General features: G+C 55.6%; 56 protein-coding genes and 1 tRNA gene (2 of these 57 only partly in view). 22 read left to right on the forward strand and 35 right to left on the reverse strand.

Annotated features, from left to right (window positions below; genetic code table 11):
- On the reverse strand, window positions 1–763 hold the 5' portion of the coding sequence (locus D9K61_RS22645) for an NADPH:quinone oxidoreductase family protein (RefSeq protein WP_120635667.1). It extends 233 nt beyond the left edge of the window; the window shows 763 of its 996 coding nt (coding positions 1–763); the start codon lies at window positions 761–763; its stop codon lies off the left edge, out of view.
- A 144-nt stretch (window positions 764–907) separates the two neighbouring features.
- Here D9K61_RS22645 and D9K61_RS22650 point away from each other — a divergent pair, with 144 nt between their 5' ends.
- Window positions 908–1,726 carry an SDR family oxidoreductase gene (locus tag D9K61_RS22650; protein ID WP_120635446.1) on the forward strand — a complete coding sequence of 273 codons (819 nt, stop codon included), beginning with the start codon at window positions 908–910 and terminating at the stop codon, window positions 1,724–1,726.
- A gap of 15 nt (window positions 1,727–1,741) precedes the next feature.
- Window positions 1,742–2,773: a phosphotransferase family protein gene (locus D9K61_RS22655; protein WP_120635447.1), complete on the forward strand. Its 1,032-nt coding sequence runs from the start codon at window positions 1,742–1,744 to the stop codon at window positions 2,771–2,773.
- A gap of 38 nt (window positions 2,774–2,811) precedes the next feature.
- Here the strand turns inward: D9K61_RS22655 and D9K61_RS22660 are convergent, their stop codons facing one another.
- Complete coding sequence (locus D9K61_RS22660) at window positions 2,812–3,417, reverse strand: 2-hydroxychromene-2-carboxylate isomerase (RefSeq protein ID WP_162947000.1); 606 nt, start codon at window positions 3,415–3,417, stop codon at window positions 2,812–2,814.
- A gap of 260 nt (window positions 3,418–3,677) precedes the next feature.
- On the opposite strand from D9K61_RS22660, the gene D9K61_RS22665 reads away from it, so the two are divergent.
- Window positions 3,678–4,853 (forward strand): serine hydrolase, encoded by a 1,176-nt coding sequence (locus tag D9K61_RS22665; protein ID WP_254055842.1) that lies wholly within the window; start codon window positions 3,678–3,680, stop codon window positions 4,851–4,853.
- A gap of 50 nt (window positions 4,854–4,903) precedes the next feature.
- Entirely contained in the window at window positions 4,904–5,773 is an 870-nt protein-coding gene (locus D9K61_RS22670) for an acyl-CoA thioesterase II (RefSeq protein ID WP_120635450.1), read from the forward strand.
- Here D9K61_RS22670 and D9K61_RS22675 read toward each other — a convergent pair.
- The 12 genes from D9K61_RS22675 to D9K61_RS22730 all read right to left on the reverse strand — a co-directional run bounded on the left by D9K61_RS22675 (window position 5,770) and on the right by D9K61_RS22730 (window position 17,532).
- The gene (locus D9K61_RS22675) at window positions 5,770–6,537 is read right to left on the reverse strand and encodes an SDR family oxidoreductase (RefSeq protein ID WP_120635451.1); all 768 of its coding nucleotides are present in this window, start codon (window positions 6,535–6,537) and stop codon (window positions 5,770–5,772) included. The two genes, D9K61_RS22670 and D9K61_RS22675, sit on opposite strands and share 4 nt — an antisense overlap.
- 116 nt (window positions 6,538–6,653) lie before the next feature.
- The gene (locus tag D9K61_RS22680) at window positions 6,654–7,883 is read right to left on the reverse strand and encodes an acyl-CoA dehydrogenase (protein ID WP_120635452.1); all 1,230 of its coding nucleotides are present in this window, start codon (window positions 7,881–7,883) and stop codon (window positions 6,654–6,656) included.
- Window positions 7,884–8,017: 134 nt separating this feature from the next.
- Complete coding sequence (gene phoB / locus D9K61_RS22685; RefSeq protein WP_120635453.1) at window positions 8,018–8,707, reverse strand: phosphate regulon transcriptional regulator PhoB; 690 nt, start codon at window positions 8,705–8,707, stop codon at window positions 8,018–8,020.
- A gap of 12 nt (window positions 8,708–8,719) precedes the next feature.
- Complete coding sequence (gene phoU, locus D9K61_RS22690) at window positions 8,720–9,421, reverse strand: phosphate signaling complex protein PhoU (RefSeq protein WP_120635668.1); 702 nt, start codon at window positions 9,419–9,421, stop codon at window positions 8,720–8,722.
- Between the two features lie 31 nt (window positions 9,422–9,452).
- Window positions 9,453–10,250 carry a phosphate ABC transporter ATP-binding protein PstB gene (gene pstB / locus D9K61_RS22695; protein ID WP_120635669.1) on the reverse strand — a complete coding sequence of 266 codons (798 nt, stop codon included), beginning with the start codon at window positions 10,248–10,250 and terminating at the stop codon, window positions 9,453–9,455.
- A 15-nt stretch (window positions 10,251–10,265) separates the two neighbouring features.
- Window positions 10,266–11,597 carry a phosphate ABC transporter permease PstA gene (gene pstA / locus D9K61_RS22700; protein ID WP_120635454.1) on the reverse strand — a complete coding sequence of 444 codons (1,332 nt, stop codon included), beginning with the start codon at window positions 11,595–11,597 and terminating at the stop codon, window positions 10,266–10,268.
- Window positions 11,594–13,066 carry a phosphate ABC transporter permease subunit PstC gene (gene pstC / locus D9K61_RS22705; RefSeq protein WP_120635455.1) on the reverse strand — a complete coding sequence of 491 codons (1,473 nt, stop codon included), beginning with the start codon at window positions 13,064–13,066 and terminating at the stop codon, window positions 11,594–11,596. Before pstC ends, pstA begins: the two co-directional genes overlap by 4 nt.
- 85 nt (window positions 13,067–13,151) lie before the next feature.
- Window positions 13,152–14,192: a substrate-binding domain-containing protein gene (locus tag D9K61_RS22710; protein WP_120635456.1), complete on the reverse strand. Its 1,041-nt coding sequence runs from the start codon at window positions 14,190–14,192 to the stop codon at window positions 13,152–13,154.
- Between the two features lie 195 nt (window positions 14,193–14,387).
- The gene (locus tag D9K61_RS22715) at window positions 14,388–15,434 is read right to left on the reverse strand and encodes an ATP-binding protein (protein ID WP_120635457.1); all 1,047 of its coding nucleotides are present in this window, start codon (window positions 15,432–15,434) and stop codon (window positions 14,388–14,390) included.
- A 27-nt stretch (window positions 15,435–15,461) separates the two neighbouring features.
- Window positions 15,462–15,986 (reverse strand): gamma carbonic anhydrase family protein, encoded by a 525-nt coding sequence (locus D9K61_RS22720; RefSeq protein WP_120635458.1) that lies wholly within the window; start codon window positions 15,984–15,986, stop codon window positions 15,462–15,464.
- Window positions 15,983–16,624: a guanylate kinase gene (gene gmk / locus D9K61_RS22725; protein WP_120635670.1), complete on the reverse strand. Its 642-nt coding sequence runs from the start codon at window positions 16,622–16,624 to the stop codon at window positions 15,983–15,985. The genes D9K61_RS22720 and gmk overlap by 4 nt, the downstream gene beginning before the upstream one ends.
- A 17-nt stretch (window positions 16,625–16,641) precedes the next feature.
- The gene (locus D9K61_RS22730; RefSeq protein WP_120635671.1) at window positions 16,642–17,532 is read right to left on the reverse strand and encodes a YicC/YloC family endoribonuclease; all 891 of its coding nucleotides are present in this window, start codon (window positions 17,530–17,532) and stop codon (window positions 16,642–16,644) included.
- Window positions 17,533–17,776: 244 nt separating this feature from the next.
- Here D9K61_RS22730 and D9K61_RS22735 point away from each other — a divergent pair, with 244 nt between their 5' ends.
- Window positions 17,777–18,451, forward strand: coding sequence for a PAS domain-containing protein (locus D9K61_RS22735; RefSeq protein WP_120635672.1), 675 nt, complete (start codon window positions 17,777–17,779; stop codon window positions 18,449–18,451).
- A 55-nt stretch (window positions 18,452–18,506) separates the two neighbouring features.
- Here D9K61_RS22735 and D9K61_RS22740 read toward each other — a convergent pair whose 3' ends face one another.
- On the reverse strand, window positions 18,507–19,877 hold the full coding sequence (locus D9K61_RS22740) for a class II 3-deoxy-7-phosphoheptulonate synthase (protein WP_120635459.1): 1,371 nt from the start codon (window positions 19,875–19,877) through the stop codon (window positions 18,507–18,509).
- Between the two features lie 167 nt (window positions 19,878–20,044).
- Here D9K61_RS22740 and D9K61_RS22745 point away from each other — a divergent pair, with 167 nt between their 5' ends.
- Window positions 20,045–21,049, forward strand: a complete 1,005-nt coding sequence (locus D9K61_RS22745) for a GlxA family transcriptional regulator (RefSeq protein WP_120635673.1) — start codon at window positions 20,045–20,047, stop codon at window positions 21,047–21,049.
- Between the two features lie 4 nt (window positions 21,050–21,053).
- Here D9K61_RS22745 and D9K61_RS22750 read toward each other — a convergent pair whose 3' ends face one another.
- Window positions 21,054–22,148: a PQQ-dependent sugar dehydrogenase gene (locus D9K61_RS22750; protein WP_120635460.1), complete on the reverse strand. Its 1,095-nt coding sequence runs from the start codon at window positions 22,146–22,148 to the stop codon at window positions 21,054–21,056.
- 163 nt (window positions 22,149–22,311) lie between these two features.
- Between D9K61_RS22750 and D9K61_RS22755 the strand changes: the two genes are divergently transcribed.
- The 8 genes from D9K61_RS22755 (at window position 22,312) to D9K61_RS22790 (ending at window position 29,340) form a co-directional block, all read left to right on the forward strand.
- Window positions 22,312–23,493: an ABC transporter substrate-binding protein gene (locus D9K61_RS22755; RefSeq protein WP_120635461.1), complete on the forward strand. Its 1,182-nt coding sequence runs from the start codon at window positions 22,312–22,314 to the stop codon at window positions 23,491–23,493.
- Window positions 23,494–23,620: 127 nt separating this feature from the next.
- On the forward strand, window positions 23,621–24,409 hold the full coding sequence (locus tag D9K61_RS22760; RefSeq protein WP_120635674.1) for an ABC transporter ATP-binding protein: 789 nt from the start codon (window positions 23,621–23,623) through the stop codon (window positions 24,407–24,409).
- A complete protein-coding gene (locus D9K61_RS22765; protein WP_120635462.1) occupies window positions 24,406–25,236 on the forward strand; it encodes an ABC transporter ATP-binding protein in 831 nt (276 codons plus the stop codon). Before D9K61_RS22760 ends, D9K61_RS22765 begins: the two co-directional genes overlap by 4 nt.
- Before the next feature lie 2 nt (window positions 25,237–25,238).
- Window positions 25,239–25,787, forward strand: coding sequence for a hypothetical protein (locus D9K61_RS22770; RefSeq protein ID WP_120635463.1), 549 nt, complete (start codon window positions 25,239–25,241; stop codon window positions 25,785–25,787).
- 279 nt (window positions 25,788–26,066) lie between these two features.
- A complete protein-coding gene (locus tag D9K61_RS22775) occupies window positions 26,067–26,396 on the forward strand; it encodes a hypothetical protein (RefSeq protein ID WP_162947001.1) in 330 nt (109 codons plus the stop codon).
- Window positions 26,397–26,579: 183 nt separating this feature from the next.
- Window positions 26,580–27,590, forward strand: a complete 1,011-nt coding sequence (locus D9K61_RS22780) for a branched-chain amino acid ABC transporter permease (RefSeq protein WP_120635465.1) — start codon at window positions 26,580–26,582, stop codon at window positions 27,588–27,590.
- Complete coding sequence (locus D9K61_RS22785; protein ID WP_120635466.1) at window positions 27,587–28,900, forward strand: branched-chain amino acid ABC transporter permease; 1,314 nt, start codon at window positions 27,587–27,589, stop codon at window positions 28,898–28,900. The genes D9K61_RS22780 and D9K61_RS22785 overlap by 4 nt, the downstream gene beginning before the upstream one ends.
- Window positions 28,901–29,088: 188 nt before the next feature.
- On the forward strand, window positions 29,089–29,340 hold the full coding sequence (locus tag D9K61_RS22790; protein WP_254055843.1) for a hypothetical protein: 252 nt from the start codon (window positions 29,089–29,091) through the stop codon (window positions 29,338–29,340).
- Window positions 29,341–29,376: 36 nt separating this feature from the next.
- Here the strand turns inward: D9K61_RS22790 and D9K61_RS22795 are convergent, their stop codons facing one another.
- Window positions 29,377–30,924, reverse strand: a complete 1,548-nt coding sequence (locus tag D9K61_RS22795; protein WP_120635467.1) for a helicase HerA-like domain-containing protein — start codon at window positions 30,922–30,924, stop codon at window positions 29,377–29,379.
- 452 nt (window positions 30,925–31,376) lie between these two features.
- Between D9K61_RS22795 and D9K61_RS22800 the strand changes: the two genes are divergently transcribed.
- Window positions 31,377–31,973: an invasion associated locus B family protein gene (locus tag D9K61_RS22800; protein WP_120635468.1), complete on the forward strand. Its 597-nt coding sequence runs from the start codon at window positions 31,377–31,379 to the stop codon at window positions 31,971–31,973.
- A gap of 60 nt (window positions 31,974–32,033) precedes the next feature.
- Here the strand turns inward: D9K61_RS22800 and D9K61_RS22805 are convergent, their stop codons facing one another.
- From D9K61_RS22805 to D9K61_RS22820, 4 genes are read right to left on the reverse strand one after another with little or no spacing between them, the layout of a single operon-like run.
- Window positions 32,034–33,242: a beta-ketoacyl synthase gene (locus D9K61_RS22805; RefSeq protein ID WP_120635469.1), complete on the reverse strand. Its 1,209-nt coding sequence runs from the start codon at window positions 33,240–33,242 to the stop codon at window positions 32,034–32,036.
- A 9-nt stretch (window positions 33,243–33,251) separates the two neighbouring features.
- Complete coding sequence (locus D9K61_RS22810) at window positions 33,252–33,509, reverse strand: acyl carrier protein (RefSeq protein WP_120635470.1); 258 nt, start codon at window positions 33,507–33,509, stop codon at window positions 33,252–33,254.
- 32 nt (window positions 33,510–33,541) lie between these two features.
- Window positions 33,542–34,633, reverse strand: a complete 1,092-nt coding sequence (gene lpxD / locus D9K61_RS22815) for a UDP-3-O-(3-hydroxymyristoyl)glucosamine N-acyltransferase (protein ID WP_120635471.1) — start codon at window positions 34,631–34,633, stop codon at window positions 33,542–33,544.
- Between the two features lie 35 nt (window positions 34,634–34,668).
- Window positions 34,669–36,276, reverse strand: coding sequence for a L,D-transpeptidase family protein (locus D9K61_RS22820; RefSeq protein ID WP_120635472.1), 1,608 nt, complete (start codon window positions 36,274–36,276; stop codon window positions 34,669–34,671).
- A gap of 355 nt (window positions 36,277–36,631) precedes the next feature.
- Here D9K61_RS22820 and D9K61_RS22825 point away from each other — a divergent pair, with 355 nt between their 5' ends.
- Window positions 36,632–37,201 carry a DUF882 domain-containing protein gene (locus D9K61_RS22825; protein WP_120635473.1) on the forward strand — a complete coding sequence of 190 codons (570 nt, stop codon included), beginning with the start codon at window positions 36,632–36,634 and terminating at the stop codon, window positions 37,199–37,201.
- A gap of 239 nt (window positions 37,202–37,440) precedes the next feature.
- On the opposite strand, the gene D9K61_RS22830 is transcribed toward D9K61_RS22825, so the two are convergent.
- The 10 genes from D9K61_RS22830 to D9K61_RS22875 all read right to left on the reverse strand — a co-directional run bounded on the left by D9K61_RS22830 (window position 37,441) and on the right by D9K61_RS22875 (window position 45,287).
- Window positions 37,441–37,517 (reverse strand) — tRNA-Arg (locus D9K61_RS22830).
- A gap of 89 nt (window positions 37,518–37,606) precedes the next feature.
- The gene (locus tag D9K61_RS22835; protein ID WP_120635474.1) at window positions 37,607–38,827 is read right to left on the reverse strand and encodes a cysteine desulfurase; all 1,221 of its coding nucleotides are present in this window, start codon (window positions 38,825–38,827) and stop codon (window positions 37,607–37,609) included.
- 11 nt (window positions 38,828–38,838) lie between these two features.
- Entirely contained in the window at window positions 38,839–39,420 is a 582-nt protein-coding gene (locus tag D9K61_RS22840) for a Yip1 family protein (protein ID WP_120635475.1), read from the reverse strand.
- Entirely contained in the window at window positions 39,417–39,902 is a 486-nt protein-coding gene (locus D9K61_RS22845; RefSeq protein WP_120635676.1) for a YIP1 family protein, read from the reverse strand. Before D9K61_RS22845 ends, D9K61_RS22840 begins: the two co-directional genes overlap by 4 nt.
- A complete protein-coding gene (locus D9K61_RS22850) occupies window positions 39,902–41,182 on the reverse strand; it encodes a SufD family Fe-S cluster assembly protein (protein WP_120635476.1) in 1,281 nt (426 codons plus the stop codon). Before D9K61_RS22850 ends, D9K61_RS22845 begins: the two co-directional genes overlap by 1 nt.
- Window positions 41,182–41,937: a Fe-S cluster assembly ATPase SufC gene (gene sufC / locus D9K61_RS22855; RefSeq protein WP_120635477.1), complete on the reverse strand. Its 756-nt coding sequence runs from the start codon at window positions 41,935–41,937 to the stop codon at window positions 41,182–41,184. Before sufC ends, D9K61_RS22850 begins: the two co-directional genes overlap by 1 nt.
- Before the next feature lie 49 nt (window positions 41,938–41,986).
- The gene (locus D9K61_RS22860) at window positions 41,987–42,190 is read right to left on the reverse strand and encodes a hypothetical protein (RefSeq protein WP_120635478.1); all 204 of its coding nucleotides are present in this window, start codon (window positions 42,188–42,190) and stop codon (window positions 41,987–41,989) included.
- Window positions 42,190–43,713 carry a Fe-S cluster assembly protein SufB gene (gene sufB / locus D9K61_RS22865; protein WP_120635479.1) on the reverse strand — a complete coding sequence of 508 codons (1,524 nt, stop codon included), beginning with the start codon at window positions 43,711–43,713 and terminating at the stop codon, window positions 42,190–42,192. The genes D9K61_RS22860 and sufB overlap by 1 nt, the downstream gene beginning before the upstream one ends.
- 18 nt (window positions 43,714–43,731) lie before the next feature.
- Window positions 43,732–44,775 (reverse strand): cysteine desulfurase family protein, encoded by a 1,044-nt coding sequence (locus tag D9K61_RS22870; RefSeq protein WP_120635480.1) that lies wholly within the window; start codon window positions 44,773–44,775, stop codon window positions 43,732–43,734.
- Between the two features lie 53 nt (window positions 44,776–44,828).
- Complete coding sequence (locus D9K61_RS22875) at window positions 44,829–45,287, reverse strand: Rrf2 family transcriptional regulator (protein WP_120635481.1); 459 nt, start codon at window positions 45,285–45,287, stop codon at window positions 44,829–44,831.
- Between the two features lie 177 nt (window positions 45,288–45,464).
- On the opposite strand from D9K61_RS22875, the gene D9K61_RS22880 reads away from it, so the two are divergent.
- From D9K61_RS22880 to D9K61_RS22905, 6 genes are all read left to right on the forward strand, one after another.
- The gene (locus D9K61_RS22880) at window positions 45,465–46,118 is read left to right on the forward strand and encodes an alpha/beta hydrolase (protein WP_120635482.1); all 654 of its coding nucleotides are present in this window, start codon (window positions 45,465–45,467) and stop codon (window positions 46,116–46,118) included.
- A complete protein-coding gene (locus D9K61_RS22885; protein ID WP_120635483.1) occupies window positions 46,118–46,363 on the forward strand; it encodes a hypothetical protein in 246 nt (81 codons plus the stop codon). The genes D9K61_RS22880 and D9K61_RS22885 overlap by 1 nt, the downstream gene beginning before the upstream one ends.
- A complete protein-coding gene (locus tag D9K61_RS22890; RefSeq protein WP_120635484.1) occupies window positions 46,360–47,523 on the forward strand; it encodes an HD domain-containing protein in 1,164 nt (387 codons plus the stop codon). Before D9K61_RS22885 ends, D9K61_RS22890 begins: the two co-directional genes overlap by 4 nt.
- Window positions 47,524–47,902: 379 nt before the next feature.
- Entirely contained in the window at window positions 47,903–48,238 is a 336-nt protein-coding gene (locus tag D9K61_RS22895; RefSeq protein WP_120635485.1) for a multidrug efflux SMR transporter, read from the forward strand.
- Window positions 48,239–48,314: 76 nt separating this feature from the next.
- Window positions 48,315–50,132, forward strand: a complete 1,818-nt coding sequence (typA, locus tag D9K61_RS22900) for a translational GTPase TypA (RefSeq protein ID WP_120635486.1) — start codon at window positions 48,315–48,317, stop codon at window positions 50,130–50,132.
- Between the two features lie 598 nt (window positions 50,133–50,730).
- Entirely contained in the window at window positions 50,731–51,354 is a 624-nt protein-coding gene (locus D9K61_RS22905) for a hypothetical protein (RefSeq protein WP_216825841.1), read from the forward strand.
- Between the two features lie 90 nt (window positions 51,355–51,444).
- Here D9K61_RS22905 and D9K61_RS22910 read toward each other — a convergent pair whose 3' ends face one another.
- The 4 genes from D9K61_RS22910 to recA all read right to left on the reverse strand — a co-directional run.
- Window positions 51,445–52,107 carry a transglutaminase-like cysteine peptidase gene (locus D9K61_RS22910; RefSeq protein ID WP_371688490.1) on the reverse strand — a complete coding sequence of 221 codons (663 nt, stop codon included), beginning with the start codon at window positions 52,105–52,107 and terminating at the stop codon, window positions 51,445–51,447.
- A 350-nt stretch (window positions 52,108–52,457) separates the two neighbouring features.
- On the reverse strand, window positions 52,458–52,745 hold the full coding sequence (locus tag D9K61_RS22915; RefSeq protein ID WP_120635488.1) for a DUF1330 domain-containing protein: 288 nt from the start codon (window positions 52,743–52,745) through the stop codon (window positions 52,458–52,460).
- 1 nt (window position 52,746) lies between these two features.
- Entirely contained in the window at window positions 52,747–55,419 is a 2,673-nt protein-coding gene (gene alaS, locus D9K61_RS22920) for an alanine--tRNA ligase (protein WP_120635489.1), read from the reverse strand.
- Between the two features lie 148 nt (window positions 55,420–55,567).
- Window positions 55,568–56,147 carry the 3' portion of a recombinase RecA gene (gene recA, locus D9K61_RS22925; RefSeq protein WP_120635490.1) on the reverse strand. It continues 485 nt past the right edge of the window, so the window shows 580 of its 1,065 coding nt (coding positions 486–1,065); the start codon falls outside the window, past its right edge; its stop codon occupies window positions 55,568–55,570.

Below are 56,147 nucleotides of genomic sequence, written 5' to 3' on the forward strand. Positions count from 1 at the left end.
GCGGGATGTTCGGAATTCCGGCGGGAAAGCCAACCACAAGGTATCTACCTTTCCACGCCATACTGCGCAAAGCAGGTTCGGCACAGGGCCCGCCAACCGCGTCATACACGACATCCACACCGCCGGCCCCGGCCAGTGCCTTAATGTCGCGCGCAAAAGGCTTCTGCGCATCCTGGTCCATTTCACGCGGATAGAGGATTGTGTCGTCCGCACCGATCTGGCGGCAAAATTCCGCCTTCTCTGGCGACGACACAGCTGCGATCACACGGGCGCCCATGGCTCTGCCCAGCTCAATAGCTGCAGACCCCACGCCACCAGCTGCGCCCAAAACCAACAGAGTTTCACCAGGTTGAATCGCGGCTCGATCTTTCAGAGCGTGATAGGAGGTGCCATAGGTGAAGATGAAACAGGCGGCATCCTCGTATGGCATCGCATCCGGGAATTTGAGTGCCGTCGCCGCCTTGACCACCACCTGCGTCGCGAACCCTCCGTGCCCGGTCAACGCCAGAACGCGATCTCCGACCGCGAATCCCTTGACCCCTTCACCCACAGCCAGAACGTCGCCTGCGATTTCTCCGCCCGGGGCAAAAGGGCGGGGTGGTTTCATTTGGTACAGATCCCGGATGATCAATGTGTCCGGAAAATTGACACCGGCGGCCTTTACACCGATTAGCAAATCACCCTTACCTGGTTTGAGATCGGGCAGGGTGGTCAGTTCCAGTGTCTCGGGCCCGCCGGGGGCGACGCTGAGTAATGCTTGCATGTCGACGGCCTTGTCCCTGTTAATCTGTAAGGAAGAACTTTTGGTGCACCGACCTGGGTTGTCAACGGCGCAGACGCCCGGGTCCCGCGACGGCAAGTTTGGACATTCCGGGACGCCGCGCCGCATATAACTGAGGAGCAGACCATGACACCCGAAACTCTTTTCTCGCTGCACGGTAAAACCGCACTGGTCACCGGAGGGGCAACCGGAATTGGTCGTATGGCGACCGAAGCGCTGGTTCGGGCCGGGGCACATGTTCTGATCGCGTCGCGCAAAGGTGATGCATGTGCTGCCGTGGCGGCCGAGCTGAACGATTTGGACGCCCCGGGAAGTGCAGATGGGTTTGCTGGTGATCTTGGCAGCAAAGAAGGGATCGCTACCCTGGTCGATGACATTAATTCCCGCACGGATAAACTTGATATTCTTATGAATAACTCGGGCGTTTCGTGGGGCGCACCGATGGGTCAATTTCCCTACGAAGCTTGGGAAAAAGTCATGTCCGTCAATGTCGCGGGCATTTTCGAGCTTACCCAAAGGCTGCTGCCGCTGCTGATGAAATCCGGATCACCGGAAGATCCTGCCCGGGTTGTCAACGTTGGTTCCGTCATGGGTGAAGTTCCGATGGGGGACGGCGCGTACAGCTATTCGGCGTCAAAGGCGGCAGTGCTGCATTTGACCAAGATCATGGCGAAAGAGCTTTCGCCTTATAATGTGACCGTTAACGCGCTGGCTCCGGGGCCGTTTGTGTCCCGCATGACGGCTTTTGCCACAGCTGATGAGGGCACGCGCGACAAGGTTGGCAAATCTGTACCTTTGGGACGCGTCGGGCGGGATGAAGATATCGCAGGGTGTATGCTGTTTCTGTGCGGTCGAGGCGGCAGCTATGTCACGGGTGCTGTGATTCCGGTTTCTGGTGGTATCAATGTGGTGACAGCGGGCAATATCTTTGCCGAAGCCATGTAATCGCGAGTGCAGAAAATGAGCAACGACAATACGTTAGACCTGTCGGCTGTAGATACTTATCTGTCTGCGCATCTAAGTGGCTATCAAGGCCCATTGGAGGCTTCCAAATTCCCGGTCGGCCAATCCAATCCGACTTATGAGTTGCGTACTCCGAACCGATCTTATGTATTGCGTCGCAAACCGCCCGGAACATTGTTGAAATCAGCACATGCAGTTGATCGTGAGTTCCGGGTGCAGCACGCGATTGCGGGCAGCAAGGTTCCGGTGCCCGAAATGTACCTGCTCTGCGAAGATGACAGCGTCATCGGCTCGACCTTTTACGTCATGGAGCATCTGCAGGGCCGGGTCTTTCTGGAACCCGCGATGAAGGGCGAAAGCAACACGACCCGGACCGCCATTCTGGACGAGATGAACCGCGTTCTGGCCGAGCTTCACATGGTGGACATAGACGCAGCCGGACTGTCCGACTACGGACCAACCGGGAACTATTTTGAGCGGCAAATCTCTCGGTGGACCAAGCAGTATCGGGCCTCAGAGACCACGGTGATCGCCGATATGGATGCGCTGATTTCAGCTTTGGAAGCCTCGATCCCAGTGGATGACGGTCAAAGAACACTGGTTCATGGCGACTATCGGATCGACAACCTGATGTTCGCTGCGGACAGCGCCAAGTGCATCGGAGTGCTCGACTGGGAATTGTCAACGATTGGGCACCCTTACGCCGATCTGGCTGCCGTCATCATGCAGTGGCAGATGCCTCCGGGCAAAGAAGGCAGGGGGTTGGCCGGTATTGATCGCGACAGTCTGGGCCTGCCCAGTGATCAGGCATTTATCGCGCAATATTGTGCTCGGCGCGGCATCGACCGGATCGAGAATTTTGGATTCTATCTGGCGTTCAATTTTTTCCGCATGGCAGGTATTCTGCAAGGGGTTTACAAACGTGCTTTAGACGGTAACGCGTCCGATCCCAAACGCGCCCAAGCGTTTGGCGCCTATGTTCCTGTCTTCGCACGGCATGGGTTGGCGGCACTTGGAAAAACCTTATAAAAGCACGGTAACACTCTGTTTTCATAAGATTCTACAACTTATCTGAGGTTGGACAACTCCAGTTCCAGATTTGCGAGGCTGTTCTTGCCAAAGAACATCTCATCACCGATGAACATGCTGGGCACCCCGAAAACACCGCGCCTGACGGCAGCTTTGGTTTGTTCTTTCAGTTTTTGTTTTGTGTCAGCGCTTCCTATAGCCTCACGAGTTTTCCGAACCGGCAGCCCGTTCTCGTGCAAAATTTCGGTTAGTACACCCAACTCATCAACCTTTTGACCATGCACCCAGATCGCATCAAATATAGCGTTTATATATTTGATTCCCCATGCCTTTCCCGACGCAAAGTGCGCCCCACGCATCGCGAACCTTGTGTTTAACGGGAAATGCGGGCTCATGTGGAAACTCAACCCGCGACGACGCGCAAAACGGTGCAAATCATGTGTCAGATAGGCTGATTTCTGTCGGTTTTCCGAGAATGCGTGAAAAGGACTTTGGTTGTTGGTGGCCTTAAAAACTCCGGACAACAGCACCGGGACATAGTTGATCGCAACTTTGTGTCGCTTGGCCAGACCCGGCAACAATTTATGGGCCAGAAAAGCGTTTGGACTGCAAAAGTCGAAGACGAAATCGATGCTTTGGGCCATATTGGTCCTCCGGAAAGACGACAGGTCGTTGGGATTGCGAAAGCGAACGGCGAATCTGAGACGTCGGTAGTCTAACACCTGAACCGGTCTCTGTACCCATCGCAATCGGTCAGAAGACCTATTGCCGGGACGTGCAATTTTCACTGTTGTTTCAGCGCCCAAGCAACCATGATCGCAGAAGATCATAGGAGGTCAGATCTTCAATGCCTAACGCAAATGCGATGTTTGAACAAACGCGGCTGAACCGTATTCCCACATGGATGGACACCTATGTTGAACAGCGGAAATACGCCGGCAGTTCAGTCGTGGTGTTTCACAAGGGTCGCGAGGTTTTCTTCAATGCGACCGGGTTGCGAAGTGTCGAAAGCAACTTGCCGTTTGAAAGGGACACATTGGTCCGCATCTACTCGATGACCAAGCCTGTGACGTCCGTCGCGATCATGATGCTGGCCGAAAAAGGCTTGTTCCATCTGGATGCGCCTCTGTCGGATTTTGTTCGGGGCTTCGACAACATACAGGCGCTTGTTCCGGATGCGCTGCGGTTGGACCAAACTCAGGATACCACCACGCCAACTCTCCATCAGTTGCTGACCCATACCGCTGGCTTCAGCTACCCGTTCAATCCAGGGCTGTTACCTACCGCGATGGACGAGCAAGACCTATTGTTCAAGCCAAATCAGGGTCTGTTAAAGGACCGCGTCGCTGATTTGGCCGATTTGCCGCTGGCATTCCAACCTGGAACCCGCTGGGAATACTCGGTCAGTTTGGATGTGCTAGGACGCGTGATTGAGGTCGTCGCGGGAAAGTCTCTGGATGCATTCTTTGAGCAAGAGATTTTTGGCCCGCTAAACATGCGAGATACCGGATTCTCGGTTGGAACCGGGGTAGGGGATCGATTTGCATCGCTTTATACTCCGCTCGCGGGTGACGCGATGGCGCTGAATTCGGCCAATGTAGGCTCGGAAACCTTGCGTCTTGTGGATCGTGCTGGGCACTCACCCTTTGAAAATACAACTACTTTTTCGGGTGGCGGAGGTTTGGTCAGTACAATCGACGACTATGCAACATTTGCCGAGATGCTTCGGAACCGCGGTACTGGCAATGGCCATCGTTTGCTGGGGCCCAAGACGGTGGACTTCATGATGCGTAATCACTTGCCGGGCGACATTGCATCGATGGGGCCGCAAAGTTTCGCCGAACAACCGATGGAGGGTATGGGCTTTGGACTGGGTGGTTCGGTCATCTTGAACCCGGGCAGGGTCCGCGTCCCGGGGTCGGTCGGGGACTTCAGTTGGGGCGGCATGGCATCGACCTATTTCTGGATCGATCAGGACAATGACCTGACCGCCGTGTTCTTCACCCAGTTGTCACCGTCCAGTTCCTACCCGTCCCGAGCAGAGCTTAAGGCACTTGTTCTTGCGGCGATGATTGATTGATTTCACGGCGACTGATACGCCAAGTGCGACCAAAGAGTGATGAGTAATACATGACCGAAGCCGAGAGCATACTTCTGGATCTTCTCAACATCGAACGTCTAGAGGTCGATTTGTTTCGTGGCACCGGATCAGGTGGCGAAACCCCGACGCGTATTTTTGGTGGACAGGTGATTGCTCAGGCACTCGCAGCGGCTTACAGAACTGTGGACGACAGATTGTGTCATTCTCTGCATGCCTACTTCATTCGCCCCGGAGATCCCACCATTCCCGTTATTTATCAAGTTGATAGAGCGCGAGATGGAGGTTCTTTTACGACGCGGCGGGTGGTTGCAATTCAACATGGAAAACAAATCCTGAACATGTCCGCGTCTTTTCATATCAAAGATGAAGGTTGGGATCATCAGCACCCAATGCCAGATCTGGACTCACCGGAACACTATCCGGCACGATCTGATCTGCGGCAGATTTACCTGGATCGCGTTCCAGAAAGACTGCGACCAGAACTGATCCGCGAACGCCCAATAGAAATCCGCGAAGTCGATCACTTAGATCCGTTTAAACCAGCGGTATCGGATGACCGAAATCAGATTTGGTTCCGAATGGGGGCGGCCGCATCGGCGGACGCCAAAACACAGCACTTGCTGCTAGCGTATGCCTCTGACATGAGCTTGATGAGTTCGGGGATGCGCCCACATGGGCTGAGCTGGTTTACCGGTGAGGTCAATGGCGCCAGTCTGGATCACACCATCTGGTTTCACGCGCCGGTTCAGTTTGAGAACTGGCATCTTTATGCGATGGATTCGCCGTGGTCGGGGCAGGGACGAAACTTCAATCGCGGATCGATCTACACCGAAGATGGGGTTTTGGTCGCCTCTGTTGCGCAAGAAGGCCTTATGCGACGGGCGCAGAAGAAACCTTAAGATTCCTCAGCAAACATTTGATTTAGCTTCCGCATTCCTCCAAGCCATCGGTCATAGTCTTCAGATTTCAACCGTATGTAGTCCAACACTTGAGGATGCGGGAGAACTAGGAATTGCTCCTCGCGGATCGCATCAACACAGGCTTGCGCCACGTCTTCAGGCTCTAGCATGCCGTCGATTGCGGCCACTGAATTTTCATGCCCGCGGGTCATTTCCGATCGTACCGCTTGTGGGCACAAAACCGAAACCCGCAGTCCCTGATGCCCATAGGTCAGCGACAGCCATTCGGCAAATCCAACGGCTGCGTGTTTGGTCACACCGTATGGTGCAGCGCCAGGTTGGTTCAGCAAGCCTGCCGCAGACGCAGTTGTCATGATGTATCCGCCACCACGGGCGGTCATCCGAGGAACCAGGTGTCGCGCTGTCCAAACGTGGGACATCACATTGATCTTCCAAATCCGATCCCAGTCTTCGTCGGGAACATTCAGACCACCAAGCGTCAGAATTCCTGCATTTGCGCAGAACAAATCGATCGGACCGATTGTGTTTTCAACCTGATCAATCAGGGACTTGATCTCATCTTCATTGGAAACGTCACAGCGAAAGGCATGTCCATCGATGGCTTCGGCAACCAAGCGTGCTCCAGAGGCGTCGATATCTGCGCAGACAACATTTGCGCCTTCACGCGCAAATCGTTCTGCCAAACCTTTTCCGATACCTTGTGCGGCGCCGGTAACGACAACCGTTTTTCCGTTCACATCCATGTGATGCCCCAATTCTTGGATTCAACACCACATGGTAAGGCGTTGGTTTTAAAATCAAAGCGCAAAGTATTGGCGCTTATTTACCATAATACCAATTACACGAATAATGCTATGGCTCAGTAGAAAGCCTGCAATCCCGTCTGTGCCCGCCCCAGGATCAACGCATGTACATCATGCGTGCCTTCATAGGTGTTCACTGTCTCCAGATTGATCATGTGGCGGATAACCTGAAACTCGAGCGAAATCCCGTTACCGCCGTGCATGTCGCGTGACATCCGCGCGATATCCAACGCTTTGCCGCAATTGTTTCGCTTGACGATCGAGACCATTTCCGGCGCTGCCTCGGCCTGATCCATCAGACGACCGACACGCAGGCTTCCTTGCAGGCCCAAAGCGATCTCGGTCTGCATGTCCGCCAGTTTGCGCTGGAACAGCTGAGTTTGTGCCAACGGCTTGTCGAATTGCTTGCGATCCAATCCATATTGAAGCGCTGCATGCCAGCAACTTTCCGCAGCGCCCATCACGCCCCAGCTGATGCCGAACCGGGCACGGTTCAGGCAGCCAAATGGTCCTTTGAGGCCCTGAACATGGGGCAGCAAAGCACCCTCGCCCACCTCAACGCCGTCCAGAACGATTTCACCGGTGATTGACGCGCGCAGGCTCAGCTTGTTTTGGATTTTGGGTGCGCTTAGACCTTTTAGATCTTTGTCCAGAACAAAGCCGCGAATTTTGCCGTCATGGGCATCCGATTTCGCCCAGATCACAAAGACGTCGGCGATCGGAGAGTTCGAAATCCACATCTTGCTACCGGTCAACCGATAGCCGCCGTCGATCTTCTCAGCCCGGGTTTTCATACCAGCAGGATCAGATCCCGCATCCGGCTCGGTCAGGCCAAAACAGCCAATCCACTCGCCGCTGGCCAGTTTCGGCAGGTACTTTCGGCGCTGCTCCTCGCTGCCATAAGCATAGATCGGATACATGACCAAAGAGCTTTGTACCGACATCATCGAGCGATAGCCGGAATCCACGCGTTCGACTTCACGTGCGACCAGGCCATAGGCGACATAGCCCGCGCCTATGCCGCCGTACTCTTCAGGAATGGTCGTGCCCAACAGGCCCATTTCACCCATTTCCCGAAAAATCTCAGGATCGGTTTCTTCGTTCTGAAACGCTTCGGTCACGCGGGGCTGCAGTTTTTCCTGCGCGTATGCCCGTGCGCTGTCGGTGATCATACGTTCATCTTCGGTCAACTGATCGGCCAGGCGGAACGGATCATCCCATGCAAACTGACCCAGATCGGGCGCATCCTTGGCGCGCAAGGTTGGTTGGGTGCTGGGGGCGTTCATGGGGCTTCTCCGGGGTTGTCGATGTTGCCGAAGCGTAACGCGCGCTGTCCGAAAGTTACAGCAAGAGTTTCGCACCTTCCCATGAGTAAATGTCATACGCTTGGACCCGTGTTGAAGACCCCTTCCCGATCACTCTAGCCCAGGGCGTAACCCGCGCCGCGCACAGTACGCACTGGATCTTCGCCGCCATGTTGGGTCAAAGCTTTGCGCAATCGCCCGATGTGCACGTCGACGGTACGCGTATCGACATAGATGTCGCGCCCCCAGACCCGGTCCAGCAGTTGCTCGCGGCTCCAGACACGGCCTGGTTTTTCCATGAACGTGCTCAGCAGGCGGAATTCAGTCGGACCCAGCTTCAACGTTACGCTGCCTCGGCTGACCCTGTGGGTTTCAGAATCCAGCACGATGTCATCAAACTCCAGCCGTATCCCTACGGTCGCCGGGCGGACGCGGCGCAATTGCGTCCGAACCCGCGCCATTAGTTCAACGATCGAATACGGTTTGACCACGTAGTCATCCGCGCCGGTTTCCAGCCCGCGCACCTTGTCGACCTCTTCAGAACGGGCTGACAACATAATGATCGGGATCGACCGTGTATCCGGACGAGTCTTGAGGCGTCGGCATACCTCGATGCCGCTGAGATTGGGCATCATCCAATCCAGCACGATGATGTCCGGGCTATCTTCGTCGACCAGCAGCATCGCTTCGTCGCCGCTGGCTGCTTTTGAGACGCGAAACCCTTCGGCCTCAAGGTTGTACGCTAGAACTTCGCGCTGAGCGTGTTCATCCTCGACCACCAGAACAGTCGGTTGATCAGCAGACATTGCCTTCGTCCTTTAGACAGTTTGCGATGTATTGTCGGCTTTGGGTCGCGCTTCGGTCGGGCGTTCGCCGGTCACCAGATAGACGACCTGTTCTGCAATCGCGGTGACATGATCGCCCATGCGCTCGATGTTTTTGGCAATGAAATGCAGGTGCATACAGGCCGAGATGTTGCGCGGATCTTCCGCCATAAAGGTCAGGAACTCGCGGAACAGGCCATTGTACATCTGGTCCACTTCGTGATCGCGCTCGATGACATCTGTCGCGAGTTCAGAATCGCGCTGGATGTAGGCGTCCAGTGCATCGCGCAGCATCAGCTCAACCTCGCGCGCCATGCGACGCAAAGCAGCCGCACTGCCGCTGATTTCCGTTGCAGTGACCAAAACAGTGGTTCGTTTGGCGATGTTTTTGGAGTAATCGCCGATACGCTCGAGGTTGCCCGAAACTTTCATCACCGATAGGACAAGCCGCAAATCACTGGCGGTCGGCGACCGCAAAGCGATCAAACGCGCGGTTTCTTCGTTGACGAGCTCTTCCAGCTCATCAATCGCTTTGTCTTTCCGGCGAACTTCTTGCGCTAATTCCTCGTCTCGGGTTTCGAGAGAGCGTGCAGCGCCCATAATCGATTCTTCGACGAGACCACCCATTTTCATGATGTGGGCCTGAATGGTTTCAAGATCGCGGTCAAAAGCGGATGCGATATGTTGGTCGGACATTTGATTATCGGTCATTTCTGATTACCTATGCTCAGCCGATCCGGCCGGTGATGTAGCTTTCCGTGCGGGGGTCTACAGGGTTGGTAAATATCTGACCGGTTTCGCCAAACTCAACCAGGCTTCCCAGATGGAAAAAGGCCGTCTTCTGGCTGACGCGGGCGGCCTGTTGCATCGAGTGGGTCACGATCACAACCGAATATTGTTCGCGCAATTCATCGATCAACTCTTCAACCTGAGATGTTGCGATCGGGTCCAGAGCTGAACAGGGTTCGTCCATCAAAAGAACTTCTGGCTCTGTCGCCACCGCGCGGGCGATGCACAGGCGCTGTTGCTGGCCACCAGACAGCCCGGTGCCTGGCGCATCCAGGCGATCCTTGACTTCATTCCAGATCGCAGCGCGGCGCAGAGATTTCTCGACGATATCATCCAGGTCCGCCTTGTTTTTAGCAAGGCCATGGATACGCGGGCCATATGCAACATTGTCATAGATCGACTTGGGAAACGGGTTTGGTTTCTGAAAAACCATCCCGACCTTGGCGCGCAACTGCACCGGATCAACACGTTTGTCGTAAATGTCTTCACCGTCCAGTTTGAACGATCCTTTGACACGGGCAATGTCGATGGTGTCGTTCATCCGGTTCAGGCAGCGCAGGAACGTGGACTTGCCACAACCGGACGGACCAATAAAGGCGGTCACGGTCTTGTCTTCGATATCGACGTTCACGTCTTTGATCGCGTGGGTCTCACCATAGTGGACCTGGCAGTCACGACACTCCAGCTTGATCTTGTTGGTGTCCACTTGTCTCTCCACTCGGGTCATATCGTTCATTATAACAGCCCCCATTTACCAGCGACGTTCAAAACGCCGACGCAGGATAATTGCGATAATGTTCATGCTCAGCAGGAACATCAGAAGGATGATGATCCCACCCCAGGCTTTTTCGTAAAAGGCGACGTCAGCGCGCGAGGCCCAGGTATAAATCTGGGCCGGCATGGCCGAGTTCGCTTCGGTGAAGCCTGCGATAAATCCATCCGGATATCCACGCGCCACAAAGCCCACCATACCGATCAGCAACAACGGCGCGGTTTCTCCAAGCGCTTGTGCCAAACCGATAATGGTACCGGTCAGGATACCCGGGGCTGCCAGCGGCAGAACATGGTGGAAGACCGCCTGCATTTTCGAGGCCCCTACCCCCAGCGCGGCATCGCGGATCGATGGCGGAACCGCCTTGAGCGATGCGCGGGTCGAAATGATGATTGTCGGCAGTGTCATCAATGTCAGAACCAACCCGCCAACCAAAGGTGCCGATTGCGGCAGGTGCATAAACTGGATGAAAACCGCCAGACCTAGGATACCGAACACGATCGACGGGACCGCAGCAAGGTTCGAGATGTTGACTTCAATCAGATCGGTAAACCGGTTCTGCGGGGCGAATTCTTCCAGATAGATCGAGGCCGCGACGCCAATTGGCAGGGAAAAGACCAGAACTACCAGCATCATGAAGAAGGACCCAACAACGGACGCACCGATACCTGCACCGCCGGGGTTGTCGACGCCTGAGTCCGCGCCTGTGATAAAGGTCCAGTTGAACGCCTGTTTGATGATCCCGGCTTTTTCCATCGCATCCACAAGATCCAGGTCGCTTTTTTGCAGGAACCTGCTGTCTTGCATGGACTCTCGTGTCACACGTCCTTTGTAGTACCCATCAACCCGGCTGGATGCGGCCAGATCAAACTGCACCGGCTGCCCGAGTTTACTGGGGTTTTCGCTATAAAACGTTCGGATTGTGCCGCCGACTTTGCCCAACAGGCGCTCGATCGCGTCTTCGTTGATGTCGACGTTCAAGCCGCGTTCATCCAGTTCGGTTTTAAGGGCGGTGACGAACAGGTTAGAATACGCCTTTGTTTTGAACAGCTCGCTTTCCGCCTCTTCGCGGTCCTGTTCGGTCAGTGTGAACTCCACGCTAACAACCGTGCGCTTAAACGCCGGAAGCCCTTCCGACAGGATAGATGTGAAAAGGACAACCAGAAAAAACATGCCGGTTGCAATCGCGATGATCCCGTAAGCCCGAAACCGTTTTTCGGCCTGCGCGCGCTTGCGCGTCCGCGCATCGGGCGCCGTAAGCGAGACAGAGTGACGGCCCTTGTCCGGGGATGGCGTGCTTGCGTCAGTCATTCGTACTGCTCCCGGTATTTGCGCACGATGTAGAGGGCAAAGACATTCAGGCCCAGCGTGATAACGAAAAGTGTCATTCCAAGTGCAAAAGCAACAAGCGCTTCTGGTGAGGCGAAATCGGCATCACCTGTCAGCTGGCTGACGATCTTCGCGGTCACAGTTGTCATGGCCTCAAATGGGTTAAGGCTGAGGCGCGCAGCCGCACCCGCACCCAAAACCACAATCATGGTTTCGCCGATGGCCCGCGACGCGGCCAAAAGGATCGCACCAACAATGCCAGGCAATGCGGCGGGAAGAACCACCTGCCGAATGGTTTCAGATTGCGTGGCGCCCAACCCATAAGATCCATCACGCATCGCCTGCGGCACCGCGTTGATGATGTCGTCCGACAAGGACGAGACGAAGGGAATAAGCATGATGCCCATAACCAGCCCCGCCGTCATTACGGCTGTCCCGGCTTTCATCCAACCCAAACCGCCATCCCCAAAGATGCCCAGCAATAGCGGGCCAACGGTCAGCAATGCGAACAGACCGTAGACGATAGTTGGGATACCGGCGAGCACCTCAAGCATAGGTTTGGCAACAGCCCGCAGGCGGGGCGAGGCGTATTCACTCAGATAGATCGCGGCAAACAGGCCGATCGGAACCGCCACCAAAAGCGCGACGATCGAGATGTAGAGAGTGCCCCAAAGCAGCGGCAGGACACCCAATGCCGACGTCCCGCCGCGACCTGAGAAACTGGGTGCCCATGTCAGGCCGAAGAAATAATCAGTCGCGGGATATAGCTTGAAGAACTCCCACGTGTTGAAAACCAGCGACAGAACGATTCCGACCGTTGTCAGGATGGCGATCGACGCGGCGGCCAACAGCAGGACACGAATGCCTTGTTCGACGACATTGCGCGCACGGTATTCGGAATGGGTTTGCCGCCAGCTGAATGCCGCCCCGATCAAAGCGACGACAATCACAACAATTGACATGATGGCGTAACCGGTGGAATTCATGACACGGTAGTTTTGTGCCGCCGTAAGAACAGGTCGCGTGATTTCCGAGGTGACCACCTGCCCCGCGTTCTTGAGGCTTTGCGTCATATCCGCAACGTCGGCACGCGCATCTCTGGCCAGATCTTCCGTGATGCTGCCTTGTGCCACAGCATTGTCCAATCCTGAGGCAGTGCGCCGAACCTCGGCCATCACCAGGCTGAGCGATGATCCTTCCTTGACGACAGAACCAGGAATTGTTTGAGAAATCTGGGAGTTTACATAGAGCGGCTGAACCAGCAGCCAAAAGACCAGCAAACCAAAAGCTGGCACAACCGTCTTGAGGGCAACGTTAGCACCGTAGAACACCGGCAGTGAATGCAGATCGCGACTGTCGCCCCCGGCGCTTTGCAATGCGCGAGACCGCCCGAGCACGTACCCGATTGCTGCGATCACCATGACGATCAGGAAAAGCCAAATTAACGGCATGCCACCCTCACTGGTCCGGTTGGAAATTCAAGAAAGCGTGGGGCGACGTTTAGGCCGCCCCTCGCGTGTCGGACCAATGTCCGGCTTAGCTACCCGAACCCATGGTTGCTTCGTTGTTGATCGCGTCCTGCGTGGATGTCAGTTCAGGATCGGCAACCAGGCCATAGTTGGCCAGCGGGCCAGAGCCGCCAGCGATTTCGTCAGCGACGAAGAACTGCGCGTATTCTTTCAAGCCGGGGATCACACCGATATGTGCTTTCTTGACGTAGAAGAACAATGGGCGCGAAACCGGGTATTCACCCGACGCGATGGTTTCAGTCGACGGTGCAACGTCGCCCATGGTCGCGACTTTCAGCTTGTCGGTGTTGTTCTCGTAGAACGCCAGACCAAACACGCCAATGCCGTTCGGGTTGGTGTCGATACGTGCCAGCGTTTCAGTGTAGTCGCCGTCGATATCGACCGACTTGCCGTCAGTGCGGACGTCAAGGCATGCGTCCTCGGCATCGTCTTCGCTCATGCCGCCTGCGATCATCGCTTCCATGGCGCCTGTGGTTTCACAACCGGCAAGCAGAACCTTGTCTTCGAACACTTCACGGGTGCCGTGCTTGGTGCCAGGGATGAACATGGCGATTTCAACGTCCGGCAGGTCGCCATTGAATTCGGCCCAGTTGTTGAAGCTGTTATCAACCAGCGCGCCGTCTTTCATCACTTTGGAACCGATGGCGTTGTAGATGTCGGCCGGCTGGAACGCAGTGAATGCGGGACCCGACTGCTGGCTGGCGAACACGATGCCATCATAGCCAATGCGCACTTCCATGATGTCAGTGACACCGTTGTCAGCGCAGGCTTTGATTTCTTTTTCGCGAATGGCGCGCGATGCATTTGCAACGTCGATGGTGTTTTCGCCAACACCTTCACAGAAACGCTTCAGGCCAGCGGAAGAACCACCCGATTCAACAACCGGTGTTGGGAAGTCGGTGTTTTCGCCAAACAGCTCGGCAACAATCGATGCGTAAGGCAGCACGGTCGACGACCCAGCAACTTGAACGTTGTCGCGGGCAGCAGCAGCTGTTGCAGATACGGCAGCGATGGCAAGCGCCGAAGCCGACAGTTTTACAAAGGACATTTCAGTCTCCTTGAGAAAGTACATTTGCGATCACCCCCATGATGATCCTGAGCGCACCCCTATGGATCGTGCGTAAGCCTTTTGTGACAAGTGTGTAACGGTTTCATGACAAGCGACGAGTTTCACCGGCCTGATGACAAAAACGTTTTGGTTTATGTGAAGGCAGATGGATTTGCTTCAGATGTCTGGTGCAGCTTAACGCGGCAAAATAACTGTAAAAACAGACCCTTTGCCTAAGTCACTTTCCACACGTAGCCGTCCCCGATGGCGATTCACGATGTGTTTTACAATCGCCAGCCCCAATCCGGTTCCGCCCAGTTGCCGTGATCGATGACTGTCAGCGCGGTAGAATCGCTCGGTCAGGCGGGGTAAGTGGACGGCGTCGATTCCCGGTCCTTTGTCGATGATCTGCACCCTTACTGCGGGCCCTCGCATCGCGGTGTCCCTTTCGGAGGCCGAGACCAACACCTCGACACTTTCACCGCTTCCTCCGTATTTGATGGCGTTTTCGATCAGATTGGTAAAGACCTGACGCAATTGATCACTGTCCCCGGGCACCGAAATCGGACCCGCAGCGGCGTTCAACGACAAGGATACACCGGCATCTTCAGCCAGGGGGCGCAGTGAATTCAAAGTCGATTGCACCAGACCCGTCAGTTCCAACTCTTCCTTCGGACGCACACGTTCTTGGCTCTCAACCCGGTTCAGGGACAGCAAGTCGCCGACAAGGCGATTCATCCGGTTGGCTTCTTCGTCCATGATCTGCAGGAACCGTTCCCGCGCAACAGCATCGTTATGGGCTGACCCCCGCAACGTTTCGATAAACCCCATCAGCGCGGTCAGCGGCGTGCGTAATTCGTGGCTGACATTTGCCACAAAATCCCGGCGCATCTGGCTGGCTTCTTCCAGATGAGTGACGTCTTGAAATATGACCAGTACTGCGCCGCCCGAAACCGCGCCAACACCGTTCATGTAGCGGCATTGAACCTCGAACGTGGTGTCCTGTGCGCCGTCATTCGCCAAATGCCGTGTCTTGGCGGGGCCTTTGGTGCGCAGGCCTTGCTCAATCGCCTCGATCACCTGTGGTTGCCGGAGAATAGTGGCAAAATGCCGGCCCTGAATGTTTTGGTTCAGCAGAGTCCTGGCATCCGTATTGGCCGCAATAATGCGTTCGGTTTGATCGACCACCAATGCGGGCATCGGAATGGCTGACACTAATTCTTCAAGTAAGTCGGTGGACATGGTTTGGAACTCTGTTTGCCCAAGTGCCTACGAGGCTTGTGTCAACGTTTCACGAAACAAGCGCATGTTTTCCTGATAGTGTAACGCGCTAAACGTAATTTGCCGTGCAGCGGCGTCATCCAGTTGCCGCACAACTTTTCCGGGCGATCCCATGACAAGGGAGTTGTCCGGGATTTCTTTGTTTTCGGTGATCAGCGCCCCTGCCCCAATCAGGCAGTTCTTGCCAATCTTGGCGCCGTTCAGAATGATGGCGCCCATTCCGATCAGAGTATTTTCCCCAATCGTACAGCCATGCAGCATAACCTTGTGCCCGATGGTGCAGTTCTGACCGATGATCAACGGATATCCGGCGTCGATATGCATGACACAGTTTTCCTGAACATTGCTGCCAGCGCCGACGCGGATCTCTTCATGATCGGCGCGGATCGTGCACCCAAACCAGACCGACGCGCCCTGTTCCAGAACAACTTTCCCGATCAGGTTGGCATCCGGCGCGACCCAGGTATCTTCATGAATCTGCGGCGTGTGCTCGCCCAATGCGTAGAGTGTCATGACAATCCCTCAAACTCGTTTTGCAGGGTTCTTACGTGGTCTTGCAGGCTCGGTTGCTGAATTCGGCGCATCCGTTCTGCGCTGACGATTGTCTTCAGCTTGTCTTCGGTTGCATCCAGATCATCATTTACCAGAACGTAGTCGTAATACCCCCAATGGCTGATCTCATCCCAGCTTTTGAGCATGCGCTTGGCGATCACGTCTTCGCTGTCCTGCCCACGGGTTTCCAACCGGCGTCGCAGTTCGGGGATCGACGGCGGCAGAATAAAGATCGACAGCGCGTGTTTTCCCAGGTCCGAATTCCTGATCTGAACCTCGCCTTGCCAGTCCACATCGAACAACACGTCCCGTCCGGCATTGATCAATTCCCGCACCGGTCCTGCAGGTGAGCCGTAGAAATTGCCGAACACGTGGGCATGTTCCAGCATCTGACCCTCGGACACCTGTTGTCTGAAGGCATCCTCGCTGAGGAAGTAATACTCGCGCCCGTGTTCTTCACCGGGGCGCGGTTCGCGGGTCGTCGCGGACACCGAAAACTCTAGGTCGCTATCCCATGCCATCAGCCGGCGCGCCAAAGTAGATTTTCCTGCCCCTGAGGGCGAGGACAGGATAATTAGTAGACCTCGGCGGTGCCCCATTTCAGTTATTCCCATTTTTATTCAATGTTTTGCACCTGTTCGCGCATCTGATCGATCACGGCCTTCAGTTCTAGCCCAACAGATGTCAGATCAGTGTTTTGCGCTTTGGAACACAGTGTATTTGCCTCACGGTTGAACTCCTGCATCAGGAAGTCCAACTTGCGCCCAACGGCCCCGTCTTGCCCCAGCAGGTCACGCGCCGCGGCCACATGGGCAATCAGACGGTCGATTTCTTCAGTTATGTCAGCTTTGACCGCGATCAAAGCCAGTTCTTGCGCCACGCGATCGGGCTCCGCTCCCTGAGCATTGTCCAGTACGCGCGCCAGATTTTCACGAAGGGCATCGGCCATCTTGTCCTTGCGCTGCTCAGCCAGCTTCGCAGCTTGCTCGGTCAGAGAGGCAACCTGATCCAACTGTGACGCCAGAACACCGGCAAGCGCTTCGCCTTCACTTTGGCGCATGTCGATGAATGCGCTTAGAAGACTTGAAAATTCGGACGTCAGATGCGCCACCAAGGGGGCTGGATCATCGGCGTCTGTACCAGCCTCCATCATCCCCTTCATCGCAAGCAGATCAGTTGCGCTGGACCGTGCCAGAACAACTCCGCGCGCCTCGGCCATCTGTTGTGTCTTCACCAGAGCATTCAGCGCATCGGCCATTGTGGTTTCGTTCAAAGACAAATCCGCTGCGGCTTCATCGCGGCTTATGCGCATAGATAGCGTCACGTTTCCGCGGCTCAGAGACTTGGACAGCGTACCACGCAACGCTGCCTCTAACCCGGTCAACCATTCCGGCACCCGAATGCGTAAATCCAGCCCCTTGCCGTTCACGCTGCGCAGTTCCCACGTCCAGCTATGCGGGCCAAATGCCCCCTTGGCCGAGGCAAACCCGGTCATGGATCTGATCATGACTGCCCTTTCTGTCACTGCACTTTTTTTGCTGCCTGCCGCACCTAATGCCATTGACCGGTCCAGAGCAAGACCTTGCTGATGCTGCAATTGATCTGCAGAAGTTAACCATTCATTAAAGAATTACTCCAAAATTGTCTTAACCCGAGTCAAACTGTCCAGAGCAGAGGCTTTTGGGCCGCCGATATATGCGATGTCTCGCATTTTATGAAAATGGTGGTCGTTTGATGTTAGGGTGATGGAAATGAAAACCTTTTTCGGGATTGGTTCCGGGTCAGGATTTGGAAAGATCGTCGCAATGGATCGCTTTGACAGTGGGCGCAGCCTCTCGCCGATCCGCCAGGCCGAGGCGTATTGGACCGCATTGCTGACAGGCGACGGCGTTCCGAAACGGTCGCAGGTTGATCCGCGCGGGTTAGAGAACATTCTGGAATACACCTTCATTCTGGAACGCATCGCCCCTGGCCTTGCCCGGTTTCGTCTGGCTGGCAGCCATCTCACCAAACTCGCGGGAATGGAAGTTCGAGGCATGCCTCTGACATCCTTTTTTGAGCCAGATGCGCGAGCGGATGTGAAAGACGTGCTTGAGCAGGTCTTCTCGGCACCCGCCACGGCAGAGCTAAGCGTCGTGTCGGCTGGTGCGCTGGGCCGCGCGAGGTTGCAAGCGCGCATGATACTTCTTCCCCTGAAAAGTGATCTTGGGGACGTGAGCCGGGTTCTTGGCATCATGGTCAGCGACGGTGCAATTGGCGCGACACCACGCCGTTTTGCCATTTCCGACAGACGCATCAAGCCGGTGTCGGACATGCACGTGCCCGCGAAACCCGAACTAGAGGACGCTTCCGGCTTTGCGGAAGACCAGTCAGAATTCAAGCGACCCGCCAGCCACTTGCGACTGGTCGTCTCAAAAGACGACTGACAAACGAAAAACGGCGGGTCAATAACCCGCCGCTTCCCGATAATTCGTAGTAGTCTTAGCTTGCTTGGCGCTTTGAACGATCACGACGCAAATTGGTCAGTTCTTCAGCGACTAGGAAGGCGAGTTCCAACGCCTGAGAGGCATTCAGGCGTGGATCGCACGCGGTGTGGTAGCGGTCAGACAGATCCTCTTCGGTCACTGCGCGTACGCCGCCGGTACACTCTGTGACATCCAGACCGGTCATCTCAAAATGCACACCACCGGGGATGGTGCCCTCGGCCTGATGAACACCAAAGAAGTCGCGCACTTCGCGCAGCACCGAATCGAAGGGCCGGGTTTTGTAGCCGGTCGCCGACTTGATGGTGTTGCCGTGCATTGGATCGCAGACCCATGTGACATTGGCGCCTTCTTCTGTCACCGCCTTGACCAGACGCGGCAGGTGCTCACCCGCTTTGCCCGCACCAAAGCGCGCGATCAGGGTCAGGCGACCCTCTTCGTTTTCCGGGTTCAGCTTGGCCATCAGAACCTTGAGGTCTTCCGCCGAAGTGGTCGGGCCGCATTTCAGGCCAATGGGATTTTGGACCCCACGGCAGAACTCGACATGTGCACCATCAGGCTGACGGGTGCGATCACCGATCCATATCATGTGCCCGGACCCGGCCAACCAGTTGCCCGAGGTCGAATCCAGACGCGTCAGCGCCTCTTCATACTCCAACAGTAGCCCTTCGTGGCTGGTGTAGAATTCAACGGTCGAGAACTCATGCGTGGTATCTGCGGTAATCCCCGCCGCACCCATGAAGTCGATAGTGTCCTGAATTCGGTCGGCAATTTCCGAATATTTCTGAACGTCCTGTTCGTCCGTAAAGCCCAGCGTCCACGAATGCACCATGCTCATGTCCGCGAAGCCACCGGTCGAAAACGCACGCAGCAGGTTCAGCGTTGCGGCGGCCTGCGTGTAGGCCTGCAGCATTTTCTGAGGATTCGGAATCCGGGATTCGGGCGTGAAAGCCAGTTCGTTGATGATATCGCCGCGGTAGCTGGGCAACTCTATGCCATCGATAACCTCGGTCGGGGCGCTGCGTGGTTTGGCAAACTGACCAGCCATACGGCCGACTTTAACCACGGGAACCTTGGCACCATAGGTCAACACCATGGCCATCTGCAGCATCACCTTGAACGTATCGCGGATCGCATCGGCGCTGAATTGTTCAAAGCTTTCAGCACAATCTCCACCCTGCAGCAAAAAGGCCTCGCCGCGACCAGCGGCACCCAGATGTTGCTTGAGACGCCGCGCCTCACCGGCAAAGACCAGCGGCGGATACTGTGAAAGCTGAGCCTCGACTTTGGCCAGCGCGGCCGCGTCGGTATACTCTGGCATCTGAACCCGGGGCTTATTGCGCCAGCTCGTTTTTTGCCACTCAGTCATAGCTTGGATCTCCGCAGATATATTTCAGGTGGTCTCTATACAAAAAGCAGGGAAGAGTGGCCATATCCGATTTGCACCCCTTGACGCGGTAAAGAAGCTTTGAGCATGGTGTCTGGCAAATCAGCCGCGACGTGGGTGCAGCCGTCGCCAATTCAAGGACAATCGCCATGCAAGAGCAACGCCAAGTTGTCACTGTGGACGCCCGCACGGATAAACCGGTCAATTTTGTCTTTGTCCTGTTGGACAAGTTCTCGTTGCTGTCTTTTGCGTCTGCTTTGGACAGCCTGCGCATCGCCAACCGCATGGCCGATCGCACCATATACACCTGGACCCTGGCAGGCGAAGGCGGGGAAACCGTTTCCTGTTCATCCGGAACCACATTCAACTTGGATTCGGATCTGGGTGAGCTGCAGCGCGACCAGATCATTATGGTCTGCGGTGGCGTGGACGTTCAGGCCGCGACCACCAAACGCGTATTGAACTGGTTGCGTCGTGAAGCGCGCAAGGGGCTGAAGATTGGTGGACTATGCACTGCGGCCTATACATTGGCGAAAGCCGGGTTGCTGGATGGCAAACGCGCGACAATCCATTGGGAAAACTCGGACAGTTTTGCCGAGGAATTCGACAGCGTTGAGCTGACCAAATCGGTGTTTCTGATCGACGGTAACCGCATGACCACAGCCGGTGGCACATCTTCGATTGATCTGATGCTAAAACTGATTGCGGATGATTTTGGAGAGGATCTTGCCAACGCGGTCGCAGATCAGATGATTTATTCCTCCATCCGCACGGATCAGGACACACAACGTCTGTCAACGCCGACGCGCATCGGGGTGCGCCACCCCAAGCTTAGCCAGGTTATCCTGATGATGGAAAAGAACATCGAAGAGCCGATCTCGCCTTCGATCCTGGCCAAGGATGTCGGCATGTCCACCCGACAGCTCGAGCGGCTGTTCCGTCGGTACCTCAGCCGTTCGCCCAAACGATACTATATGGAGCTGCGGTTGCATAAGGCGCGCAACCTGCTGATGCAGACGGATATGAGCGTGATCAACGTGGCCCTTGCCTGCGGCTTTGCCTCGCCCAGCCATTTCTCGAAATGCTACAGGGCGCATTACAACACCACGCCGTACCGCGAACGTGGAACGCAAAGCGGGCGTTTGTCAGTCTGAAGTCTCAGCCAGGTGTCATGCGATACACGGCGCCCTGCCCGACTGATATGAACCAGATCGACCCATCCGGAGCTTCGACGATGTCACGCACACGCTCGGTTTCCGGACCCGTGATCTGTTCAACCTCGCGCAGCGGCGATCCGGCCAGGCGCGCGATATAGTCGAACTTGAGCGAGCCGACAAAAATGTCGCCAGTCCACTGGGGCCAAAGCTTACCGGAATAGACCAGCAACCCTGATGGCGCGATGGACGGGTCCCAGTAGTGTTCAGGCTGTTCCAGCCCCGGTTGCGATGTTCCTTCGCCGATCTTTTCGCCGGAATAGTGGGTGCCGTAAGAGATCACCGGCCACCCGTAATTTGACCCTTTGCGGATTTGGTTGACCTCATCTCCGCCCTTCGCGCCGTGCTCGGATACCCAAAGCTGTCCGTCTAAATCCAATCCGGCACCCTGCGGGTTTCTATGACCAAAAGACCAGATTTCAGGACGGATTTCATCTTGGCCGAGAAACGGATTGTCAGCGGGCACAGAACCGTCACGCGTGATCCGAACGACCGAGCCCATGTGGGTTGATCTGTCCTGCGCAGACGGCCTGTCGCCCCGGTCACCAAGTGTTACGAACAATGTGCCGTCGCTGGCTTCGACCACGCGCGATCCAAAATGCCGTCCCCCCGATCCACCGGGCATGGCCTCGAATATGATGCGCAGATTTGTCAGACGTTGCCCATTCTCGGACAATCGCGCTACGGCTACCGCAGTTCCGGCCCCATCCGCTTGCGGTTTGGAGAACGTCAGAAACACCTCTCGGCTCTGGCTGAAGTCCTTTGCGACAGTGACATCTAGCAAACCACCCTGCCCCGATGCAGCAACCTTGGGCACGCCGGATACACGCTGAGTCGTTCCGTTGCTGACGAACAGCAGGTCGCCATCGCGTTCCGTGACCAGGAAACTGCCATCCGGCAGGATGCCCACCGCCCACGGCGTGTCCAGACCTTGCAGCATGTGCGTGATGCGGACTGGGCCAGAGGCCGTTTGCAGCGTGTCCGCATGGGACGTACCGGTCACCCAAGTCAAAATGAGAATCGCAACAAGCCGGATCATCTTCGCCCTCCATCAAGTATTGAGCCGCCGCCAAAGCCCGGCAGCACCAACAAAACAAATAGAATTAATGTATGCAAAAGCACTTTTTCGTTAGGACTTTTCTTTTTTGAACAGCTTGCCTAGGGTCGTGCCCAGAATGAAGATAAAATCAGGGAGTAACCATATGAAAAAGCTGCTTACTGCAACCGCAGCAACCGCATTGCTGGCTGGTGCCGCGATGGCCGACGACGTTAAACTGGGCATTCTGGTGGGCTTTACAGGGCCTATTGAATCGCTCGCCCCCGCCATGGGATCCGGTGCGGAAATGGCCATCGCCGAAGTTACAGAATCGGGCAAACTGCTTGATGGCGCCACCGTCGTTGGTATGCGCGCTGACACCGGCTGCATCGACAATGGCCTGTCCACATCGAACGGCGAACGCATGATTGCCGACGGTGTTGCTGGCATCATCGGTGGGGATTGCTCGGGCGTGACAGGCGCGATTTTGCAGAATGTCGCAATTCCGAATGGCATGGTGATGATCTCGCCTTCTGCAACCTCACCCGGTCTGTCGACCATGGAAGACAACGGCCTGTTTTTCCGCACCGCACCTTCGGATGCGCGGGAAGGTCAGGTGATGGCGGACATCCTGCAGGATCGTGGCATCAATTCGATCGCTCTGACCTACACAAATAACGACTATGGCAAAGGTCTGGCAGACGCGATCCAGTCTTCGTTCGAAGCTGTCGGTGGCGAAGTGACCATCGTCGCGGCGCATGAAGACGGCAAAGCGGACTACTCGGCTGAAGTTGGCGCGCTGGCCTCGGCCGGAGGCGACATTCTGGTCGTTGCGGGCTATCTTGACCAAGGCGGTCTGGGTATCATCCAATCGTCGCTGGACAGCGGCGCGTTTGACACGTTCGGTCTGCCCGGTGGCATGATCGGTGACTCGCTGCCTTCCAATGTGGGCGCGGACCTGAACGGATCGTTCGGTCAGATCGCGGGTTCAGGCGGCGAAGGTGCTGAAAAGTACTTTGCCCTGTCCGAGGCAGCAGGCTTTGACGGCTCATCCCCGTATTCGCCTGAATCCTATGACGCGGCAGCGCTGTTCATGCTGGCTATGCAGGCCGCCGGGTCTACAAGCCCGGCAGATTATGCATCCAAAGTCATGGATGTCGCCAACGCGCCGGGTGAAAAGATTTATCCGGGTGAACTGGCCAAAGGTCTGGAGCTTTTGGCTGCGGGCGAGGAGATCGACTATGTCGGAGCTTCGGGTGTTGAACTGATCGGCCCCGGTGAAAGCGCAGGCTCCTACCGCGAGATCGAAGTGACCGACGGCGAAAACAAAACCGTCAACTTCCGTTGATCCAGCGTTAACAGTATGAAACCAAGCAGCCCGGGCCTTGTGTCCGGGCTGTTTCAATGACAAAAGATCGCACCTCTTTTTGGGGATGGGACAACAAGAACGCCGAACAGGGCGGCTAGGGGAAACGATGATCGTCGTCGAAGACGTGCACAAGCATTTCGGCGGTTTTCACGCGGTGGATGGGGCATCGCTGGAAATCGAACAAGGGTCGATCACTGGCCTGATCGGGCCAAACGGGGCCGGAAAAACCACTCTGTTCAATGTCATCGCCGGGGTTTTGCCACCCACCAGCGGCAGGGTGTTCATGGATGGTGAAGATATCACCGGCCTGCCCCCACATGATCTGTTTCACAAGGGCCTACTGCGCACCTTTCAAATCGCGCACGAGTTTTCGTCGATGACCTGCCGCGAAAACCTGATGATGGTGCCCGGCACTCAATCCGGGGAATCTCTGTGGAACACCTGGTTCGGACGCAAACGGATCGCGGATGAAGAGCGTGCGCTCGCGGCACACGCCGATGAGGTTCTGGAGTTTCTGACAATCGAGCATCTGGCTGATCACAAGGCCGGTCAGGTCTCGGGCGGGCAGAAGAAACTGCTTGAACTTGGCCGTACCATGATGGTCGACGCCAAGATTGTGTTTCTGGACGAAGTTGGCGCCGGCGTGAACCGCACTCTGCTGATGACCATCGCCGACACGATCCTGCGCCTGAACAAAGAACGCGGATATACATTCGTCGTGATCGAACACGACATGGATTTCATCGGCAAGATCTGCGACCCGGTCATTTGTATGGCCGAGGGCAAGGTGCTGGCGCAGGGCACACTGGACGAGATCAAAGCCAATGAGCATGTGATTGAGGCCTATCTGGGCACCGGCCTGAAAAACAAAGACAAGCTGGAAGCTGGCGCATGAGCGACAACCCATACCAGGACGATCACGGCAACAAGGACGCCTCGATCACGAACACCGCCGGAATCGGCACATTGACGCCCGCCCACACGAAAAGCGGACCCGTCTCCAAGGTCGAAGGTGGTCCTTTCCTGATTGGCGACACCATGACCGGTGGTTATGGCAAAGGACCGGATATCCTGCACGATTGCACGATCTCTGTCGACAAGGGCGAGATTGCCGTGATCGTCGGCCCCAACGGCGCGGGTAAGTCCACCGCAATGAAGGCCGTATTCGGGATGCTGGACGTTCGCGCCGGCTCGGTGCGGTTGGATGGCGAGGATATCACCAACCTTACCCCACAAGATCGTGTGATCCGGGGGATGGGGTTTGTGCCTCAGACGCAGAACATCTTTACCTCTATGACGGTCGAGGAAAACCTCGAGATGGGTGCATTCATCCGTCGTGACGACATTTCTGAGACGATGGAGCAGGTGTTTGAGCTGTTCCCAATCCTGCGCGACAAACGCAACCAGGCGGCCGGAGAGCTGTCGGGTGGTCAACGCCAACAGGTCGCCGTCGGCCGCGCACTGATGACCCAGCCCAAAGTGCTGATGCTGGACGAGCCGACGGCTGGTGTCTCACCCATCGTGATGGACGAACTGTTCGACCGGATCATCGAGGTGTCACGCACCGGGCTGCCGATCCTGATGGTTGAACAAAACGCCCGTCAGGCGCTGGAGATCGCTGATAAGGGGTATGTGCTGGTTCAGGGGCGCAACGCTTACTCCGGTACGGGAAAAGAATTGCTGGCGGACCCGGAGGTTCGGAAGAGTTTCTTGGGGGGGTGAGGATGATTAAGGCAATTTTCTCGCTGATTCTGAGCGTTCTGCCCCGGACAGCTATGGCATTTATTGGACCTGTGAGCGGGCTCGAGAAATATGATTGTGTAATTGTTGAAAGATGTGACGCTCAAAAGCTCTGCAAAATGACGCGCGAAAAAAGCGAGCTGATCGTTATAACGACGGTCTTCATGGCACCAACAAATGAGCAAAATGGGACCAATCCATACGACCTTATTGAGAGAGTGGATGAAATCGCTTGGGTCGACTTTGCGCGCTATTCGAGAGTGCCTGTCCCTCTCCCGATTTGGTTCAAGTTCGATTTCGTTTCAGGTGAAGCAATGGAATTCAGATTGGATGATTGGCTCTATGGCAAGCAGCTCTCACCATACGACGAACAGTCATATGCTTTTGTGTTCGAAGCGGACGCAAGCAACGACGGCGAGGTTGTTGATCTTTGGGAGAATCGGAACTTTTGGTTTAGGCTGTATACAAAACGGAATAGCGCCGAAGCGAGGTTTGAAACAATCAAGATGATCTGTCCGGAGTATGGTAAGTAGGATGGATTTCCTTGACCCCCATGTGGCGCTCTCTAACGTCGCCCTGGTTCCAACGACCACTTGACCGCCTATTCCAACAGGACCAGCTGACAGTTCTCAGCATCAAACGCCCTTAGAAACTCACCTGTCATCCCAAGATTTCCACGCCTCCGCTGCAATCCGGTCACATTGTGCGTTTAGCGCCGGGCGCTGTGAAGGAAACGGTTTCCCGGACAAACAGATTTGGTTCCGTGAAATCAGCGAACCTTCTGAATGAAAAACTCTATTCAGGACCAAACAATGAAAAAATGGATGTGCGTGGCCGTGACCACCCTGCTCGCCACGGCTGCAGCGGCAGAAGAACGCCACTTCGTCTGCGTGTCAGATCGCGATGGAAGCGAAACTCGCCTGAACCAAACTGCTGAAGGTGACAAGGGTCGCATCGCCACACAGAATATCGAAGGCGATGCCACTATCTTGAAAGGCGTTGGCAACATGACCTTTCTTCACATCGAAGGCGGCGATGTGGTGACCTTCGTAATCCATACCGAGGACATGACCTACGACCTCTCGATCAAGGGTCCCCATGTTGGAACCGACCGCGGCACCTGCATCCAGGTCGACGCTTAGGCGGTAACTGTGTCTGGCGGTCGTGTCCGCCAGACATCGTATTTCCCGCATGAGATGAAACGGCAACGTATCTATCCAAAACCTTGTTTTTCAGCGTCGTAAAGCCAAAAAACAGACCACAAAATGTTGTGTCTTCTCACGTCGCTATGCCATAAAGCCGCACCCGGACAGTGAGAAGAATTGATGGACCTACTAAACGCGCTTGTTGCGCTTTCGAACTTTGTGATCGTGCCCGCGATTGCATATGGCAGTCAGTTGGCACTGGGCGCGCTTGGGGTCACGTTGATCTATGGCATCCTGCGGTTTTCCAACTTTGCCCATGGCGATACGATGGCCTTTGGCGCAATGATCGCCGTGTTGGTGACCTGGGGCATGCAAGCTGTCGGTATCAGCTTTGGCCCATTGCCGACCGCCCTTCTTGCCCTGCCCTTTGCGATCTTGGGATGCATCCTGTTGGTGCTGATCACCGACCGGTTCGTCTATCGCTTTTACCGAGCGCAAAGAGCCAAACCGGTCATACTTGTGATCGTGTCGATGGGTGTGATGTTCATCATGAACGGCTTGGTCCGGCTTATCATCGGCCCCGACGATCAAAGGTTTTCGGACGGTGCAAGGTTCCTTATTTCTGCGCGTGATTTCAAGGCCATGACGGGGTTGCGCGAGGGGCTCGCGATCAAGACGTCTCAGGGGATCACCGTGATCGTGGCTGTTGTCGCTGTGGCATTGCTGTTCTGGTTTCTCAACAAGACCCGCACCGGAAAATCCATGCGCGCCTATTCCGATAATGAGGATCTGGCGCTGCTGTCAGGGATCAATCCGGAACGCGTGGTGATGATCACCTGGATCCTCGTGGCGGCTCTGGCGACAACTGCCGGTGTGCTTTATGGCCTCGACAAGAGTTTTAAGCCGTTTGTCTATTTCCAGCTGCTGCTGCCGATCTTTGCTTCGGCCATTGTCGGCGGTTTAGGCAGCCCGCTTGGTGCCATTGCCGGTGGCTTCGTCATCGCCTTTTCCGAGGTCACGATCACCTACGCCTGGAAAAAGGTGCTGACATATATCGCCCCAGAAAATCTGGAACCTTCGGGATTGGTGCAGCTTCTGTCCACCGACTACAAATTCGCCGTCAGCTTTGTCATCTTGCTGATCGTGCTTCTGTTTAAGCCCACAGGCCTGTTCAAAGGAAAAGCGGTATGACCGAGACAGTCAAAAACACGCTGCTTTTCGCCGTTGTTGGGGGCCTGATCCTTCTGACCGGATTCACGCAAAGCTGGAATTCCGCAATCCTGATCTTGAACATGGGCCTGATCTCGGCCATCATGTCGATTGGCGTGAACCTGCAATGGGGTTTTGCGGGCTTGTTCAACGTTGGTGTCATGGGTTTCGTGGCGCTGGGCGGACTGGCGGTTGTATTGGTGTCGACACCTCCAACTCCGGGAGCGTGGTCGGAAGGTGGCTACGGTGTTGTGTTGGCCCTTTTGCTGGGGGCCGTAACCGTTGTTGCCGCTGTACTGGTTGCGCAGAGAATGCCCAAAGGACGATTGCAGACTCTGGTCATCGTCGCCATTCTTGTCATCGGTTTCTTTGTCTATCGCGCGGTTTTTGATCCCAACGCGGTCGCAATCGAAGCCATCAACCCGGCGGTTGCCGGAAATATCGGTGGTTTGAACTTGCCTGTACTATTGGCCTGGCCCGCAGGAGGATTGCTGGCAGCAGGGGCAGCGTGGTTGATTGGCAAGACGGCCCTGGGTCTGCGTTCAGACTATCTGGCGATTGCCACATTGGGCATCGCCGAGATTGTCATCGCGATCATGAAGAACGAGGACTGGTTGGCGCGCGGTGTCAAGAATGTCTACGGCATTCCCCGGCCGGCCCCCGTGGTCGGATATGAGGTCGAACTGCAAAACGACCCCAGCTTTATCGCACGCGCTGACTGGTTTGGTCTGGATCCGGTCATTGCGTCCACACTGTCCGTGAAGCTGGGCTATTCGCTGCTGTTCATGATTGTGTTGCTCGCCTTGCTCTGGATGGCGCAGATGGCGCTCAAAAGCCCGTGGGGTCGCATGATGCGCGCCATTCGTGACAACGAGGTTGCAGCTGAGGCGATGGGCAAGGATGTCACCCGCCGCCATCTTCAGATCTTTGTTCTGGGTTCGGCGATCTGCGGCATTGCCGGGGCGATGATGACGACGTTGGACGGGCAACTTACGCCTGGGACCTATAACCCGTTGCGCTTTACGTTTCTGGTCTGGGTGATGGTGATCGTCGGCGGATCGGGTAACAATTTCGGGGCCGTATTGGGGGCCTTTCTGATCTGGTTCCTTTGGGTGCAGGTCGAGCCTATGGGCCTGTGGATAATGAACCTGGTCACCTCCGGTATTCCGGACGGCAGCGCGCTTAAGGCGCATCTGATCGCAAGCGCAGCGCATATGCGTCTGTTCACCATGGGCCTTGTACTACTGATTGTTCTCAGATTTAGCCCAAGGGGCCTCATCCCCGAGAAATAGGTCAAAATCCATACAAATCAGCGAAACCGCGCCGGCAAAACGGCGCGGTTTCTTGATTCTTAACGATTTTCTGACTAAATGAGAGTACGTACTTGCCACTTGGTACGCTTTGTTGTCGGCGCTCACTCACACACAGTTAGCCGATCTGTAACGATCATTGAGACTCACTAATAAGAGTAACGTATCCCATGATGACACCACTCGCCAAAGCCACTGTGCTGTTGCCGGTTCTTGCGGCACTAACAGCATGTATTCCTTCACCCGAGGATCTGGAAACAACTCCGGTGAAGGTTCAGACCCCAAAGGGCGTGGTCACGTGCCAACTGTATCGTCCAGACCGCGTTACCTGGGATCGCGCCATTGATTTTCCGGCCAGCAAAATGTCAGTGCCGGAAGCTGACGCTTATTGCAAACAAGAAGGCCAACGCCAATTGAAGTGAGGGATGCGGCGTTGGAGTATCGCGCCACCTTTCCAGTCACCGGCTGCGAAACAACCCGCCCAGGATTCCACGCACGATCCGACGACCGGTTGTTCCCTTCAGTTCTTTGATAACGGCCGAACTCATGGCTGATGCAAATGTGTCCTTCTTGCGCACCGCACGCGAGGAGGATCGCCCAACCCGATTGCCGGAGTACCGACGGGCCGAGGCGTACTCACGCTCCATTGGGCTTTGCTGTTCCAACATATCCTCCGACTCGGCTTGTTCTGCAGCCTTTGCAGCCGCTTCCGCCCGGGCTTGGAGTATTTCGAATGCGGATTTCCGATCCGTAGCAGTGTCATACTTGGCCGCCATTGGCGATGCACCCAATATGGCCTGACGCTCTGCATCAGAAATCGGACCCAGCTGCGACCCCGGTGGGCGGATCAAGGTACGCTCGACAATGCCCGGTACACCCTTTTTCTGCAGCATCGATGTCACCGCTTCACCTACGCCGACCTCACGGATTGCGACCTCGGTGTCAAAGGCGGGGTTTTCGCGATAGGTTTCGGCGGCCAAGCGCAAATTCTTGCGGTCGCGGGCTGTGAAGGCCCTTAATGCGTGTTGGACGCGGTTTCCCAACTGACCCAAGATATCTTCTGGAATATCCGCCGGATTCTGCGTGATGAAATAAACGCCAACGCCTTTGGACCGGATAAGACGCGCGACCTGCTCGACCTTGTCCACAAGAACTTTTGGCGCGTCATCAAACAACAAATGAGCTTCATCGAAAAAGAACACCAACTTGGGCTTATCAGGATCGCCGACCTCGGGCAGTTCTTCGAACAGCTCGCTTAGCAGCCACAGCAAGAAGGTTGCGTAGAGGCGCGGTGATCCCATCAATTGATCTGATGCAAGAATGTTGACCACCCCGCGCCCGGTTTCATCTGTCCGCATCAGGTCGGCCAGATCCAGCGCGGGTTCGCCGAACAGACGCGTTCCGCCTTGGTTTTCCAGCACCAGCAACCGTCGCTGTATCGCCCCGATCGAGGCCGTGGACACATTGCCGTAGCGCAGCGAAAGCTTCGTTCGGTTCTCACCAATCCAAACCAGAAGGGCCTGTAGATCTTTGAGATCCAACAGCGGCATCCCGTCTTCATCGGCAACGCGGAACGCGATATTCAGTATCCCTTCTTGCGCTTCGCTTAATTCCATCAATCGTGACAACAGCAATGGGCCCATTTCGGTAACGGTGGTACGCACCGGGTGGCCCTTCTCACCGAAAAGATCCCAGAACGTGACCGGAAAGGCTTCGTAAGAGAAATCGGAAAAGCCGATGCGCTCGGCCCGTTCCAGAAACGCCTGATGCAGTTTATGGGATTGGCTTCCCGCCACGGCCAGCCCCGACAGGTCCCCTTTGACGTCAGACAAAAATACCGGGACACCGGCCTTTGAAAACCCTTCGGCCAGGATTTGCAGTGTCACAGTCTTACCTGTGCCTGTTGCGCCGGCAATCAAGCCGTGACGATTGGCGTACTTCAGGGACAACCCTTGTGGTTGACCGTATTCCTGCCCCGCACCGCCTATGAATAATTCTTTTGTCATCTGTTCTTATGCCTTCGTTTTCACCGATCCATGCCCAGCATACAAAGTTAACCTTTAACTGCGATAGTCTTGACGTTCTCTTTGCGGTGCATGCTGCGGGGGACAAACTTCCTCCCTGTCGACTGGCCGTGCCTTCGGGCGCGGCTTTTTTCAACTCTCCGATATTAAAGTGAACTGATGAGTATGTTAAAAATTCAGGTTAGCAGTTGACCGCCGAGCGCCCCTTCCCTAGGGTTTGCGCATAACTAAGTCGGCCAGTCCGACGGGGAGAAAAATTCGGGAAAGGGAGCTGTGCAAACGGCTCCCTTTTTCTTGTCCTTTGGGACAGTTGTTCTACCCTTTTGGCAAGAAATCGTGCAATTCTCGACCCGCTGACAGGTTAGCGCCTGACACCGGGTGTTTAGGGTGCTAGACGAAACAAAAAGATCAATCATCAAAACTTCGAGGCATTCATGATCAAGAACATCCTCTCGCTTAACACCGTGGCTGCTGCCCTGATGTGTGGCGCAGTCAGTGCGCAGGAAGCGACACCCACTGAAGAAACACCTAACGCTGAGACCGGCACCGAGCTGGATCTTGGTGACTCCGGTCCGCGCGTTGGCGAGCAATTCGTCAAAGAGAAATCCGGTGAATGGGATGTGTCCTGCATCAAGGCCGAGGAAGGGGAAGATCCCTGCGCAATCGTGCAGGTCCTGAACGGCCCTCAAGGTGAGCCAATTGCCGAAGTATCCATCGGTAAGTTGCCCGAAGGCGGTGCCGCCGTGGCATGGGCGAATGTCATCGTTCCACTGGAAACGCTGCTGCAGGCGCAACTGGCGCTGTCAATCGACGGTGCACCGCGCAAACTGTACAACTACCATCACTGTGTTCCTGTGGGGTGCGTTGCGCAATTGGGCCTAAGCCAGGGTGACCTAAGCGCGATGAAGTCTGGCAGCAAAGCGACATTCTCATTGGTTCCTGCCCGTTTCCCCGATCAGGTCCTGGAAATGGAAATGTCCCTGTCTGGCTTTACCGCAGGGTTTGACGGGCTGGACGTCAACGTCAGATAAATCCGTTCGAAACAAAACCACCGCCGCTAGCGATCCTGGCGGTGGTGGCTTTCACAGGTTTCAAACTTTCTTCAAAGCCAAAACCGCGTTCAGCCCACCGAAGGCAAACGCGTTGCTCAGTGCAACGTCCACTTTCACTTCACGTGATTCGTTCGGAACAACATCCAGCGCACACTCAGGATCGGGCTCTTCATACCCAATCGTAGGGGCAATGATACCGTCCCGCAGTGCCATAATGCACGCCAGCAACTCGACAGCTCCGGTGCCACCGATCAAGTGGCCATGCATCGATTTGGTTGACGAGATCATAAGTTCGTCTGCGTGCGGGCCAAAGACATCGGCAACCGCCGCGCATTCGGTTTTGTCATTTGCTGCCGTGCCTGTTCCATGGGCGTTGATGTAACTTACATCACTTGCGTTTAATCCAGCATCAGCCAAGGCCCCGGCCATTGCACGAGAAGCCCCTTGTTTGCTGGGCATAACGATATCCGCCGCATCCGATGACATGGCGAACCCAACAACCTCGCACAGAATCTCGGCACCGCGTGCGCGCGCGTGCTCGAATTCTTCAAACACGAAGATGCCTGCACCTTCGCCCTGCACCATTCCGTTTCGATTGGCGCTGAAAGGGCGGCACGCATCCTTGGACATCACCCGCAACCCTTCCCAGGCTTTAACCCCACCGAAACACAGCATAGATTCAGCGCCACCGGTGATCATGGCCGGAGCAGCTCCGCTGCGCACCATCTGAAAGGCCAGAGCCATGGCATGGTTTGACGAGGCGCAAGCTGTAGAGACCGTAAAGCTCGGCCCCTTGAGATTATGCTCCATGGACACATGGCTTGCGGCGGCATTGTTCATCAGCTTGGGCACCACAAAGGGGTGCACACGGTTTTTGCCGTCTTCATAGACCGAGCGGTAATTGTCGTCCCAGGTCGACACGCCGCCACCTGCAGTGCCTAAAACAACCCCGGACCTCGCGGCCATTTCACCGTGAAATTCGATCCCGGATTGCTCAATCGCTTCTTTCGCAGCGGTCAGCGTGAATTGCGTGAACCGGTCATACAGCGTCATTTGCTGACGGTTGAACCGGCCTTCCGCCTCGAACCCACGCACCTGGCCACCGATCTTGATGGTCAGACGTTCGACATCGCGAAACTCAAGCTCGGAAATACCGCAGCGCCCTTCGCGCATGGCTTCAAGCGTATCTGGGACCGAATGGCCCAGCGAGTTGATGGTGCCCGCGCCGGTAATGACAACACGTTTCATAACTTTGCGTCAGACCTTTTCCGACACGAGCTTTTCGATCCCTGAAATGATCGCCGCTACGTTCGAAATATCAAAGTCGTTGGCCTGCGGTTCATTTGCGTTAAATGGGACAGAAATGTCGAATTCTTCTTCGATGGCAAAAATGCTTTCGACCAGCCCCATACTGTCGATTCCCAGATCTTCAAGCGTGCTTTCGGGTGTTACATCCGAAGGCTCCAGCAAGGCCTGCTCTGCAATGATTGCGATGACGCGGTCGCTGATGCTCATGTCGATCCCCTGATTGCCGGTTTGAGGATGATTTAATCGCTCGGAGGCTGTTTGAAAACAGCCTTTTTCAACGCCTCAACGTCACGTGCCATCCGAGGCAAACGGCGCTGCGCCTTGTAGATATCCGTATGGCTTTCCATCTTGATACCGGGATACCCCATGATGACACGCCCTGCGGGAACATTGGACAGAATCTTGGTGCCTCCGCCAGAAATAACGCCGTTGCCAATAAAGATGTTGTCGACCACCCCGGTTTGACCGCCTAAGACAACGTTGTTGCCAATCTCGACCGATCCGGAAACACCCGTCTGACCGCACAGAAGGCAATCTTGACCAACGCGGGTGTTGTGACCGACGTGCACAAGATTATCCAGCTTGGTGCCATTACCAATACATGTGTTACGGATCGTCCCGTTGTCGATGGTGCAATTGGACCCAACTTCGACATCGTCACCAATCTCAACAGCACCCAAAGAATGAATACGCAGCCAGGTCTGTGCCTTGGCACCCCCCTGATCGCCCATTGTTTTTCGAACGTTTTCAACGCCTGAGACTTCAGGCGTCACAAAGCTGAACCCGTCTCCGCCGATCCTTGCCCCCGGTTGGGCGATGAACCGATCTCCGATCCGGGCACGTGCGCCGATGCTAACCATTTCGCGCAGAACGGCGTTTTCGCCAAGGACTGCGTCCAACCCGATGACGCAGTGCGCTCCGATAACCGCACCCGCACCAATTTGAGCACGCGCGCCCACAACGGACAGTGGACCGATGGACACGTTCGCGCCAATCTGTGCTGTCGGGTCGATCACGGCGGACGGATGAACCCCGGGTTCAATCCCCTGCCCGCGGTCCAGCATTGCGGTAATCCCAGCCATCGCCATTCGCGGACGCGGCACAAAAATCGCTGCAGACAGCCCCAGTGCCTGCCAATCCGCACCTTCCCACAACACGGCTGCACGCGCGTCGCCGTTTGATAGCGCCTCGGCATATTTTGGAGCCATTGCCATCGCCAGATCGGTTGGACCTGCGTCACCCGGTTCGGCCGCCCGAATGATCGTAAGGCCAGTGTCGCCCTGACACTCAGCCCCAAGGGCTTCGGCGATTTGCTGAACGGTAAACTGCATGCGGGCTTCCTTTTGGCAGGAGTTGCGCCCTGTGATTACCCCTGAACGTCCGGCAGGGCCACCCCTGCCTTCTGCAGAGCCTGCCAAATCTTGCTATCACGCTTATAGACGTCGCGGCGATACTGCACGTCGCCTTTCGGCCCGATATAGGCCGTGCGATAGATCAGGTGCACCGGAACCGGGTTCTCCAGCTCGACCTTGGTCTCTCTTCCGGTGCCCAGAACGCGATGGAAAAACGCCTTGGGATCTTCTTCCTGCTTGGCGAGCAATGCGTAGGCAAACTCAAACGGTTGCGCCAGTCGGATACAGCCATGCGAGAACGCCCGCACCTCGCGAGAGAACAAACTTTTCTGAGGCGTATCATGCAGATAGATGTTGTGCTTGTTGGGGAACATGAACTTCACCAAACCCAGCGCATTTCGTTTGCTGGGCGGCTGACGCATCGCAAACGGGAAATTGCGCGCCGTGAATTGGGTGAAGTCTACCGCTCCGCGATTGACCTGCCGCCCGCGCCTGTCGGTGATTTCAATATGGCCAACTGCGTTGGGATTGGATTGCAGCTTCGGCAGGTATTCCTTGGTGATGATCGAGCGCGGAACATACCAACTCGGGTTGATCACCATATGCTCCATCTCGTCCGAGAATTCGGGGCTGCGACGGTCATGCGTATTTTTGCCAATCACAGCACGGGTCTCGAAGGTGACCAGACCGTCATCGACAATCTTGGCCGAGAAATCAGCTTGATTGACCAGAATATGGCGTGTGCCCCGCTCACGCGGTAACCAGCGTTCCCGCTCCAACGCGACGTAGACCGCTTTTAAACGTTCCGAGGCAGACTGGTTGAGTTCTGTTATCGTACCTTTTCCGGCTACGCCATCGGCGGCCAAACCATGCGCCGTTTGGAAGGCTTGAACTGCGGCCAACACCGCGTCGTCATAAACCGGGCTAGCTGTTGGCTTAAGGTAGCCCATTGCCACAAGCCGATTGCGCAGCTTGATGACACTGGATCCGGTATCCCCGTATTCTAGTTTGGTTACCGTGGCCGTTGACCCCCAGCCGCCTTGACTTACCAATGCTTCCAACGCCATTTTTTGCTTCATCAAAGCACGATACTGACGCGTCTGAGGCGCAAGACGGTCCAGGTACTCTGCACCAAGGATATTGAGCTGTTGCAGATGCTCTGCGGCACTGCGCCGTTTCACAGAACGCACCAGCCCGCCATCGATGCTGGCCGGGCGCAAAGCCCCCGAGTACAGATCATCTGCGTATTCGATAAAAACCCGGGTCAATTCCGCTTCAATCGCGCCCAGATCCCGAACCGATCGGGCCTGCTGCATCTGGTCAATCAACGCCTGCACGTCATGTCCTGCGGCGGGCAACCCGTGCAGTTGCATCTCCGACAAGGCCTTGATCAAAGCAGCCCGACGCTGGGCATGTTCTTGCGTATTCCCCACCCAAACCGGCGCAAATCCGTTGCCTTTGTAAAACTCAGCGATTCCCGCCGAATTCGGTGTGTGTTCGGCAACTGCCATCTGAAATGCGGTATCGGGCACGATGTCCGAAGCGGTGTTGGCCATTGCGGCCGTTGCCGCGAAACAGGCGGTCAGCAGAATACTTGTACTGGTTCTAAAAACAGAGAGCATGAGATGGCCTTGGTTATTCAATAGCTTGTGCAAAAGTTGCTGCGTCGAACAAATATGGTTTTTGGACCGACCTGTTGTCTATTCACAAATTCCTTACCTCAGAGCTTCTGCTCGCGCATGATGCGCGTTTGCATCGGCTGCGTGCTGCGCGACACCCAATTAAGAAATTTTTGTGGCGGACTGTGTCATTTGCGCAAAAAACTGCCGAAAATTCCCCCTTGAAAAGATGCCTCTGAAAGACTTCTTGGCGGCCGAATCTGATTGTGCCATAAATTCCGCATCTGGGATGGGAATAAATTAACACCGCGCGCGTAACATCGTGTGCAGGCAGGAACAGTACGGGACGAACCTTAAAATGACCAAGTGCAGTACCTCGGGAATGACCCGGCGTGCCCTGTTGGGCGCATTCGCGGCCACAGCGGTCGCAGCAGCACCATCCTATTCCAATGCAGCAGGTTTTCTTCGCGGTGGCGGTGATATTCGCCGTATCCGTATGTACTCCGGTCGCACTGGCGAACGGATTGATATGATATATTGGGTGGACGGCAAATATATCAAGGACGCTGTCAAGGAAGTGAACCACTTCATGCGTGACTGGCGCACCGATCAGGCAAAGTCCATGGACCTGCGCACAATCGACATCATGGCCGCCTCGCATAACCTCTTGGATGCCAATGAGCCGTATATGCTGTTGTCGGGCTATCGCTCGCCCCAGACCAACGCCATGTTGCGTTCAAAGTCCCGCCGCGTTGCGCGCAACTCGTTGCATATGCAGGGCCAGGCGGCTGATTTGCGTCTTGGCTCCAGATCGGTTTCTCAGATGGCCAAAGCAGCCATGTCTTGCCGCGCTGGCGGCGTCGGTCAGTACTACGGTTCGAACTTCGTTCACATGGATTGTGGCGTTGTCCGCTCCTGGCGCGGTTAACCCCGAACGCGACTAAACCTCAGTACTCTGTCTTCATTCGTCCTTGGGCGACACGTGAATCGCATGTGAACGCTCCGCGTTTCGTCCGCCTCCTACCAAGAGCAAACACGATATTCCCGTGCTCTGTTTGCGAAAATCTCGATTCCCAATACTCGCAAGACAACGTTTCGGGACGGCTGATCAACAGCGCGTTCAACCGATTGGATTAGCGGGCTTTTTCAACTCTCTACTTTTTGAAATGGCGCACCTGAGAGGATTCGAACCTCTGGCCTCTGCCTTCGGAGGGCAGCGCTCTATCCAGCTGAGCTACAGGTGCCTTGGCCGTTAGCTAACCTTGTTCCGACCCGGGTGCAACTGCAAATCTTCGCCACCCAGGACGGTTTCGCTTAACCTGATTGGCCCGCATCATGCGAACAAATCATGGGCCAGTTCCAGTGCCTCGATCAGGGTGTCGACCTCACCCGTCGTGTTATAAAGACCGAAACTCGCGCGGCATGTGGCTGTCAGTCCAAGGTGATCCATCAGGGGACCTGCACAGTGATGACCCGCCCGAACTGCAACACCCTTCTTGTCCAGAATGGTCGAGACATCATGCGCGTGCCCTGCCCCATCCAGTGTAAAACTGAAGATCGCGGCCTTGTCAGGTCGAGTGCCTTGTACTTGCAGCCAGTTCAATCCGGTAAGGCGTTGCATGGCATAGTCCCGCAACCCTGCCTCGTGGGCTGCGATATTCTCCATCCCCAATTCCATCATATAGTCCAGCGCCACACCCAACCCGATGATTTGAACAATACCCGGCGTTCCGGCTTCGAATTTCATGGGTGGATCGTTGTAGACGACCTGATCTTTGCTGACTTCTTTGATCATATCGCCGCCGCCAATAAAGGGGCGCATCTCGGCCATACGTTCTGATTTGATGAAAATCGCACCGGACGCAGAGGGACCGTAAAGCTTGTGCCCGGTAATTGCATAGAAGTCACAGTCGAGGTCCTGCACGTTCACCGGCATATGAACGGCACCTTGACTGCCATCCACCAAAACCGGAACACCTTTCGCATGCGCACCTTCGGTAATGGCCTTCACATCCACAACGGTACCAAGAACGTTCGAGCAATGTGTGACGGCCACCAATTTGGTTTTAGGTCCGATTGCATCGATCACGGCCTGAGGGTCCAACCCGCCGTCAGCATCCACATCGACCCATTTCAACACAACGCCCTGTCGTTCGCGCAGAAAGTGCCAAGGGACGATATTGGCGTGATGCTCCATCACACTAAGCACAATTTCGTCCCCCGCTTGCAGGCGTGGCATGGCCCAACCATAGGCAACCAGATTGATCCCTTCCGTCGTGCCCGAATTCAGAACAATTTCATCCTCGTTCGGCGCACCAAGGAATTGTGCGATTTTACCGCGCACGTTCTCGTACTTCTCAGTGGCCAGGTTGGACAGATAATGCAGCCCGCGATGCACGTTTGAATACTCTTCCGCATAGGCCCGGGTCACCGCATCAATCACAACCTGCGGCTTTTGTGCCGAGGCCCCATTGTCGAGGTAGGTCAGCGGTTTGCCATTCACCTGACGTGACAGGATTGGAAAGTCTGAACGGATGTTTTGCACATCATACATAGGCTTATTCCCTAGACGGGCCCGCTTGGGGTCAACATTAACACGAAAGGCACCGCAACAAGGGCAGACAGCAAGATGACGGCAAAGGATTTGCCCAAAGATCCAAACTGATGCGCTTCGTTCAAAAAATGCAGTGTGATGTACAGGCTGAGCACTGCTGTCGCCATCAGCAATAGCAACATGAGAAACGGAAAGGTGATGCTGAGAGCCAACGTGATCATCAGGGCCACGATCTGCAGAAACTGCAACCAGATCGTCAGAACCATCATATCATCGAACGTCGCAGTCCCGCCCAGAAGGCGACCAACGAACAGGAAGGCCACAATGCTTAGCATCATTGCTCCGGCCGATTTCAGCAATACCAGCGGAATCGATTCAGGCTCAGCCAACGTTTCGGTGTTCGGAGCATCAGTGGAAGGCACCGTGACGAACAGGTCGATACCCAGCTGCACAAGGCAATTCAGAACAACAGCTAAGAAAAACGCCAGCCACAAGACCTCGCGCCCGGGGTTAAGGGCCAAAAGCTGACGCGCAGCCTTGGCTGGTTTGCGTAGCGTCAAAAGCGCCAAATTGCCAAAGAAGACCGTATTCATACAGCAACCCTTTGTGCCTGCCTGAGACCTGATACCCAGAACCAAACAAATACAGCAACCCAAACACCGCCAACCAGAGTCAATGTCGGCCCGGGACCGATAAACCCGGCAACCAGCCCGTTCAACAAAACCAGCGGAGCCGAGGACAACAGAGCCCAAAACAAGGCAAGTCGTGCGCCATAGGCGGTTCCGTGGCCACCGAACAGTCGTGCGGCCCAATGTGAGATCAAAGCCAATAGGTAGAAGAACAATGGCAACATGAATACGGATCCCAACAGAGCCCCGCCAAGCAGCATATTCAGCTCCAGCCCTTCAAGATGCGCCCGACGCGCCAGGCCCGGCATCTGCGCAATGAACGCGACCAGACAAAAAGACATGACAAATGCCAGTGCCCTATCTTCGCGCGGTCCCATATCCAGAAGCCGACGCACAACGCGCCCCGGCCCCCGGTATGTTGCCACGATATCTGACGAAACCGGCATCAGCTGCGTCGCGCCAACCAACCTTCCAGACGGTTCACAATGGCTTCGGCCAAGGAACTGTCTTCGATCTCGTCTACTGCCTCGGCCAGGAACGCCAAGGTCAGCATATTGGTCGCGTCCTTTGTCGGAACACCACGAGACCGCAGGTAGAACAGAGCGGTTTCGTCAATCGCGCCGGAGGTAGACCCATGTGAACAGGCCACATCATCGGCATAGATCTCAAGCTCCGGCTTGGCCAGGAACTGACTGTCGTCATCCAACAGCAATGACTGGCTGATCTGATAGCCGTCGGTTTTCTGCGCACCCGCTTTGACCAGAATCTTGCCCTGGAACACCCCGGTCGCACCGTTGCGCAGCACTTTCTTGAACACCTGCCGGCTTTCGCAATTCACCGCATCGTGGGTGACAAACACTGTGTCGTCGTGATGGAAATCACCATCACCGACACAAGCGCCCGCCACGTGAGCAACAGCGTCATCTCCGGTCAGTTCGACAATCTGCTCGTTCCGGGTGAGCACGCCGTTCACGGTCAAGGTGAACGACTTATATACCGATTCCTGTCCCAGACGGGTGAACATATGGGTCGCTGCGCGCCGCTCATGATCGCGTCCCTGCGCACGCACGTGGTGCATCGTGCCGTTGTCCGCCACGTCGATCTCCATGCACTTGTTAAAGCGCGAAGCAGCCGGGCCGGTTTCCAGAATCGTCGCCTCGGCGCCACTTTCGACGCGGACCACGTGATGCAGGATGGCATCCGAGGTCGGGGACGCGTGGCGATAGATCAGATTGATCGGTTTGGACGGCTTGCCCGTCACGTGGATGGCAACACCATCGGACGCAAAAGCGGTGTTCAGCGCTGCCAAGGGGCGTTGCACTGGCACCTGACCACGGGCTTCAAGCACGCCGTACAGCTCTTTCGCCCAGTGGATGTCCTTGCAGCAGATATCTTCGAGACGATCAATGCTGACGCCTTCCAGGGAAAGGTCATCCGAATCCTCGGCGCTGAAAACACCATCCACGAAAACAATTTTCAGTCGATCAAGTTCGGCGAAAATTGGCGACTCGTCATCCTTCAACACTGCGGCCGGCATGGCATCAGACGTGATCAATGTGTCTGGGCGGGTGTATTTCCAATACTCGTCGCGACGTCCAGGCAGGCCGGTTTCCAGCACGCGCGCCAACGCATCTTCGCGCGCCGCGCGGGTGCATCCGGCATCGGGCATTGTCAACGTAGCCAACCGAGCCTCGGTTACAGATTGTTTAACCTCGGGCACAGCCATTAGTTCACCTCGGCAAGAATGTCAGAGTAGCCGTTGTTTTCAACTTCCAATGCCAGTTCCGGGCCACCGGTTTTGATGATGCGGCCATCGGCCATGATGTGCACCACATCCGGTTTGATATGGTCCAACAGGCGCTGATAGTGAGTGATGACAAGGAAGCCCCTGCCCTGATCGCGCAGCGCGTTCACGCCTTCGGCAACCAATTTCATCGCATCGACGTCCAGGCCCGAGTCTGTCTCGTCCAGAATGCAAAGCTTGGGCTCCAGCATTGCCATTTGCAGAATTTCATTCCGCTTCTTCTCACCGCCGGAAAACCCGACATTGACCGGGCGCTTCAGCATATCAGCGTCGATTTTCAACGACTTGGCCTTGGCGCGGATATCTTTCAGGAAATCGGCCGCTGAAAGCTCCTCTTCCCCACGTGCCTTGCGTTGCGCGTTCACAGCGGTACGCAGGAAGGTCATGTTCCCGACGCCAGGAATCTCAACGGGATACTGGAAGGCAAGAAATACGCCGGCGGCGGCGCGCTCTTCAGGCTCCATCTCCAGCAGGTCTTCGCCATTCAGCTCCGCCGACCCTTCGGTGACTTCATATCCGTCACGGCCAGACAGCACATAGCTAAGGGTCGACTTGCCCGAGCCGTTCGGCCCCATGATCGCATGCACCTTGCCAGCCTCGACCGTCAGGTCCACGCCTTTGAGGATCTGCTTGTCTTCTTCCTCAAGTTTCACGTGCAGGTTTTTGATTTCCAGCATTTATTTGTCCTTTGGTGTAGCAGCGGAGCACTTGGGCTCCGTTCAAATTCTATCCCAGCAGCTTTCGGAGAATACGCGACGCAATCCACCCCAGGATCGCTCCGCCACCTACCACCCAAACCGGGTTTATGAAGGCCATATGATTGATGTTGACGTAAGCGACGCCAAGCAACCCACCAAGCACAGGAAGCGCATAACCCATTGCGGTCAGCACGTCATCTCTCTGGATGCGCTGGCGGGGCTTGTCCGGCATTAGCCCACAGATCCTTCCAGGCTAATCGCAACAAGCTGTTGAGCTTCCATGGCGAATTCCATTGGTAGCGCTTGCAGCACGTCCTTGCAGAACCCGTTGACAACCAAGGCTACCGCCTCTTCTTCGTCCATACCGCGTTGGCGGCAATAGAAAAGTTGATCGTCGTCCACTTTGGAGGTGGTCGCCTCGTGTTCTACCCGGCTCGAGTTGTTTTTGACCTCGATATACGGCACCGTGTGGGCCCCGCATTTGTCGCCGATCAAAAGGCTGTCACACTGGGTATAGTTGCGGCTGTCCTTCGCTTTCGGGTGCATCGAAACCAGCCCCCGATAGGTATTCTGCGCCTTGCCCGCGCTGATCCCTTTTGACACGATCCGCGACTTGGTGTTCTTGCCCAGATGAACCATCTTGGTGCCGGTGTCGGCTTGCTGGTAGTTGTTGGCGATCGCGATCGAATAGAACTCGCCCTGACTTTCATCTCCACGCAGGATGCAGGAGGGGTATTTCCAGGTCACAGCCGAACCAGTTTCGACCTGAGTCCACATCACCTTGGACCGGTCGCCCCGGCAATCGGCACGTTTGGTTACGAAATTGTAGATGCCGCCCTTACCGTTTTCATCCCCGGGGAACCAGTTCTGAACGGTCGAGTATTTCACCTCGGCGTCTTCCTCGATGATGATTTCAACCACAGCTGCATGCAGCTGTGCGGTGTCACGCTGGGGCGCGGTGCACCCTTCCAGATAGGACACATACGAGCCTTTGTCGGCGATGATCAACGTCCGCTCGAACTGGCCTGTGTTTTCCGCATTGATCCGGAAATAGGTGCTCAGTTCCATCGGGCAGCGCACGCCGGGTGGTATGTAGACAAAGGATCCATCCGAGAAAACGGCTGAATTCAGTGTGGCGTAGAAGTTGTCTGACACCGGCACGACAGTACCGAGGTACTTTTTGACCAGCTCAGGATGCTCTTTGATCGCCTCAGAAATCGAACAAAAGATGACACCGGCCTCTTTCAGCTCTTTCTGGAAGGTCGTTCCCACGGATACCGAGTCAAACACCGCGTCGACGGCAACCTTGCGCCCCTCGGAAGGTGCATTTTCTGCGCCTTCGACGCCCGCCAGAATCATCTGTTCTTTCAGTGGGATACCGAGCTTTTCGTAAGTTGCCAGAAGCTTGGGATCAACTTCGTCCAGCGACTTTGGCTTTTCTTCCATCGATTTGGGCCGTGCGTAGTAATACTGATCCTGAAAATCGATTGGCGGGTAGTGGACCATCGCCCAAGTGGGCTCTTCCATCTTGGTCCAACGCTCGAACGCGGCCAGACGCCATTCGGTCATCCATTCCGGCTCTTCGTTTTTGTCCGAGATCAGGCGAACAATATCGGGATTCACGCCTTTGGGCGCGTATTCCATTTCGATATCTGTGTCCCAGCCATATTTATAGGCTCCACCGACCTCACGGACCGCATCCACGGTTTCCTGATCGACACCCTCTTTTACCTGGGTCTGGTCCAATGCGGCCATGTTCTACCCTCCGTCAGATCACGCGGCGCGCGCGCGATGCTTTTTCTCTTTTTCAAGCCACGTTTCGGCGAAACGCAGCACTTCTTCTTCAGTTGTCCGAGGGTCCAGCGATACGCGGATCGCGCTGGCTGCTGTCACCTCGTCATATCCCATTGCAGTCAACACCGCGCTGGCGCGAACCTTGCCGCTGGAACAGGCGGAGCCCGCGCTGACTGCAAAACCCGACAGGTCCATTTGCATGACCTGCGTTTCACCTTTCCAACCGGGGGATGCGAAACACAGCGTGTTCGGAAGGCGTTTTTGACCTTTCCCGACAAAAATAGGTGATTTATTTCCAGCCTCAATAGCGTTTTCTAGAATATTTCTAAATTCTTCGACTTGCTCCCAAACACCACTTGCCAGATCGCGCATAGCAGCTTCAGCTGCGGCCCCGAACCCCACGATTCCAATGACGTTTTCAGTGCCTGACCGACGACCCATTTCTTGCCCGCCACCTTTTATCTGGGCCATCAGGTCCGTTCCACGTTTCATAACCACGGCACCGACCCCTTTTGGGCCGCCGAGTTTATGCGCCGATATCAAAGCCATTTGAGCGTTGAGCCAGTTGAAAGCAATCGGCAGCTTGCCAAACGCTTGGGTGGCGTCGGTCAATGCCAGTCCGGACGGCAGTGATTGAACAATGCCCGTTTCGGAATTGGCCATTTGCACTGTAGCCTTCGTCGGATCATCAACCACAACCAAGCCACTGCGCTGGACTTGGATATCTTCGATACTCCAAGCCCTTACCGCGTCATGTTCAATAGCAGCGCCGTGAAGATCGCGATCTGCCATCGTCAATGCAGCACCCTCGGTAGAACCGGATGTGAAGACGATATCAGCGCCATCGGCCCCAAAAGCGTTGGCAACCTGCGCACGGGCACGCTCGACCAGTGCTTTGGCCGCGCGCCCCTCCGCATGGACCGAGGACGGGTTGCCACAGACATCCATCGCCGCGATCATCGCGTCACGGGCCTCGGGCCGCAAAGGCGTTGTTGCATTATGATCCAGATAAACACGCGTCATGGATACATCTTTTCCCGGACAGTCCTCATGATGTTGCTCTCTAACTCGCTAGCTTAGTCGTCGACAACAGCGAACAGGTTCGGAACTGCCGGACAGGGCGCCAAATCGTTCTTGATGACGTCCGACAAGCGGGTCTGGTGCAAAAACACATAGACATGAGCGCTGAGACCTTCCCAGAGCCGATTGGTCAGAGACTGCGCGCGACTGCCGGAAGACGCCCCTGACGCCCCGGCCCCTTTTTGCAACGCATCCACCGTTTCATCCACGGCACTGAGGATTTCAACCACACGAATCTCGGACGCCGACCGCGCCAGACGATAACCGCCGCCCGGGCCACGCACAGACGCCACAAGTTCGGCCCGCCGAAGCTTGACAAATAGCTGTTCCAGGTAAGGAAGCGAGATATCCTGACGTTCCGAGATTTCACCCAGCGTGACCAGCTTGTCTGTGGGCTGCAGAGCAATATCGGCCAACGCCACCATGGCGTAACGTCCTTTGGTCGACAGCTTCATATCCAGTCCTCTTGGTCAGATCCGCGCGAAATCATTGACGCCGCCGCTGCCAGTGCGTATCTCCGACGGACAGCGCGTTTTCGCTAAGCGTTATAATTAGAACCGTTCTAAGGTGCCCGACGAATACCGTCAAGTAATTCCCGGCACCAATGATAAAAAGACAGGACCAAAGCACACATGCCCGAGGTGATTTTTCCCGGACCCGAAGGCCGCCTGGAAGGCCGCTACCACCCGCAAAAGGAAAAAGACGCACCGATCGCTATCGTGCTTCACCCGCATCCTCAGTTCGGCGGGACCATGAACAACAAGGTGGTCTATAACCTGCACTATGCGTTCTACAACATGGGCTTCACTGTGTTGCGCTTTAATTTCCGCGGCGTTGGCCGCAGCCAGGGCGAATACGATCAGGGCGTGGGTGAGTTGAGCGATGCAGCGTCGGCGCTGGATTACCTGCAGTCGATGAACACCAACTCGAAACATTGCTGGGTCGCTGGCTTTTCGTTTGGCGCCTGGATCGGCATGCAATTGCTGATGCGCCGCCCCGAGATCACGGGCTTCATCAGCGTCTCGCCCCCGGCCAATATGTACGATTTTTCGTTCCTGGCGCCCTGCCCGTCTTCTGGTCTGATCATCAATGGATCAGCGGACCGCGTCGCGCCGCCGGCCGATACAACCGGATTGGTCAGCAAGCTGCACGAGCAAAAAGGCATCACCATCACCCATACCGAGGTCGAGGGTGCCGATCACTTCTTTCAAGATCGCCACATGGACACGCTGATCACCGATGTCAGCGACTATGTGAAACGCCGACTGACTGAAACCACGCGCTAATGTCCGATACGATCACCAATCTGGCGTCGAAACTGGCGGAAGATACGATGAAGGTCATGGATGAAACCGGCGATGATCGCTTCTTTATGCAAGTTTCCGAGCTTTTGGGGGCATCCTCGCAATCTTTGGAAGAGGCATTTCTGACCGAAGTCCGGGTGCGCCTGGCCGAACGCAAGGCACGGCAATTCGTGGTCAAGCGACTGACCGACCACCGCTCAAAGATCAAAGCGATCGAGAAGCAATGACCGAGAGGTTATCGGCCCAGATCGCTTTCCTGAAACGGGCAGATGATTTGAAAGCGGTCGAGCGGGCAAATGTCCTGCTCGACCAGTCCCGCCCCGAAAACTCTGCCGAACACAGTTGGCATCTTGCGCTTTGGGCGTTGGTCATGGCACCGCTGGCTGGTTCTGATGTCAATATTGATCGCGTGATCCGCATGTTGCTTCTGCATGATCTTGTCGAGATCATTGTTGGCGACCACCCAATCCACCTGAGCACTGACTGGGAAAGTGTCGCCAAGGCCGAACACGCGGCCGCAGCGCAGCTATTTGGCCTTCTTCCGTCGGAACAAGCAGCAGAGTTCATGACCTTATGGTACGAATTCGAAGCAGATCAGAGCCCAGACGCGCAGTTTGCCAAAATACTGGACCGGTGCCAGCCTTTGTTTCAGGTCTTGTGCGCAACACATCCGCGGCCGGATCATCTGGATGTTGTCCGGGATAATCTGGATGGTGGGCGTGCCGCCTATCTGAAAAGTGCTTTTCCCTATGCCTATCGTCATGCGCATGATCTGCTGACCGGCGAAGGTGTAGACAATAATGCGTTCACGGACCGGCTGCCGTTTTTGACAGAGGCAGATCAGCTGAAATCTATTTTGCGCGCCTCTCGTCTAATGGGCAGTGATCGGTTCGAAAACTCGGCTGAACACTCATGGCACATCATGCTGTATGCTTGGGTCCTGTCGGACTACGCGGGTCCGGACGTCCGGATCGGCCGGGTTCTGCAGATGCTTTTGTTACATGACATTGTCGAAATCGATGCAGGAGATCATCCGATCCACGGGCAGGTTGATCACGCCGCACAAGCCGCGAAAGAAGAAGCTGCCGCAAAACGCCTGTTCGGCCTATTGCCCGACAGCCAACGAACGTCTTTCGTTGATCTGTGGCATGAATTCGAAAATGCTGAGACAAGCGATGCGCGATTTGGCAAGGCGATTGACCGACTTCAAACTCCGATCGCCAATCTGGAAACGGGTGGTGGGTCCTGGATCGACTATGACGTTACATATGCCCAAATCGAAGCACGTGTTCGCCCTGCAATCGAAGCCGGTGCGCCCGAGCTATGGGCTTGGCTTGAACCGCAATTGACGGCGTATTTTTCGGCAACTGAAGCTGCCAGCGGATAACCGACCCAAAGAAAAAAGGAGCCTGAAAGCCCCTTTTTCCCTGCTAAGTTCCAGATGACGCTTATCCTACGCAACCATCTAACTGATAAACCAAAAGGGCTACAGCAATCTAGACGGACCCCCCGCCTGCAAGCCACCCAAGCGCCACAATAAGAGCCGAAGCAAATATGACGGATTTTGAAAATGTCGTCATTAATCAATACTCGTTAACAAATCATTAAATATGGGGAAATCTTACACTAAATTGCAAAGACCCATAGTCAGGTATACCTGACCCTAGGTCATCATCTTAACTGTTGCAGGGCATCGAATCTACTTGCCCAAACGGGAAGTATCGTGCTCAACCGGGCCTGATACCCCTGTGTTTAGGTGCTTCGCTATGCCCAAAGCCTATCTGATCCTCTTACTAGCCGTTTTTGCCGAAACAATCGGCACGACCGCCTTACAGGCCAGTCAGCAGTTCACAAGGCTCTGGCCTTCGGTTTTGGTTGTTATCGGCTACGGGTTTGCATTCTACCTGATGGCCCTCACCCTGAAGGTCATGCCAGTCGGCATTGTATATGCCATCTGGTCAGGGCTCGGGATTTTCTTTATTGCCCTGATCGGCTTTGTCGTCTTTGGACAAAAACTCGACTGGCCGGCGGTCCTAGGATTGTCGATGATCCTGGCCGGAATCCTGATCATTCACCTGTTTTCCCAGACCACGGGCCACTGACTGTCGGTTAGGGGTGGTATAATTGCCTGTGCCGCGTTATGCGCGCGGCAACTTCCCGTTCAAAGGCTGACCTCTCATGGACCTGCGCAATATCGCAATCATCGCTCACGTGGACCACGGTAAAACGACCCTGGTTGACGAGCTGCTCAAACAATCCGGCGCGTTCCGGGAAAATCAGGCCGTGGCAGAGCGCGCCATGGACAGCAATGACCTCGAACGCGAGCGCGGCATCACCATCCTGGCCAAAGCGACGTCGGTCGAATGGAAAGGCACGCGGGTCAACATCGTCGACACCCCTGGCCACGCCGATTTCGGTGGTGAAGTTGAACGGATCCTCAGCATGGTCGATGGGGTTGTCCTGTTGGTGGATGCAGCCGAAGGTCCAATGCCGCAAACCAAGTTCGTGACATCCAAGGCGTTGGCCCTTGGCCTGCGTCCGATCGTGGTGCTGAACAAGGTCGACAAACCCGACGCCGAACCCGATCGCGCACTGGATGAGTGTTTTGATCTGTTCGCCAACCTTGGTGCCGATGACGATCAGTTGGATTTCCCCGCCATGTATGCCTCGGGCCGTTCGGGCTGGGCTGATATGGAACTGGACGGGCCCCGCAAGGACCTGACGGCGTTATTTGATCTTGTCATTGACCATGTTCCGGCACCTAAGCAGGCCGAACATAAGGACGAACCGTTCCGTATGCTGGCAACTACCCTTGGCAGTGATCCGTTTATCGGGCGCATCCTGACGGGCCGGGTCGAAAGCGGCACGTTGAAGGCAGGCGACAGCCTGAAAGCACTCAGCCGGGACGGATCGCTGATCGAAAACTTCCGCGCCTCCAAAATCTTGGCCTTCCGTGGACTGAGTCAACAACCCATTGATGTGGCCGAGGCCGGTGACATCGTTACAATCGCAGGCATGAGCAAGGCCACGGTGGCCGACTCGCTGGTTTCCCCGCAAGTGGATGAAGCCCTGCCCGCGCAGCCGATTGATCCGCCCACAATCACTGTGACCTTTGGGATCAACGATTCACCTCTGGCTGGCCGCGACGGCAAAAAGGTCCAATCGCGTGTGATCCGTGACCGGCTGATGAAAGAAGCCGAATCCAATGTCGCTATCCGCATCACCGACACTCCTGGTGGTGAAGCTTTTGAGGTCGCCGGTCGTGGCGAACTTCAGATGGGTGTTCTGATCGAAAACATGCGTCGCGAAGGGTTCGAACTCAGCATTTCACGCCCGCAGGTTCTGTTCCGCGAAGAAGACGGTCAACGGCTTGAACCCATCGAAGAGGTCACCATCGATGTGGATGACGAGTACTCTGGGTCCGTAATCGAAAAGATCACAGGCACGCGCAAAGGTGAATTGGCAGAGATGCGGCCGGCAGGTGTCGGCAAAACTCGTATTATCGCCCATGTGCCGTCGCGCGGATTGATCGGATATCACGGAGAGTTCCTGACCGATACACGCGGCACCGGCGTCTTGAACCGGGTCTTCCACGGCTGGTCACCCCACAAAGGGCCGATCCCCGGCCGCCGTGCAGGTGTTCTGATTTCCATGGAAAACGGCCAGGCGGTCGCATACGCGCTTTGGAACCTGGAAGAACGCGGTCGCATGTTTGTCGGCCCGCAGACGGACGTTTACCAGGGCATGGTGATCGGCGAGCATTCTCGTGACAATGATCTGGAAGTGAACCCGCTGAAGGGCAAGAAGCTGACCAACGTCCGGGCCAGCGGATCCGACGATGCAGTCCGGCTAACACCCCACATTCAGTTTTCACTGGAAGAAGCGATTGCCTATATCGACGACGATGAATTGGTTGAAGTAACACCCAATGCAATTCGCCTGCGCAAACGCTTTCTGGACCCACATGAGCGCAAAAGGATGTCCAGAAGCGCCTAAAACACGGCTTTTGGGTTGATGCGAATCTGGAAACAATGACACGACTGTGACATTTTTTCATCCATCTCAAAAATGATGAAAAGTTGAGGGCCTGCCGTAACGTCAGGCCTTCTCTCTGTTTTGAAAGAACATTCAACCTTTAGGAGAATTAATTACATCTCAATCAGCCAAACATCTTCTTGTAAATCAGGCTCAAGAAAGGTGTATTCATGGCTAAAGTGTGACGTCGTTCATACACGCAGCCTTCAGTATAGCGCATAAGTACGACGTAGTTGTTAACGAGTTCCAAGGAGTCGCGCTATGCGCATCAAGTCCCGTCTTTTATCCATTGTTTTCGCATCAGCCACAGTTTCATTATTCACTGGTGTTTCGGCACAGGCTGCAGAAAAGTGCACCGTAAGAACAGCAAAGCAATCTGTTTCAACCGAAACGCTTTGTGCGTGTAGCGTCGTTGACGCGCGAATGTTGCGGTACATTCAACGCCGTCCCGACTTTGAAGATATCCTAACAAGAACCCTTCAGTTCTGCCCGGCCTTCGCCGCAGTTCTGACGGACTTCCCAACCGCCTCGATCGGTGCACCAACACAAAGATCTGGTGATGGAGCTTCTGAAGAAGGTAGTGGGTCCGGCGGCGGTTCCAGTTCTGGTGGCGGATCAAGCTCTGGCGGTGGTTCCAGTTCTGGTGGCGGATCAAGCTCCGGCGGCGGATCAAGCTCCGGCGGCGGTTCCAGTTCTGGTGGTGGTTCCAGCTCTGGTGGCGGATCAAGCTCTGGTGGCGGATCAAGCTCCGGTGGTGGTTCTAGCTCTGGTGGCGGATCAAGCTCCGGTGGTGGTGACGGCGGCGGATCAGGTTCCGGTGGTGGTGACGGCGGCGGATCAGGCTCCGGTGGTGGTGACGGCGGCGGATCAAGCTCCGGCGGCGGATCAAGCTCCGGCGGCGGATCCGGTTCCGGCGGTGGTGACGGCGGCGGATCAGGCTCCGGCGGTGGTGACGGCGGCGGAACAGGTTCCGGCGGTGGTGACGGCGGCGGATCAGGTTCCGGCGGTGGTGACGGCGGCGGATCCGGTTCCGGCGGCGGCGATGGCGGCGGATCAGGTTCCGGCGGCGGCGATGGCGGCGGATCCGGTTCCGGCGGCGGCGATGGCGGTGGATCAGGTGACGGCGGCGGCGACGGCGGATCAGGTTCCGGTGGCGGAAACGGCCCAAGTGACCCAGTCATAGACTGATCCATATTCCAATAAATCAAAGCCGGTGAAAAGTGACCATCTCACCGGTTTTTTTGATTTTCATCACAAATGAACAGAACGAGATTTAGCTATTCCCGTAAACGCCAACCCAACGGCGCGGCTGGTTTGGGTCCTGCATCCGCAAAAACAGATACCGCGTGTCCGCCCATGGTTTAATCCGGTTCGTCGCGTTGTCCAGAACAAGATCTCCACTAGCAGACCGATAGATCAAAACCGCATGCCCATTTCTGCTCCTGTCGAGAACAGTCGCGATCAGAAGCTTGTTCGGATCGATTCCTGCCTTGATAAGGTCCCGCTTTTTCAAAAGAGCAAAGTCTTCACAATCACCGCCACGAGACGTCGGCAGTGCCCATCTTTCCCGGGTTTTGTACTGAAGCTGGTCCGCAACCTCACGAGTTGTCGCATTCACACGGCGATTGACCTGCTGGATTATCTTCATTTCCTGCTGGCTTGTCAGCGACATCGACCGCTTGGAGGAACACGCCCAGCTGTATTGACGGCAAAGTTGCTGCGCTCCTGTCGGGGGAGGCGACGCAGAAACAGTTGTGATGTAAGCCTTCTCAAACGCCTGGACTTCTGTCCCGGCAACGATGGAACCCAACACGAGTGCAAAAACGCCCACAAAACGCCCTGAGGCTTTTACAAGAGGGTTAACACCCTTGCTGACTTTACTGCATAACAATTTCATGCCTGTCCCTCGATCCAGGTTTATCCAAGCGATTGCCATAGAGCAGAACCGTTGCCTGTTTTCGGTAAAGTATCCGGAAACAGACCTGTTTATGCAACCTTTGCAGATCTAGGCAGTCTTTGTTCACACTGAAGGGGAAAAAAGGCGGAATTTCGTCCGTGACTTTGACGATTTCAGGCAAGAAGTTTGGTTAAAAAGACACAATTGGCTCGCCATTTTTTTTAACTTCTTGATGGTTCAACACGTAAGCCCATGACATTTATGAAACAAATATCACGGACCGAGAGAACACGAGTTCGTCACTGGCGCCACAATTTACTAAGCTGAAATTTGCTTACAAACGGCACACTTGGCCCAAAAACTTTGAGAAACTTGGCGCTTACTGATTCTTAATCCGATATTTCGACAACGATCAGCTCACGCTCACTTGCGCCACGTGCGTGATTAAGCGCCTCTTGGTACTCTGCTGAATTATAGCATTCGACTGCAGCTTCGACTGACGGGAATCGAGCGACGACGTTTCGCGGCCGTTCTTTTCCTTCCAATTGTACATAGCGAGCCGCGCGCGCGATAAACGCGCCTCCGTGCTTGGCAATTGCCGGTCCGGCCAACTCTGCGTATTTTCCATATGCCTCGGCATCTGTCACCGTCACATGCGCAATCCAAAGTGCAGGCATCTTACCCTCCCAATATCTTCTCCGCAGCTTTGATTGCCGCATCTGAATTGGAGGCATCTTTGCCCCCGCCTTGTGCCATGTCGGGCCGGCCACCACCGCCCTTACCGCCTAGCTCGACCACCGCAGCTTTGACCAAATCAACGGCCGAGATCCTGTCGGTCAGATCCTGTGTCACCCCAGCCGCAACCGCCGCTTTTCCGCCGGTGTCCGCAATCAGCAAGACGGCCCCGGATCCAATGCGGCTTTTGTGTTCGTCAATCAACGCAGGCAGGTCTTTTCCGGACACTCCATTCAAAGCCTGAGCCAGGAACTTTACGCCATTCACATCGCGCGCTTCGGCACCGGGTCCCTGCCCTGCCCCACCGGCCATAGCCAGATCACGCCGCAATTGGGCAACCTCGTTTTGAAGAGCTTTACGTTCATCCAGCAGAGATTTGACCCTGCCGACTACGTCATCCGGCTGTGCCTTCAGTTCCAACGCAACCTCTGACACACGTTGATCCTGTGCTGACAGATAACTGAATGCTGCATCCCCGGTCAGCGCCTCAATCCGCCGGACACCTGCACTGCTGGCGCTGTCCCCCAGCACAACAAATGTTCCGATATCGCCGGTTTGACGGACATGCGTACCGCCGCACAGTTCAATCGACCAGGTTTCGCCATCATGGCCTTTGCCGGTTGGCGCCTTGCCCATTGAAACAACACGAACCTCGTCGCCATATCTCTCACCAAACAGTGCCTGCGCACCCAAGTCGCGCGCGTCATCCGGGGTCATGACCCGTGTCTCGACTGCCGAGTTCTGGCGGATGAAGTCGTTCACCTCACGCTCGACCTTCTGCACTTCTTCCTGCGACAGCGCTTTGGAATGGCTGAAGTCAAACCGCAACCGATCAGCCGCGTTCAATGATCCGCGCTGTGCGACGTGATCACCAAGCGCCTCACGCAGAGCCTCATGCAACAGGTGTGTCGCCGAGTGATTGGCGCGTATTGCGGTGCGGCGCGTGTGATCGACTTCAAGCTCGACCGCATCGCCCTTGGATAATGCTCCGTGATCCACAGTCACTTTATGCGCGTAGACCTTGCCGTCGGCAAACTTCTTGGTGTCTTCGACCTTTGCAACATCGTCACGAGCTTCCAGGCGACGGATTTCACCAGTATCGCCAATCTGGCCACCAGCTTCACCGTAGAACGGGGTTTGGTTCACAACGACCCAACCGCTGCCGCCTTGTTCAATCTTGTCCACCAAAGCACCATCAACCACCAAGGCCGCGACCTGACCTTCTGCCTTCTCGGTATCATAGCCCAGAAAATCAGTGGCGCCATCGTTATCAAGCACGTCAAACCATACGGCCTGGTCTGCGGCTTCGCCTGATCCCGACCACGCAGCGCGCGCCTTTGCTTTTTGTTCTGCCATCGCGGTGTCGAACCCGTCGGTGTCGACGCTGCGGCCCTTTTCGCGCAGCGCATCCTGCGTCAGATCCAACGGAAACCCAAAGGTGTCGTAAAGCTTGAATGCCGCATCGCCGGGCAGTTGTTCGCCTTCGGGCAATCCAGCAACTTCGTCGTCCAACAGTTTCAGGCCGCGATCCAGAGTTTGTTTGAACCGGGTTTCTTCCAACAACAACGTCTCTTCGATCAGCGCTTGCGCCTGCCCCAGTTCGGAATACTGAGCGCCCATCAATTGAACCAAGGTCGGAACAAGCCGGTGCATGACCGGATCTTTTGCACCCAACAAATGGGCATGTCGCATCGCCCGGCGCATGATCCGACGCAGAACATATCCGCGTCCGTCGTTCGACGGCATTACGCCATCCGCCATCAGGAACGAGGTCGACCGCAGGTGATCGGCAATAACGCGGTGATGTACATTCTGATCACCATACGGATCAACATGCGTCACATCTGCAGACGCTTCGATCAGCGTCTTGAACAGATCCGTGTCATAGTTATCGTGGCTGCCTTGCAGCAAGGCCCCGATGCGTTCAAGCCCCATGCCGGTGTCGATCGACTGCATGTCGAGTTCCACCATCGAGCCGTCCTCGAACTGTTCGTTTTGCATGAAAACGATGTTCCAGATTTCGATAAAGCGATCACCGTCTTCTTCGGCTGATCCCGGAGGGCCACCCCAGATGTGATCGCCATGATCATAAAAAATCTCGGTACACGGACCGCAGGGGCCGGTTGGACCCATTTGCCAGAAATTGTCACTGGTGGCGATGCGGATGATCCGGTCTTCTGGGATGCCGACCTTCTTCCAGATCTCAAACGCTTCATCATCGGTGTGATAGACGGTTGCCAACAAGCGGCTTTTGTCGATGCCGAATTCCTTGGTGATCAACTCCCATGCAAATGGAATGGCCTCGGGCTTAAAATAATCTCCGAACGAGAAATTACCCAACATTTCAAAGAACGTGTGGTGGCGCGCCGTATATCCCACATTGTCCAGATCGTTGTGTTTACCGCCAGCACGCACGCATTTCTGTGCTGTCGTAGCGCGTTGGTAGTCACGGTTTTCCAAGCCGGTGAACAGGTTTTTGAACTGCACCATGCCGGAATTTACAAACATCAATGTTGGATCATTGCGCGGTACCAGTGGGCTGGACGCGACCACTTCGTGACCTTGCTTGGCAAAGTAATTCAGGAAGGTTGAGCGGATATCGTTCAGCGTGGGCATAGGGCTCTCTCGGCGGGCAATCATAGTCGTTCGCGAAGGTTTAGCCCCCTGCCAAGGGAGTGTCCACAGGATACGGTTGGTGAAAACTGACAAGGCGACCCAACCGGACCGCCCTATCGAAAACTTCTGTCAGAAATCCAGGCTATTGCTATGCCTCGAGGATATCATCTTCGTCGGCATTTGGTGGCATCTCAAAATCCAAACCATGCGCTGCACGGATCTTGTCTTCGATCTCTAGCCCTATGCGACTGTTGTCGCGCAGATATTGCTTGGCATTCTCACGCCCCTGCCCGATCCGTTCGTCGCCATAGCTGAACCAAGAACCCGACTTTTCGACCACACCGGCCTTGACGCCCAGATCCAACAACTCGCCCATCTTACTGATGCCTTCGCCATACATGATGTCGAATTCCACCTGCTTGAAGGGCGGTGCCACCTTGTTCTTCACAACTTTGACACGGGTCTGGTTGCCGACAACCTCATCCCGGTCCTTGATCGCGCCGATCCGGCGAATATCCAGACGGACCGAGCTGTAGAATTTCAGCGCGTTGCCGCCGGTCGTGGTTTCCGGGCTGCCGAACATCACACCGATTTTCATCCGGATCTGGTTGATGAAGACCACCATGCACTTGCTGCGATTAATCGATCCGGTCAGTTTGCGCATCGCCTGGCTCATCAGACGGGCTTGAACGCCGACACTGCTGTCGCCCATGTCGCCCTCAAGTTCG

This window comes from Ruegeria sp. EL01 (assembly GCF_900313035.1).
Taxonomy (GTDB): Bacteria; Pseudomonadota; Alphaproteobacteria; order Rhodobacterales; family Rhodobacteraceae; genus Ruegeria.

Coding starts and splice junctions, on each gene's coding strand:
- D9K61_RS22650 (WP_120635446.1), top strand. CDS start 908: ATGACACCCGAAACTCTTTTCTCGCTGCACGGTAAAACCGCACTGGTC.
- D9K61_RS22655 (WP_120635447.1), top strand. CDS start 1,742: ATGAGCAACGACAATACGTTAGACCTGTCGGCTGTAGATACTTATCTG.
- D9K61_RS22660 (WP_162947000.1), bottom strand. CDS start 3,417: ATGGCCCAAAGCATCGATTTCGTCTTCGACTTTTGCAGTCCAAACGCT.
- D9K61_RS22665 (WP_254055842.1), top strand. CDS start 3,678: ATGGACACCTATGTTGAACAGCGGAAATACGCCGGCAGTTCAGTCGTG.
- D9K61_RS22670 (WP_120635450.1), top strand. CDS start 4,904: ATGACCGAAGCCGAGAGCATACTTCTGGATCTTCTCAACATCGAACGT.
- D9K61_RS22675 (WP_120635451.1), bottom strand. CDS start 6,537: ATGGATGTGAACGGAAAAACGGTTGTCGTTACCGGCGCCGCACAAGGT.
- D9K61_RS22680 (WP_120635452.1), bottom strand. CDS start 7,883: ATGAACGCCCCCAGCACCCAACCAACCTTGCGCGCCAAGGATGCGCCC.
- phoB (WP_120635453.1), bottom strand. CDS start 8,707: ATGTCTGCTGATCAACCGACTGTTCTGGTGGTCGAGGATGAACACGCT.
- phoU (WP_120635668.1), bottom strand. CDS start 9,421: ATGTCCGACCAACATATCGCATCCGCTTTTGACCGCGATCTTGAAACC.
- pstB (WP_120635669.1), bottom strand. CDS start 10,250: ATGAACGATATGACCCGAGTGGAGAGACAAGTGGACACCAACAAGATC.
- pstA (WP_120635454.1), bottom strand. CDS start 11,597: ATGACTGACGCAAGCACGCCATCCCCGGACAAGGGCCGTCACTCTGTC.
- pstC (WP_120635455.1), bottom strand. CDS start 13,066: ATGCCGTTAATTTGGCTTTTCCTGATCGTCATGGTGATCGCAGCAATC.
- D9K61_RS22710 (WP_120635456.1), bottom strand. CDS start 14,192: ATGTCCTTTGTAAAACTGTCGGCTTCGGCGCTTGCCATCGCTGCCGTA.
- D9K61_RS22715 (WP_120635457.1), bottom strand. CDS start 15,434: ATGTCCACCGACTTACTTGAAGAATTAGTGTCAGCCATTCCGATGCCC.
- D9K61_RS22720 (WP_120635458.1), bottom strand. CDS start 15,986: ATGACACTCTACGCATTGGGCGAGCACACGCCGCAGATTCATGAAGAT.
- gmk (WP_120635670.1), bottom strand. CDS start 16,624: ATGGGGCACCGCCGAGGTCTACTAATTATCCTGTCCTCGCCCTCAGGG.
- D9K61_RS22730 (WP_120635671.1), bottom strand. CDS start 17,532: ATGATCAGATCCATGACCGGGTTTGCCTCGGCCAAGGGGGCATTTGGC.
- D9K61_RS22735 (WP_120635672.1), top strand. CDS start 17,777: ATGAAAACCTTTTTCGGGATTGGTTCCGGGTCAGGATTTGGAAAGATC.
- D9K61_RS22740 (WP_120635459.1), bottom strand. CDS start 19,877: ATGACTGAGTGGCAAAAAACGAGCTGGCGCAATAAGCCCCGGGTTCAG.
- D9K61_RS22745 (WP_120635673.1), top strand. CDS start 20,045: ATGCAAGAGCAACGCCAAGTTGTCACTGTGGACGCCCGCACGGATAAA.
- D9K61_RS22750 (WP_120635460.1), bottom strand. CDS start 22,148: ATGATCCGGCTTGTTGCGATTCTCATTTTGACTTGGGTGACCGGTACG.
- D9K61_RS22755 (WP_120635461.1), top strand. CDS start 22,312: ATGAAAAAGCTGCTTACTGCAACCGCAGCAACCGCATTGCTGGCTGGT.
- D9K61_RS22760 (WP_120635674.1), top strand. CDS start 23,621: ATGATCGTCGTCGAAGACGTGCACAAGCATTTCGGCGGTTTTCACGCG.
- D9K61_RS22765 (WP_120635462.1), top strand. CDS start 24,406: ATGAGCGACAACCCATACCAGGACGATCACGGCAACAAGGACGCCTCG.
- D9K61_RS22770 (WP_120635463.1), top strand. CDS start 25,239: ATGATTAAGGCAATTTTCTCGCTGATTCTGAGCGTTCTGCCCCGGACA.
- D9K61_RS22775 (WP_162947001.1), top strand. CDS start 26,067: ATGAAAAAATGGATGTGCGTGGCCGTGACCACCCTGCTCGCCACGGCT.
- D9K61_RS22780 (WP_120635465.1), top strand. CDS start 26,580: ATGGACCTACTAAACGCGCTTGTTGCGCTTTCGAACTTTGTGATCGTG.
- D9K61_RS22785 (WP_120635466.1), top strand. CDS start 27,587: ATGACCGAGACAGTCAAAAACACGCTGCTTTTCGCCGTTGTTGGGGGC.
- D9K61_RS22790 (WP_254055843.1), top strand. CDS start 29,089: ATGATGACACCACTCGCCAAAGCCACTGTGCTGTTGCCGGTTCTTGCG.
- D9K61_RS22795 (WP_120635467.1), bottom strand. CDS start 30,924: ATGACAAAAGAATTATTCATAGGCGGTGCGGGGCAGGAATACGGTCAA.
- D9K61_RS22800 (WP_120635468.1), top strand. CDS start 31,377: ATGATCAAGAACATCCTCTCGCTTAACACCGTGGCTGCTGCCCTGATG.
- D9K61_RS22805 (WP_120635469.1), bottom strand. CDS start 33,242: ATGAAACGTGTTGTCATTACCGGCGCGGGCACCATCAACTCGCTGGGC.
- D9K61_RS22810 (WP_120635470.1), bottom strand. CDS start 33,509: ATGAGCATCAGCGACCGCGTCATCGCAATCATTGCAGAGCAGGCCTTG.
- lpxD (WP_120635471.1), bottom strand. CDS start 34,633: ATGCAGTTTACCGTTCAGCAAATCGCCGAAGCCCTTGGGGCTGAGTGT.
- D9K61_RS22820 (WP_120635472.1), bottom strand. CDS start 36,276: ATGCTCTCTGTTTTTAGAACCAGTACAAGTATTCTGCTGACCGCCTGT.
- D9K61_RS22825 (WP_120635473.1), top strand. CDS start 36,632: ATGACCAAGTGCAGTACCTCGGGAATGACCCGGCGTGCCCTGTTGGGC.
- D9K61_RS22835 (WP_120635474.1), bottom strand. CDS start 38,827: ATGTATGATGTGCAAAACATCCGTTCAGACTTTCCAATCCTGTCACGT.
- D9K61_RS22840 (WP_120635475.1), bottom strand. CDS start 39,420: ATGAATACGGTCTTCTTTGGCAATTTGGCGCTTTTGACGCTACGCAAA.
- D9K61_RS22845 (WP_120635676.1), bottom strand. CDS start 39,902: ATGCCGGTTTCGTCAGATATCGTGGCAACATACCGGGGGCCGGGGCGC.
- D9K61_RS22850 (WP_120635476.1), bottom strand. CDS start 41,182: ATGGCTGTGCCCGAGGTTAAACAATCTGTAACCGAGGCTCGGTTGGCT.
- sufC (WP_120635477.1), bottom strand. CDS start 41,937: ATGCTGGAAATCAAAAACCTGCACGTGAAACTTGAGGAAGAAGACAAG.
- D9K61_RS22860 (WP_120635478.1), bottom strand. CDS start 42,190: ATGCCGGACAAGCCCCGCCAGCGCATCCAGAGAGATGACGTGCTGACC.
- sufB (WP_120635479.1), bottom strand. CDS start 43,713: ATGGCCGCATTGGACCAGACCCAGGTAAAAGAGGGTGTCGATCAGGAA.
- D9K61_RS22870 (WP_120635480.1), bottom strand. CDS start 44,775: ATGACGCGTGTTTATCTGGATCATAATGCAACAACGCCTTTGCGGCCC.
- D9K61_RS22875 (WP_120635481.1), bottom strand. CDS start 45,287: ATGAAGCTGTCGACCAAAGGACGTTACGCCATGGTGGCGTTGGCCGAT.
- D9K61_RS22880 (WP_120635482.1), top strand. CDS start 45,465: ATGCCCGAGGTGATTTTTCCCGGACCCGAAGGCCGCCTGGAAGGCCGC.
- D9K61_RS22885 (WP_120635483.1), top strand. CDS start 46,118: ATGTCCGATACGATCACCAATCTGGCGTCGAAACTGGCGGAAGATACG.
- D9K61_RS22890 (WP_120635484.1), top strand. CDS start 46,360: ATGACCGAGAGGTTATCGGCCCAGATCGCTTTCCTGAAACGGGCAGAT.
- D9K61_RS22895 (WP_120635485.1), top strand. CDS start 47,903: ATGCCCAAAGCCTATCTGATCCTCTTACTAGCCGTTTTTGCCGAAACA.
- typA (WP_120635486.1), top strand. CDS start 48,315: ATGGACCTGCGCAATATCGCAATCATCGCTCACGTGGACCACGGTAAA.
- D9K61_RS22905 (WP_216825841.1), top strand. CDS start 50,731: ATGGAGCTTCTGAAGAAGGTAGTGGGTCCGGCGGCGGTTCCAGTTCTG.
- D9K61_RS22910 (WP_371688490.1), bottom strand. CDS start 52,107: ATGGCAATCGCTTGGATAAACCTGGATCGAGGGACAGGCATGAAATTG.
- D9K61_RS22915 (WP_120635488.1), bottom strand. CDS start 52,745: ATGCCTGCACTTTGGATTGCGCATGTGACGGTGACAGATGCCGAGGCA.
- alaS (WP_120635489.1), bottom strand. CDS start 55,419: ATGCCCACGCTGAACGATATCCGCTCAACCTTCCTGAATTACTTTGCC.